The sequence below is a fragment of the Streptomyces humicola genome, from assembly GCF_024436035.1.
Lineage (GTDB): Bacteria > Actinomycetota > Actinomycetes > Streptomycetales > Streptomycetaceae > Streptantibioticus_B > Streptantibioticus_B humicola.
On sequence record NZ_JANFNG010000033.1, the window covers coordinates 1 to 57671 of the forward strand.

Below are 57671 nucleotides of genomic sequence, written 5' to 3' on the forward strand. Positions count from 1 at the left end.
CGGGCTCCGCCGGGCTCCGCCGGGCTCCGCCGGGCTCCGCCGGGCTCCGCCGGGCTCCGCCGGGCCCCGCCGGGCTCCGCCGGGCCCCGCCGGGCTCCGCCGGGCCCCGCCGGGCCCCGCCGGGCCCCGCCGGGCCCCGCCGGGCTGAGCCGGGCTGCGCCGGGCTCAGCCGACTTCCCGGTTCACGGCGAAGTCCGCGGGGGGCTGCGGACCCCACAGAAAGAACCCGTTCTCCGGTTTGTGCTGCCGCGCCGTCCAGTCCATTCCGCAGGGAATGTAGTCCATGGCGGCCGAGTACTCGGAGTAACTGCCCCAGGGGTCACGGACGTAGTGGAAATAGTTCGACCCCAGAACGTGGCGGCCGAGACCCCAGCCGTGGGGAAAGCCCCGGTCTGCCATCTGCATGGCCCCCAGGCCGACTTCGTCGACGGAGGCGACGTCCCAGCTGCAGTGGTGGAAACCGGGGCCGTTCGATACGGCGAACGCCAGCAGGTGGTGGTCGCTGCCGTGCACGCCGTGCATGAACGCGACGTCACCTGCCTGGTCCGACAGCCGCAGCCCCAGCACGCGGCCGTAGAAGGCGATGGCCCGATCCAGGTTCCGTGTGAAGATCAGGACGTGCTGCAGGCGGCGCGGCCTGATCTCCTCGGCCTCGTCGCGCAGCGGAGCGCACCGCACGCCAGGGGGCGAGGTGGCCATCGCGGCCTGCGACTTCGCGTCCGGGGAGCTCTTGGGCGCGCTCTTCAGCTCGACCGGCAGGCCGTCGCAGTCGTGGAACCACAGGCCGTCGCTGTCGACACCAGGCGGCGGATCGATGCGCTCTATGCCCAGCTGCCCGAGCCTGCGACGGAAGCGCGGCAGGTCGTCGGGGTACACGGCGAACGACAGATGCCGCAGTTTCTTGCCGGGCCCTTCGGAGAGCGTTCCCCAGCAGTGCAGGTGGCCCTCGGTGTACAGTCCGAGCCCGTTTCCCTGCTCTGCCACGTGGAGACCGAACTTCCGGTAGAAGCTCTGTGCCTGCGCCAGGTCGGGGACGGCCAGGCTGAAATTGTCGAGAGAATGCACTCCGAGGAGGTCGGTGCGGTGCGTGGACTGCGCGGGGCGCGGAATGTCGTCCATGGTCTTCTCCCGGGCCAGAGGTTCGGGTACCGCCCGTGACCGTAGGAGATCGTCGCGGCGGAGACGACCAGAATGTTGCTGCCGAAAAGGGGCACGCCCTCCGCCCGGGTTCGCCCGCAAGAACCGGAGTGATGTGCCCGGGCGGCGGATTGGAGACTCGCACCGTCGACAGGCCCGGCCGAACCCGAGACGTAAGGCGGAGCTCATGAAGCTGGTGCGTTATGGACAGCCCGGACGCGAGAAGGCGGGAATACTCGACCGCGACGCGCGGGTGCGTGATCTGTCCGGGGTCCACCCGGACATCAGCGCGGAGACCCTGGCCCGCGACGTCCTGGACGAGCTGCGGAGCATCGACCCGGAGACTCTGCCGCTTGTGGACGCCACGGAGCGGATCGGGCCGTGCGTGTCGGATGTCTCGAAGGTCGTCTGCATCGGCCTCAACTACCGTGACCACGCCAACGAGACGGGCAAGCCCATCCCGTCCGAGCCGGTGCTGTTCATGAAGGCGACGACGTCGATCTCGGGTCCCTACGACGACGTCGTCCTGCCCAAGGACGCGGAGAAGGGCGACTGGGAGGTGGAACTCGGCCTCGTCATCGGCGAGAAGGCGCAGTACGTCGCCGAGGCGGACTGGCAGCGGTACGTGGCCGGATACTGCGTGGTCAACGACGTCTCGGAGCGAGCCTTCCAGGTGGAACGCGGCGGGCAGTGGGTGAAGGGCAAGAGCAGCGACACGTTCTGCCCGCTCGGCCCCTGGCTCGTCACGCCGGAAGAGATCGCCGATCCCCAGGCGCTGGCGCTCACCGCGGAGGTGAGCGGCGAGATCATGCAGGAGGGCTCGACCCGCGACATGATCTTCAACTGCGCCGAGATCGTCTCCTACGTCAGCCGGTTCATGACCCTGCTGCCCGGTGACGTGATCGCTACCGGCACGCCCGCCGGCGTTGGCTTCGCGCGTAACCGTTTCCTCAAACCCGGGGACACCATGCGGCTGTCGGTGGCGGGGCTCGGGGAGCAGCGCCAGCGCGTCGTGGCCCACGAGGACAGGATCCGCTGAGGCGGCGTCCGGCATGGACCTTGTGGCACGGACCCCTGTGGTCATCGTGGGCGGCGGCCCAGTCGGTCTCGTCCTCGCCCTCTTCCTCGACGCCCAGGGTGTGCCGTGCGTGGTGTGCGAGGAGCGCGACGAAACGGACCCCTCCTTCGACCACCCCCGGGGCAACACCCACAACGCGCGCACCATGGAGCACTACCGCCGGCTCGGCATCGCCGACCGGGTGCGCGCCGTGGGCCTGCCCGACGAACACCCCACGGACGTGGCCTACTTCACCCGCTACAACGGCTATGAGCTGGCGCGCCTGCCGATGGCGTCCAGCGCCGCCAAGCGCCGCCGCGTCGCCTCGGCGCCGCGGGCGGACCAGGTACCGGAGCCGCTGCACCGGGCCAACCAGATGTACGTCGAGCGGTTTCTCGTCCGTCATGCCCGCACCCGGTCCGCCATCACCCTTCGGTACGGCTGCGGGGTGGAGCGGGTCGTCCCGGACGCGGACGGCGTGACGGTGCACGATGTGCGCGGCCGGCGGCTGAGGGCTCGGTACGTGGTCGGCTGCGACGGCGGGCGGAGCTTGGTGCGCCGCTCGGCGGGGATCGCCTATGCCGGGCACTCCCGTCTCGACCAGGACATTCTCGGGCGGCGGGCGACCGCGGCGCATCTGCGGCTGCCCACCCTGCGCCGGGACCTGCTCGGCGGGCGTGACGCATGGAGCTACTGGGCCGTCAACGCCGAGGTCGTCGTCAACCTCATCGCTCTCGACGGCGCCGATGAGTACTCCCTGCTCACCAGCTCGGTCGACCCCGACAGCTTCGACGCGGAGCGGCTCGCGCGAATCGTGCGCTGCGCCGCGGGCACCGACCTGCCGGTCGAGGTGCTGGGCCACCGGCCGTGGACGCCGGGGGTGGCGCTGGTGGCCGAGAGCTTCGGGGAGGGGCGGGTGTTCCTCGCCGGGGACGCGGCCCATCTGTTCACGCCAACAGGCGGGTTCGGCATGAACACCGGCATCGACGACGTGGCCAACCTCTCCTGGAAGCTGGCCTCCCGCGTGCACGGCTGGGGCGGGGCACGGCTTCTGGACAGCTACGGCACGGAGCGCCGCCCGGTCGCGCTGCGGAACACCGCCGCGGCGCGTAACCTCAACCGCAACCTCGGGGAGATCGACCGGCCCGGCCATCTCGAGGAGGACTCGCCGACGGGGCGGGGTGCGCGGGCGGCGCTGGGCAACCGACTCGGGGCGCTCGGTGAGCAGTTCGCGTCCATCGGCATACAGCTCGGTGCCCGTTACGACGGCTCGCCTGTCGTCGCCGACGGCGACCGGGACGCACCGCCCGCCGACTCCCTCACCACCTACATGCCCAGTGGCGTCCCCGGAGGCCGAGCCCCGCATTTGTGGCTGAACGGACGCCGTGACGCGGGAAGTTCGCTCTACGACCGGTTCGGAACGGGGTTCACCCTGCTGCGTCTGGGCGGATCGCCGCCGGACGCCGGCGCGTTGCGCTCCGCGGCGGTCGCACGCGGGATTCCGCTGGCGGTCCTCGATCTCCCCGACCCGCTGGCGCGTGATCTCTACGGGCGCGACCTGGCTCTTGTCCGCCCGGACCAGTACGTGGCGTGGCGCGGCAACCGTCCACCGCCGGACGCCGACGCCCTGCTGGACCAGGTGACCGGCGCCCGTTGAGCGCGGCCGCCGTTTCGCCGGTCCCCCTTTCCACGGCGTTCATCGGTAATTCTCTTCAGCGGTAAGAATTCACCAAAAAGACGGCACGAGCCGCCCGCGGGCCCGTGCCGTCTTTTCTTTTTGTCGGAGGCGGGAACTCCGCTTCCCTGTAGCACCTCTGTGCAGATCCTGGTGTTTTCGCCCGCACACTCTTCATATGCGTCGTGCATGAATTTCATTGCACAAGGGAGTGCCCGATGTTGAGAATGTCTTCCACGGGAAAGTCGCGGCGTCTGGCCAGGCTGTCCGGTCACGGTGACGGCCGTTATCTGTTCGTGCCGCTCGACCACTCCGTCTCCGACGGCCCGATAGCCGGCGTCGAACGCTTCGATGAGCTGGTCCGCGACGTGGTCGCCGGCGGTGCCGACGGCATCGTCGTGCACAAGGGCCGCGCTCGCGTCATCGATCCCGAACTCCTCAGGGACTGCTCACTGATCGTCCACCTGAGTGCCAGCACCGCGCACGCCCCCGATGTGGACGCCAAGGTCCTCGTCGGCGACGTCGAGGACGCCATCCGCCTCGGGGCGGACGCGGTCAGCGTGCATGTGAACATCGGCTCGCGGACCGAGGCTGCCCAGCTCGCCGACCTCGGAGCCGTCGCCGCGGCGTGCGACCGGTGGAACATGCCGCTGCTCGCCATGGTCTATCCGCGTGGCCCCCGGGTCACCGACCCCTCCGATCCCGTTCTGCTGTCCCATGTGGTCAACATCGCGGCCGACCTGGGGGTCGACATCGTCAAGACGGTGTTCGCCTCCCCCGCCGAGCGAATGGCCGAGGTCGTCGACAGCTCGCCCCTCCCGATCATCGTGGCAGGCGGCGATCTCGACGGCAGCATCGCGGACTTCGCGGCCTCAGCCCTCGCCGTCGGATGCCGTGGACTCGCCGTCGGGCGCAGGGTGTTCGGTTCCGCCACGCCTCGCGCCACCGTCCTCGAACTCGCCGGCATCGTCCACGATTCGGCCGGCTCCCTCCTTGACCGTCCCTCTCCGTCCCATCCCTCCCCGCGAATGGCAGGTGCTCTGTGAAGCTCAGCTGGATCGACATCCGTTCCGTCGGATCGGCGAAGGAAGCCGTCGTCGAAGAGGCGATCCACGCCCGGGTCGACGGCATACTCGCCTCCGACCCGGCGGAACTGTCCGCTCTGCCGCCGACGGTGAAGAAAATCCTGTTCCCCCAGGGCCAGACCCTCCCCGAGGACTTCGGGTCCGCGGACGTGGTCATCGTGGATCCGGCCAAGCACGGTGAACCGGCGGAACTGGCGCTGCGCCACCCCCAGGTGGAGTTCGGACGCTATGTCGAGATCGTCGACGCCGGGACGCTGGAGGAGGCCTGCCGCTCCGGACGTACGGAGAAGTGGAGCCTGCTGGACTTCCGTGATCCGACGAAGATCCCGCTGGAGATCGTGATTGCGGCGGCGGCCAAGGCCGACGGCAGTCTCATCACCATCGCCCGGGACGTCGAGGAGGCGGAGATCATCTTCGGCGTCCTCGAACTCGGCTCGGACGGCGTGCTCATGGCGCCGGCCAAGGTCGGCGACGCCACCGCCCTGAGGAAGTCAGCCGAGGCCGGTGTGCCCGATCTGCAGCTGGTGGAGCTGGAGATCACCGCCACCGCTCATGTGGGCATGGGCGACCGGGCCTGTGTGGACACCGCCACCTACTTCCGTGAGGACGAGGGGATCCTGGTCGGCTCCCACTCCAAGGGCATGATCCTCTGCGTCAGCGAGACCCACCCGCTGCCCTACATGCCGACGCGCCCCTTCCGCGTCAATGCCGGCGCCATCCACTCCTACACCCTCGGCCAGAACGAACGCACCAACTACCTGAGCGAGCTGAAGGCGGGCAGCAAGGTCACCGCCGTGGACATCCACGGCAGGACCCGGCTGGTGACCGTGGGCCGCGTCAAGATCGAGAGCCGTCCGCTCATCTCCATCGATGCGGTCGGCCCCGAAGGCCGCACCGCCAATCTGATCCTCCAGGACGACTGGCACGTCCGCGTGCTCGGCCCGGGCGGGGTGGTGCTCAACAGCACCGAACTCAAGCCGGGGGACAAGGTGCTCGGCTATCTGCCCGTGGAGGACCGCCACGTCGGCTACCCGATCGACGAGTTCTGCCTGGAGAAGTGAGAAGTGAGCCCGGTGGAGGAGAAGGCGTTGATCGCGGCGCGGGAGTTCGGCGACGACGAGGCGCGCTGGCATGCAGTGCTGCGGCGCGACCGGCGGGCGGACGGAGCGTTCTGCTACTCGGTGCTGACGACCGGCACCTACAGCCGTCCGTCGTGCGGATCCCGGCACGCTCGCCGCGCCAACACGATCTTCTTCCCCGATCCGGCGGCAGCGGAAAGAGCGGGCTTCCGTCCGTGCCGGCGCTGCCGCCCGGACCGGGCATGGCACGACGCGCACGATATACACGTCGAAGCAGTCCTGCGCTCGTGCCGGCTGATGGAGGCTCCGGGACCGGCCCCGTCGCTCGGTGAGCTCGCGGCCGCCACGGGATTCAGCCGGTTCCACTTCCACCGCGTCTTCACCTCGCTGACGGGAGTCACCCCCAAGGCCTACGCCGTCGCCTGCCGCGCCGACCGGCTCCGGCAGGCGATCCCCAGGACGAGGACCATCACCGAAGCCATCTACGAAGCCGGGTTCAACTCCAGTGGAAACTTCTACGCGTTGGCGCAGCACCTGCTCGGCATGACCCCCACCGCGTTCAAGAACAGCGGGCGCGGTGTGCGTATCCGTTACGCATGCGCCGAGTACGAGCTCGGCCGGCTGCTCATCGCCGCGACGCCCACCGGCATCTGTTCCGTGCTCTTCGGAACCGACACCGAGACCCTCGTTCGGCGACTGCGTGCCCGTTTCGCCGAGTCGGGACTGTCCGCTGCGGAACCCGGCCTCGACCGGAGACTGGCCGTGACACTGCGCGGTGCGGCGCCACTTGCGGGAAGCCACGGCATCCCCTGGGACATCCGCCGCAGGGCACTGGGGGAATGGCTTCGCTCAGCGCTCAACGAGTCGAACGTGTCATGGGCACAGACACCGACGGCCCAATGCTGATCCCATGCCGGCCCAATGCTGACCGAAAGCCGATCGATGGCTCAAGAGAGGCACACCAATGATCATTTTCGGGTCCCAGCGGACCGTCGCCCAGCGCCTGCGCCTGACGGCGAACCGGCGGCTCGGCGCGGGCAACTTCTTCTGGCACGCCTGGCAGACCGCGAACGACCGGGACAGGCCGATCCTGTTCCACCCCGATACCACCTCACCCACCTGGGACGAGGGCGAGCTGCCGGGCGTGTCCCTCAACGAGATGCGGATCCGCGTCATCAGGTACGCGCACTGGTACCGCAGCCACGGAGTCGTGCCGTCGACCCATGTCGGAGTCTGCACGCGCAACGGCCTGTTCGGGCTGCTACACCACATAGCGATCACCAGCCTCGGCGCGGTCGCCGTGCACTGCAACCCCAACATGCCCACGGATACGGCCGCCGAGTACTTCCGGCGCACCCGCACGACGATCCTCGTCGCGGACCAGGACCGGCTGGCCGGCTGTGCCGAGGCCTGGTCCCAGTCGGGCGCCGCCTCGGGCAAGGCGATCCTGACCGAGGACATCGCCACGCTCGAGGCGACCGCCCCGCGGCCGACCGGGCCGCTGCCGGGATTCCCGTACCGGCACCAGGGCGACGACCTGGTGATGATCTCGCACTCCTCCGGAACGACCGGCCGGCCCAAGGCACCGGTCTTCACCCACGAGTCGTTCTTCAACGGCAAGCGGGAACGACTGTGGACCTTCCCGTCCCTGCGTTCCGACCGGATGCTCACTGCGCTGCCGCACAGTCACTCCGCGGGCATCAGCTATCTGAGCATGGCCGTGATGCTGGGCATCCCCACCCTCGTGCTGGACGCGACGGACGGTGCGTCGGTGGCCCGGGCGATCAACCGCTTCCGGCCCACCTTCGTCCTCGGATTCCCGCTCACCCTGGCGGAGACCGACGTCTCCCGCATCACCCCGTACGCAGCACAGGCCATCCACTCCTGGTACGGCATGGGGGACGCCTCCCATGAGCGGCACATCCGCCCGCTGACGTCACTGGGCACGCGGCGCCACAGGGGCCGCAGGCTCACCGGCTCCCAGTACATCGACGGCCTGGGCTCGTCCGAGATGGGGATGGTCCTGTTCAAGCAGGTGTTCACCCCCGAAAGCTCCGGCTACGGGCGGCTGATCGGCAGGCCGGTCAAGGCCGTGCGTGATGCCGCGGCCCTCGACGGGCAGGGCCGTCCGCTGCCGGACGGCGAAGCCGGGCTGCTCGGGGTCCGCACGCCCAGCATCACTCCCGGGTACTGGGACGACCCGGCGCTGAGCCGGGATTCCGTCAGCAACGGCTATTTCCTGACCGGGGACGTCGTCCGGAGGGACGGCAACGGACTGTGGTACCACCTCGACAGGACCCCCGATGTGATCGGCACCGCCGACGGCCCGGTGTACAGCCTCCCGCTCGAAGAGGCCGTCCTGATGACGACTCAGGCGCTCGACGCGGCGGTCGTCGCCGTGGACGATCCCGACAACGCGGGGACGTCGCTCCCCGCAGCCGTCGTCATGTTCGGCGACGAAGCGGCCAGCTCCCCGCAGGAGCTGCTGGACCGGTGCACTGCGGCGCTGCGCAACCGCGGGCTGGTGCCGCTCAGTGCCCTGGTCGTCGCCGCAGACCGCAACGAGCTTCCCGTCGGCCCCACCGGCAAGGTGCTCAAGCGACGGCTGCGCGAAGCGCACCGCGACATCCTGCGCCGGCCGGCGGAAGGGGCCGTCGCCCACCACCGCACGGCGCAGGCGCGGCCACCGGCACGGCCACAGCCGCAGCCACAGCCACAGGCCGAATAGCCACCGGCCGCACAGCAGACACGCCACAACACCCCGACACCGAAAGGCTCGACACATGGCCGGCAGGCATCCCGCACGCCGCGTGGTGGACATCCTCACCGGTGCCTGGCAGGCGCAGGCGCTCTACGCGGCCGCCGCACTGGATCTTCCCGACCACATCACCGCCGGGAACACCACCGCCGCCCGACTGGCCGCCGTCACCGGATCCGACCAGGACGGCATCGAGCGTCTCATGCGGCTGCTGACCGCCATGGGCGTTGTCGACGGCACGCCCGGGGAGGGCTACCGGCTGACGGATGTCGGCACTCTGCTGCGCTCGGACGACGACCGGTCGATGCGCGACATGGCGGTGATCTACGGCGAGGAGTTCCACCGTGCCTGGGGCGAGGTGGTCCCCGCCGTACGCACCGGCACATCCGGATTCGAGCACGCCTTCGGCACCCCGCTGCGCGGCTACCTGGAGCGGGAGCCGGGCGCGGCAGTGCGGTTCCAGCGGGCCATGAACGCCGGCAATGTGTTCTTCGCCGACGTGGTGAAGGCGTACGACTTCACCGCCTGCCGCACCGTCGTCGATGTGGCAGGGGGCAGCGGCATGCTGCTCTCCACCATCCTGCAGGCCCACCCGCACCTGCACGGGCTGCTCTTCGACCTCCCGCACGTGATACCCGTGGCGGAGGAGCACCTCTCCCGGACGCTGGGGCCCGGCCGCTGCCGCACCGTCGGAGGGGACGCCTTCCGCGCCGTTCCGCCGGGAGCCGACGCGTATCTGCTCTCCCGTGTGCTGCAGGACTGGGACGACGCCAGGTGTACACAGCTGCTCTCCACCGTCCGCGCGGCGATGCCCGACACGGCCCGGCTGCTGATCCTCGAGCGGGTCATCCCCACCGCCGGCTCCACCGCCGACTCCACCGACGGCGAGGGGGTCCTGGCCCTGCTGTGGGATCTGCACCTCCTCATGGCGGCCGGCGGCAGAGAACGCACCCTCGACGGTTACCGGACCCTCCTGGACGGGGCCGGACTGCGGCTGGAATCCGTCGTCCCGCTGGCCCTCGAAACCAGCCTGCTGATCGCGGCGCCGGCGCAGGACCGCCCGGTCGCCCCGCAGACGCGCGAACACAAGGAAGCGTGATGAACTCATCCCGTCGACCGACCCCGGCCGACCGGCACACACCCGTTCTGATCGTGGGCGGCGGGGGGTCCGGGCTCACCGCCTCCCTCGTCCTGTCCGACCTCGGCATCGGCTCGCTGCTCGTCGAACGACACCCCAGCACGTCGGTGCAGCCCAAGGCGCACATCCTCAACGCCCGCACGATGGAGATATTCGCCCACCACAAGGTGGCCGACGACATCTACCGCGAAGGAGCTCCGCAGGAGAACTGCGGTGCCATGGTGTGGCTCTCCAGCCTCGGCGGCGACGAGCCCTACGACCGCAAGGTGCTGCACCGGGCCGACGCGTACGGCGGTGGAGCACTGGCCGGCCGTTACGCGCAGGCATCCGCCTACCGGCACGCCAATCTCGGCCAGCGGTGGCTCGAACCCCTGCTGCGCCGCCACGCCGAGGAACGCGCCCCGGGCAGCCTGCTCTTCCACCACGAACTGACGGACCTCACCGAGGACGACGACGGAGTGACGGCCACGGTGCTGGACCGCACCTGCGGCCGGAGCTTCCAGGTGCGTGCGGCGTACGTCATCGCCGCCGACGGCGGCAAGACCGTCGGCCGGCTGCGGTCCATCCCCATGCTCGGCACGCCGACGTTCATGGAGTGGATCAACCTCCATGTGCGGGCCGACTTCTCGCCGTTCATCCCCTACGACGACGCCGTCGTCAACCGCGTCTCCAGCCTGTCGGAGGACGGAACCCTGGAGCACTGCGGCGTGGTGCCCATGGGACCGCGCAACTGGGGCCGCTTCTCCGAGGAGTGGACCTTGATGTTCTCCAGGCCGCCCGGCGACCGCGACGCGGCCGGGCTCGACGACGAGACCATCGTCAAGATGGTGCGCCGCACGCTGAAGCTCTCCGACGACCACGCCATGGAGGTGCAGAGCATCAGCCGCTGGCCCGTGGAGGGAACGGTCGCCGAGCGGTTCCGCTCCGGCCGCGTCTTCCTCGTCGGGGACGCCGCACACCGCCATCCGCCCTCCGGTGCCCTCGGTCTGAACACCGGTGTCCAGGATGCGCACAATCTCGCCTGGAAGCTCGCCTACGTCATCGACGGCCTGGCGGGCCCGTGCCTGCTCGACAGCTATGAGGCCGAGCGTCGCCCGGTGGCGCAACGCGTCGTGGAGCGTGCCCTTTTCTCGCTCTTCAACCAGATCGCCTTCACCTCGGGGACTGCAGTGGTGCCGGGCGCACGGCCGGAGTGGAACCGCGCCCAGATGACGGCGCTGTTCTCCGACACCCCGGACGGTGAGACCAGGCGAGCCGTCCTGCGCGAGTACTTCGACACCAACCGGATCACCACGGCCCACCTCGGCCTCGAGATGGGATACGACTACGCCGATGCGGGCTTCGTCGGCGACGACCGGACCGCGCGCCCCCAGCCGGACCCGCTCGGTCTCACGCTGGTGCAGTCCGCCCGGCCGGGCTCCCGGCTGCCGCACTCCTGGCTGCGCCATGGCCAACAACGCCTCTCCACACACCAGTTGCAGGCTGCTGCGGGATCGTTCCTGCTGGTGGCGGGCGCGGGCGGCGCCGCCTGGCTGTCGGCCGCGAGGAAGCTGTCGGAGGCGCGCGGCGTCCCCGTCACAGCCCACGCCGTCGGGGCCGACGGCGGCCCGGTCGACGCCGACGGCACCTGGACGCGGCTGCGCGGCCACGACGAGGACGGCGCGGTGCTGGTCCGCCCGGACGGCTATGTGGCCATGCGCTGGCTGTCGGGATGCGCGCAGCCTGCCGATGCTCTCGACGCGGCGCTCGACGCCGCTCTCGCCCGCGAGCCGGGAGGGAGTGCGCCGACGGATGAGTGACTCCCCCGACTCTCTGCACACGCCGGTGGCCGTCGTCGGAGGCGACCCGGCCGGCCTGATGCTCGCCCTCTTCCTGGACCACCATGGCGTGCCCAGCGTGGTCTTCGACGTCTGCGACCCCGACGGCGCCCCTCGGAACCCGCCGTGCGCCACCACGCAGAACGCGCGGACGATGGAGCACTACCGGCGCCTGGGCGTCTCCGCCTCGATACGCCGTCTCGGCCTGCCCTGCGAACACCCCACCGACATCGCGTTCTTCACCCGGTACAACGGCCACGAACTGTCGCGCCTGCCGTTGCCCGGCACCACGCAGCGGCTGCGCCGGGTCGCCGCGGCGCCCCGCACGGACCAGCTGCCCGAGCCGGCCCACCGCGTCGACGACACGCGCGCCCGCGCGTTTCTGCACGACCATGTCCGCACCCGGCCGAACATCACGGTGATGTCCGGACGAACGGTCACCGGCGTGGAGCAGGACGCGGACCGGGTGCGGGTACGGGCCGAGCGCCCGGGCCACGCCCGTGAGGAGTGGACGGCCCGCTACGCAGTGGTGAGCGACGCCGGACGGGACCTCGTGCACCACACTCTCGGCATCCGCTACGAACGGCCCGGCCCGCTCGACCGGAACAGCCGCGGGTACGGAGTGACCACGGCGCACCTGCGCCTGCCCGGCTTCCACCGGGACGTGCTCGCCGGAGCGCCTGCATGGAGCCACTGGGTGCTGAACGCGGAACTCGTCGCGCAGCTCGTCGCGCTGGGCGGTGCGGATGAGTTCCTGTTCCGGGTGGCCGGCCCGGCGGACGCCGGCCCGCTTGGAGAGGGCCGGCTCACCGACGTGGTCCGGCGGGCCGCGGGAACCGCCCTGCCCGTCGAGATCCTCGGCCCGTGCTCCTGGACTCCCGCCGCGGCTTACGTGGCGGAACGGTTCATAAGGGGAAGGATCTTCCTTATGGGGGATTCCGCCCATCCGGCGGGCCTCTATGGCGACTTCATGATGAACGCGGGCGTCGACGACGCCGCCAACCTCGCCTGGAAGCTCGCCGCTGTGCTGCAGGGCTGGGGCGGACCGCAGTTGCTTGCAAGCTACGAGGCAGAACGGCGGCCTGCCGCCGTGCGCGCCCTCGCCGCCGCACGCGAACTCGACGCCGAACTGAACGCAATCACCCGCCCGGCGGCCCTGGAGGCGTGCACTGCCGAGGGGGAAGCCGTCCGTGACCGCACGGGGGCGCTGCTGCGCGGATTCGGCGAGCACACCCACGCCGTCGGCATCCAACTCGGCACCCGCTATGACGATTCACCGGTCGTCGCCTCTCAGGCGCAACCGCCCGGTGACTCCTGGGGTACCTACGTTCCCACGAGCGTTGCGGGCGGCCGTGCCCCGCACTTGTGGCTGGACGACTGGCACGGCCGGGGCAGTTCTCTGTTCGACAGGTTCGGCCCCTGCTGTAGCCTGCTGCGCCTGGGGCCCGAGCCGCCCAGCGGGAAGCCGCTGCAGGCCGCTGCCCAGGCGAGCGGCATGCCGTTGACCGTGCTGGACGTCGACGGCGACGCCGCCCGCGACCTGTACGAGCGGGACCTGGTGCTGATCCGCCCCGACCAGCATGTGGCGTGGCGGGGGAACCGGTGGCCGACGGACCCGGGCGACCTGGTCGCGCTGGTGACCGGAGCGGGACAGCAGTGGCCGGGGAGGCGGGTATGAGCGCAAGCGGTCTCGAGGTCTGCATCGTAGGGGCAGGCCCGCGCGGACTGTCGGTGCTGGAACGACTCTGCGCCAACGAGCGCACCCATGCCTCGCATTCGTCCCTCGTCATCCACGTCGTCGACCCGTTTCCTCCGGGCCCGGGCCGGGTCTGGCGCACCACCCAGTCCGGTCTGCTGCTGATGAACACGGTGGCCTCTCAGGTCTCCGTCTTCACCGACGACAGCGTGGAGATGGACGGTCCTGTCGAGCCGGGTCCCAGCCTCTACGAGTGGGCCGAGTCCGTGGTCCGGTCCGGTGGTCCGGACCGGTACGACGACAGGACCCTCGCCGAGGCCCGCGACCTCACCCCGGATGCGTACCCGACCCGCGCCTTCTACGGTCACTATCTGGCCGACGCCTACCGGCGGGTCAAACAGAAGGCGCCCTCGCACTGCACCATCCGGGAACACCGCACGCGGGCGGTTGCACTGCACGACGCCGGCGGCGTCCCCGGCGGCCCGCAGACCCTCGTCCTCGCGGACGGAACCCGGCTCACCGGCCTGGACGCGATCGTCCTCGCCCAGGGGCACCTGCCGGCCCGCCCGACCGCGCAGGAGCAGGAATGGGCCCGCACCGCCGCTGCGTGCGGGCTGACCTACGTACTGCCCGCCAACCCCGCCGACCTTGACCTGACCGCCGTGAAGCCGGGCCGGACGGTGCTGATGCGCGGGCTCGGCCTGAACTTCTTCGACCACATGGCACTGCTCACCCGGGGCCGCGGCGGTTCGTTCGAACGGCACGGCGACCGGCTGGTCTACCACCCCTGCGGGCAGGAGCCGCGCATCTGGGCCGGTTCCCGGCGCGGAATCCCCTACCACGCGCGGGGCGAGAACGAGAAGGGCGCCCACGGCCGCTACATCCCGCGCCTCCTGACGCCGGAGATGATCGGCCGGCTGCGGAGCCGGGCCGTGGACGCCGAGCGCGTCCACTTCGGCACCGACCTGTGGCCGCTGATAGCCAAGGAGGTCGAGAGCGTCTACTACGAGACGCTCCTCGCCGCACGGAGGCAGGAACACCAGGCACCGCGCTTTGCGCGCCGCTACCTTGCGGCCGGCGACGGCGAGGCCGAACACCGCGTGCTGGACGACTTCGCGATCGCCGCGTCCGAACGGTGGGACTGGGAGGCCGTCGCCCGGCCAATCGGACGACGGCGCTTCGCCGACCGCGACAGCTTCCGCGGCTGGCTGCTCGACCATCTGGCACGGGACGTGCACGAGGCAAGGGCCGGCAACCTCAGCGGGCCTCTCAAGGCTGCCCTGGACGTCCTGCGCGACCTGCGCAACGAGATACGGCTCGCCGTCGACCACGGCGGTCTCGAAGGCAACTCCTACCGCGACGACCTGCAGGGCTGGTACACACCGCTCAACGCCTACCTGTCCATCGGCCCTCCCGCCTCCCGTATCGAGGAACTGCGCGCCCTCATCGAGGCGAACGTGGTGGACATCATCGGCCCGGACCTGGAGATCGGCATCGACACCGGCGACCGCCCGGCGTTCGTGGCCGTCTCCAAGGCGGTCGACGCCGAACCCGTCCGGGCCGAGGTCCTCATCGAGGCCCGGCTGCCCGAGCCCGACCTCAGGCGCACCGGCGACGCCCTGCTGCGCCAGTTGATGATGAGCGGCCAGGCAGTCCCGTACCGCCTCGAAGGCAGCTGCGGCACCACCTACGAGACCGGCGGTCTGGCGATCACCGAGCGCCCCTACCGGACGGTGGACGCCCACGACCGCGTCCATCCGCGCCGCTTCGCCTACGGCGTCCCCACGGAAGCCGTGCACTGGGTGACGGCGGCCGGCATACGGCCCGGCGTGAACTCGGTGACGCTCGGGGACTCCGACGCCATCGCCCGCGCGGTACTGTCCCTGGCTCCCGCACCGACTGCCCCTGCCACTTCCACGGGCCGGCATGGCTCCGCACTGGTGGAGATGACGACATGACGCAGGGATTCGACGGCGGGCCCGACACCGGGCTGCTCTCGCCGGTACGGGCCGGCGTACCGGTCGAAGAAGCCGTCTGCGATCGTGCGTGGCTGCAGGCGATGCTCGACGCCGAGGCGGCGCTGGCCAGAGCCCAGGCTGCGCTGGGGACCGTACCGGCGTCGGCCGCCGCCGCGATCACCCGCGCCGCACGCGCCGAGCAACTGGACCTGCGCGTGCTGGCACTGGCAGCCCGGGAGACCGCGAATCCGGTCGTCGGCCTCGTCCAGGCCCTCACCCGGACGGTCGCGGCCACCGACCCCGCCGCCGCCGAGTACGTGCACCGGGGATCGACCAGCCAGGACGTACTGGACACCGGGGCCGTGCTCGTGTGCAGCAGGGCACTGGGGCTGATCCGCGCCGACCTCACGCAGGCGGCCACGGCCCTGACCCGGCTCGCCGAGCGGCACCGCGGCACGGTGATGGCCGGCCGCACGCTCTCCCTGCACGCGGTGCCCACCACGTTCGGGCTCAAGGCCGCCGGATGGCGCCAGCTGATCGTGGACGCGGAGGCACGGCTGGCCGGCGTGCAGCGTGCGCTGCCGGTGTCGCTGGGCGGAGCCGCGGGCACCCTCGCCGGCTACCTGGAATACGCGGCTCTCGACGGACCCGGGATGGATCCCGGGGCCTACCTCGACCGGCTCGTCGACCGGTTCGCCGCCGAGACCGCGCTGGCCCGGCCGGTCCTGCCCTGGCATGCGCTGCGCACACCGATCGCCGATGCGGCCGCGGCACTCTCCTTCACCGCGGGAGCGCTGGGCAAGATCGCGGCCGATGTGCAGGTGATGGCCAGAACGGAGATCGACGAGATTTCCGAACCCGGCCCGGCCGGGCGCGGCAGTTCCTCCGCGATGCCCCACAAACGCAATCCCGTGCTGACCACCTTGATCCGCAGCGCCACCCTCCAAGTCCCCGCACTCGCCACCGCTCTGACCCAGTGCATGGTCTGCGAGGACGAGCGTTCGGCCGGCCCGTGGCACGCCGAGTGGCTGCTGCTGCGCGAATGCCTGCGGCTGGCCGGCGGCGCCGCCCACACGGCGGCCGAGCTGACCGGGGGACTGGTCGTCAAACCGGACCGCATGCGGGAGAACCTGGCGCTCACCGGCAGCAAGGTGGTGACCGAGCGAGTCGCCGCGGTGCTCGCTCCCCGGCTCGGCAAGGCCCGTGCGAAGGAACTGCTCACCCACGCCTCGACCACCGCGGACCAGGAGGGACGTCCGCTCGCCGAGGTGCTCATCGAAATCCCGGACGTCGCCCGGCATCTCGACGCGAAGGCGCTGGAAGAGCTTCTCGACCCCACCGCCTACACCGGTGCCGCCGAGGCACTGGTGGCGCGCGCACTTGACGTACGTGCACCGACTGACCAACGGACCGCCTGACCAAGGGACCGTATTCATGGCAAAGCGCCTGTTCACCTCGGAATCCGTGACCGAGGGACACCCCGACAAGATCGCCGATCAGATCAGCGACACCATCCTCGACGAGCTCCTGCGTCAGGACCCGGCCTCCCGGGTCGCCGTGGAGACGCTCATCACCACCGGCCAGGTCCACATCGCGGGCGAGGTGACCACCACCGCGTATGCGCCGGTCGCCGAGCTCGCCCGCAACAAGATCCTCGAGATCGGATACGACTCGTCGGCGAAGGGCTTCGACGGGGCCTCCTGCGGCGTCTCGGTCTCCCTCGGCGCGCAGTCGCCCGACATCGCCCGAGGTGTCGACAGCGCCTACGAGCAGCGGATCGAGGGCGCCGGCGAAGAGCTCGACCGGCAGGGCGCGGGCGACCAGGGCCTGATGTTCGGCTATGCGACCGACGAGTGCCCCACCCTGATGCCGCTGCCGATCGAACTGGCGCACCGGCTCTCCCGCCGGCTGGCCGAGGCGCGCAGGGACGGCACCATCCCCTATCTGCGGCCCGACGGCAAGACCCAGGTCACGGTGGAGTACCAGGGCAGCCGCCCGGTACGACTCGACACCGTGGTCGTCTCCTCCCAGCACGCGGGCGACATCAGCGTGGAGCAACTGCTCACCCCCGACATCCGCGAATACGTCGTCGATCATGTCCTCGCAGGACTCGCCGACGACGGGATCAAGCTGGAGACGGAGGGTCACCGGCTGCTGGTCAACCCCACCGGCCGTTTCGAGACCGGCGGCCCGATGGGCGACGCCGGCTTGACCGGACGCAAGATCATCATAGATACGTACGGCGGCATGGCCCGTCACGGCGGCGGCGCCTTCTCGGGCAAGGACCCCTCGAAGGTGGACCGTTCGGCCGCGTACGCGATGCGGTGGGTGGCCAAGAACGTGGTGGCCGCGGGCCTGGCCTCGCGGTGCGAGGTGCAGGTGGCGTATGCGATCGGCAAGGCCGAGCCGGTGGGTCTGTTCGTGGAGACCTTCGGCACCGCGGTCGTGGCGCAGTCGCGGATCGAGCAGGCCATCGCCGAGGTCTTCGACCTGCGCCCGGCCGCGATCATCCGCGACCTGGACCTGCTGCGCCCGATCTACGCCCAGACCGCCGCCTACGGCCACTTCGGGCGCGAACTGCCCGACTTCACCTGGGAGCGCACCGACCGCGTCGACGCGCTGCGCGCGAGTGCAGGAGTCTGAGATGCGCATCGCCGTCACCGGTTCGATCGCCACCGACCACCTGATGGTCTTCCCAGGACGCTTCGCCGAGCAGCTGATCCCCGGTCAACTGGACCGCGTATCCTTGTCGTTCCTCGCCGACTCCCTTCAGGTGCGGCGCGGAGGAGTGGGCGCCAACATCGCCGTCGGCCTGGCGCGGCTCGGTCTGCGGCCGCTCCTCGTCGGTGCGGCCGGCAAGGATTTCGCGGAGTACGACGCCTGGCTGCAGAACACCGGAGTGGACACCGGGTCGGTGCGGGTCAGCGAGACTGTGCACACTGCCCGCTTCATCTGCACCACCGACGCCGACCACAACCAGATCGCCACCTTCTATGCCGGTGCGATGTCCGAAGCCGGTCAGATCACTCTCGCCTCGGTCGGCGGACGCGCCGGCGTGCCCGACTTGGTGGTGATCGCACCCAACGATCCCCAGGCCATGCTGCGCCACACCGAGGAGTGCCGAAAGCTCGGCCTGCCGTTCGCCGCCGATCCCTCCCAGCAGTTGGCGCGGCTCGGCCGGGAGGAGGCGCGCCTGCTGGTGGAAGGCGCCGACTTCCTGTTCACCAACGAGTACGAGGCGGCCCTGCTGCAGGAACGCACCGGCTGGACGCGGGCCCGCATACTCGCCACGACCGGCGCCTGGGTGACCACCCTCGGCCCGCAGGGTGCGATGATCGCCCGGCAGGATCAGCCTCCCTTGCACGTCGCCGCCGTGCCCACCACGGAGGCGGCCGACCCCACCGGCGTAGGCGACGCGTTCCGGGCCGGACTCCTGGCGGGTGTCTCCTGGCGGTTGCCCCTGCGGCGGGCCGCTCAACTCGGTTGCGCGGTTGCCACGGTGGTCCTCGAATCGGTCGGCACACAGGAGTACAAGCTGGTGCCGGCGGACCTGCTGAGCCGCATCACGACGGCCTATGGCCCGGCCGAGGCATCGGAGACCGAACCGTACCTGGTGGGCCTGTTATGACGACGCTGCGCGACATCCTGGCCTCAAACGAGCCGCTGTATTCCTTCGAGTTCTTTCCGCCCAGGACGCAGGCGGGCGAAGGCCTCCTATGGCAGACGATCCGGCAGATCGAGGCGTTCTCCCCGGCCTTCGTCTCGGTCACCTACGGCGCGGGCGGCTCCTCTCGGGACCGTACCGTCGAGATCACGCGGCGTCTGGCGGCAGAGACGACCCTGCGCCCCGTCGCCCATCTCACGGCGGTGGGCCACTCGGTGACCGAACTGCGCCACATCATCGCCCGGTACGCGGACGCCGGCATCCGGGACGTGCTCGCGCTGCGCGGTGACCCGCCCGGCGATCCCCGGGGCCGCTGGGTCCCGCACCCCGAGGGCTTCGAGCACGCGATCGAGCTCGTCCGCCTCATCGGTGCACTGGGCGACTTCAGCATCGGCGTTGCCGCCTTCCCCGAACGTCACCCCCGCTCACCGGACTGGGAGAGCGAGGTGCGCCACTTCGTGGCCAAGTGCCGTGCCGGCGCCGACTATGCGATCACCCAGATGTTCTTCCACGTGGAGGACTATCTTCGGCTGCGCGACCGGGTGGCTGCTGCGGGATGCGAAACGCTCATCATCCCGGAGATCATGCCGGCCACCGATGTACGGCAGATCCGCCGTTTCGCCGAACTCAGCAACGCCTCGTTCCCCGGGGACCTGGCTCGCCGCCTGGACGCCGCGCGTGACGACCCGGCCGAAGGGCAGCGGATCGGCGTCGACCACGCGACCGCCATGGCCCGACGCCTTCTCGATGAGGGCGCGCCCGGCCTGCACTACATCACCCTCAACCGCTCGACCGCAGTGCTGGAGATCCATCGCGCCATCTGCGGGGGCCGTACCGCCATGTCCGATTTCCGCCGGTTGCCGCACCCGGACCGGCGCATAGTGGTGGGGTGAGGAGCGCAACAGGGCATGAGGGGCATGAGGGGCACGAGTGACCGAGGCGATGAGGCTGTACACCACGTTCGGCAGCCCGCTGGGAGAATTTCTGCTGGTGGGTGAGGAGTCCGCCACGGCACGCGGTGGCGTCGCCCTCGCGTCGCTGTCGATGCCGGGCCAGCGGAACGCAGCGGTCGTCCAGGACGGCTGGCGTCCCGATGCGTGCGCGTTCGCCGAGGTGACGCGGCAGCTACGTACATATTTCGGCGGCGAACTGACCGATTTCGACATCGAGTTCGTGCCCGGCGGATCACCGTTCCAGCAACGCGTCTGGTCGGCCCTGGAGCATATTCCGTACGGCACGACGACCACCTACGGAGCCCTCGCGGACCGGATCGGAGCCGAGCGCGCGGAAGTCCGTGCGCTGGGGGCGGCGATCGGCGCCAATCCGCTTCTGCTGGTACGTCCGTGCCACAGGGTCATCGGCGCGGACGGCACGATGCGCGGCTATGCGGGAGGCATCGAGCGCAAGCGGGACCTGCTCGTCCACGAGGGCGCCCTGCAACCCACGCTCTTCTGACGTCTCACTTGGCGTCGTGGAAGACCAGGCCGAGGGTGCGTCGCCGACCGGTACGCACCGTACTCACGCCGTGCCGCATGGGGGCGGTCGACCACCCGCGTGCCGAACGGACCGGGCGGTCGCGGGTGGTGAAGACCAGCCCCTGGCCCTGGGGCAGCGTGGTGGACGATCCGCGGGACTGGGCGCGGGGACGCTGCTCGGTCATCAGGAACTCGCCACCGCTGTAGTCGGCTCCGGGCCGGTCCAGCCCGATGACGACCTGCAGGGGGAAGACGGCCTCGCCGAACACGTCCTGATGCAGTGCGTTCCAGTCACCGGGCCCGTAGCGCAGCAGAATCTGCGCCGACTTGGGCTGCCCGGCTTCGTGACAGATCGCCAGCCACTCCTTCAGCGTGTCGGGCCAGGGGGCCGGACGGCCGAGTTTTTCGGCCCAGTCGCGGGCGATCGGCAGGAGGCGGGGGTAGAAGGCCTCGCGCAGTTCCCTCACCGGCTGCGGGAGGGGGTTGGCGAAGTAGCGGTACTGGCCTGAGCCGAACCGGTAACGGGCCATGTCGACCGTGGACCGGAACCGCTCCACGTCGTCGTACATGGCGGCGACCTCACGGCATTCCCCGGGGGTGAGAATCCGCGGGGTGAGCGCGCTGCCGTACTCGCCCAGCTCCTCGGCGAGTGCCGTCCAGTCGCCCGCCGCCAGGCCGGTGGCCTCGCTCATGGCTCCTCGCTTCCTCGCGTACCCGCTGCTTGCCGTCCCCTCCCACTGTGAGGCGTTGCGATCACGCTTGCTGGCGGAAATCGGACATCAAGTGGCCGGCGGCCTGCTCCGGCCGAGGAGGCGTGGCCGGGGCGCAGACTGCGGGTCCGGTCGCAGACGGCCGACCGCGGTCCTCGATTTCCTTAAGCCTGCCAACAGTTGCGCTTCACGATCGCTCCGACCAGCCGCGGGCTGCTTGCGCAAAGCTGACCGTTTCCAGGCTGCCCGCCCTGGCAGCCTGCTCAGGCGGCGGTCTCACCGGAGAGGCGGGAGCCGCCGCCTCCGCCAAGGTGAAGCTGCCCACCTACGTCCCCGCCAAGGCGGCGCCACCGGACCTGCCCGGCAATGTGCAGGGCCTTGACCCCGCCTATCTGCACTACCCGACCGACCTCGTGCAATCGGTGGCCACGCCACCCGGTGATGGAGAGCCGATCACCGCGCTGACGGAAACCTTCACCACCCCGCCGCCGGACATGAGCCGCAACGCCTACTGGCAGACGCTCAACAAGGCTCTCGGTTCCGATTTCCAGATGGACATCGCCACCGATGCCGGCGACGGCTACCCGGCCAAGTTCAACACCGTCATAGCCGGCGGCACCATCCCCGATCTGGTGTGGTTCCCCCCGAACCAGTTCCTCCAGCACGTTCCGGAACTGCTGGAGGCCAAATTCCACGACCTGACCCCCTATCTGTCCGGCGACGCGGTCAAGGCGTACCCGAACCTCGCCAACCTGCCGACATACGCATGGCAGACCGCCGTGGTCAACGGAAAGATCTGGGGCGTGGCCGTCGCCTACGGCCGGATGGGCCAGGTCTACCTGTTCGATGAGGACTTCTGGCAGCCCGTCGGCGGCCCGTCCTTCACCAGCGCCGACGACTTCCTCGCCAAGGGCAAGGAACTACTCGACGTCAAGCGCAACAAGTACGTGCTCGAATTGGCCGCCTACAACCACTGCTCACACTTCGCACAGTGGCACGGTGCCCCCAACAAGTGGCGCCTGGAGGACGGGAAACTCACCTACCTGTACGAGACCGACGAGTGGCATGCCGCCCTGGAGTTCCTCGTCAAGGTGGCCGGCGCCCAGCTCTTCTGGCCGGACAACACCATCTCCACCACGACCATGATGGATCTCCTGCAAGGAGGCACCATCGGCGCCTACGTGCAGTCCTTCCCGAACTATCTCAACGACTCCAAGCAGTACAACCTGCCGCTCACACCGGTGACCCCGTTCCCCGCAGCCCCCGGCGCCACGCCGCACTGGTGGTACGGCTACGGCTCGGTCGGCTTCACCGCGATCAGCAAGCAGGACGACGACAAGCGGGTCAAGACCCTGTTGAATGTCCTCAACTACCTGTGCGCACCCATGGGCACCAAGGAACGGCAGCTACTCGACAACGGAGTCGAGGGCGTCCACTACACCCTGGCGGGCGGTGACATCCACCTCACCGCGCGAGGCAACGCCGAGGTGGTCTCCACCGCCCAGCCGCTGGACTTCCTCGCCAACGGGCCGCAGTACCTGCACATTCCGAGCAAACCGCAGACCACTTCGGCGATCCACCGGACCGAGACCGCGCTGATGGAGATCGCCGTCACCGACCCCACCATCGGCCACTACTCCGCTGCCTACACCAACAGCTTCCCCGGCAACTACCAGAACATCGTGCAGTACGTCACCGACCTGGCAGCCGGCCACCGGTCGCTGTCGGAGTGGCCATCCGTGCTCAAGGCCTTCCAAACGGGATGCGGAAACCAGATGCGGCAGGAATACGAAGAGTCTCTCGCCAAGAGCTGAAAGGAATCTCCGTGGACGACCTGCGCATCGGCGTGATCGGACTGGGGCTGCGCAAGAGCATCGGCCTGGCCGCCCACCGCCCAGGGCGCGGCGCTCGCGTCGTGGCGCTCGCGGACACCGACCGATCGGCGCTACGCGCCAACGCACCACGCTTCCACAAGCCGACGCTCTTCGACGACCACCGGGCACTGCTGAAGGATTCCGGAGCCGATGCGGTCATCGTCGCGACCCCCGACGACACCCATGAGCAGATCGCCTGCGACGCACTGCGCGCCGGTGTGCCGGTCTTCGTGGAGAAGCCGCTCGGCATCACCGTGGAGCAGTGCGACACCATCCTGCGCACCGCACAGCAGACCGGCACCCGACTTTACGTCGGCCACAACATGCGGCACATGGGCGTCGTCCGGCTCATGCGGGACATCATCGCCCGAGGCATCATCGGCGAGCCGAAGACGGTGTGGGTACGCCACTTCGTCTCCTACGGAGGTGACTACTACTTCAAGGACTGGCACGCCGAACGCTCCCGCACCACCGGCCTGCTGCTGCAAAAGGCCGCCCACGACCTGGACGTCATCCACTGGCTGGCCGGCGGCTGCACCCAGCGGGTCAACGCACTCGGCGACCTGATGGTCTACGGCGACCTGCCGCGCCGCGCACCGGGCACGCCGCGCCCGGAAGGCTGGCTGAGGGAGTTCACCTGGCCGCCCACCGCCCACCGGGACCTCAACCACAGCGTGGAGGTGGAGGACGTCTCAGTGATGAACATGCGGCTGGACAACGGGGTGATCGCCGCCTATCAGCAGTGCCATTTCGCCCCGGACTACTGGCGCAACTACACCGTCATCGGCACCGAGGGGCGCCTGGAGAACTTCGGTGACCGTCCCGGCGACCTGGTGAAGGTGTGGAACACCGGACCTTCCGACTACCGGGTCGAGCCCGACGTCACCTACCGCATCCCGGATGCCCACGGCAGCCACGGCGGGGCCGACGGCCAGATCATGGACGAGTTCCTCCGCTTCACCCGCGACGGCGGACACACGGACACCAACCCTGTCTCCGCCAGGATGAGCGTGGCCGCCGGGGTGATGGCCACCCGCTCACTGCGCGACGGCGGCACCCCCTACGACGTACCACCCCTGGACCCCGGACTCGCCGCCTACTTCGCACTCGGGCAGACCACGTCTGCCCGATGACATCCCCCCGCGACGCCGTTCCGTCAGCACTCGATGACGTTGACCGCGAGCCCGCCCCGCGCCGTCTCCTTGTACTTGACCTTCATGTCGGCACCCGTCTGCTTCATCGTCTTGATGACCTTGTCGAGGGAGACGTGGTGCCGGCCGTCGCCGCGCAGGGCCATGCGGGCGGCCGTGACCGCCTTGACCGCGGCCATGCCGTTGCGCTCGATGCAGGGGATCTGCACGAGGCCGCCGACCGGGTCGCAGGTGAGGCCGAGGTTGTGCTCCATCCCGATCTCGGCCGCGTTCTCGACCTGTTCGGGCGTGCCGCCGAGGACCTCGGCGAGGCCGCCCGCGGCCATCGAGCAGGCGGAGCCGACCTCGCCCTGGCAGCCGACCTCGGCGCCGGAGATGGACGCGTTCTCCTTGAAGAGCATGCCGATCGCCCCGGCCGCGAGGAGGAAGCGGACCACGCCCTCCTCGTCCGCGCCCGGCACGAAGTTGACGTAGTAGTGCAGCACCGCGGGGATGATGCCGGCGGCGCCGTTGGTGGGTGCGGTGACGACGCGGCCGCCCGCCGCGTTCTCCTCGTTCACCGCCATCGCGTAGAGAGTGATCCACTCCATCGCGCGCGGGTCGGGCGGGCCCTCGGCGCGCAGCTGCCGCGCGGCGGTCGCCGCGCGGCGGCGCACCTTCAGCCCGCCGGGCAGGATGCCCTCGCGCGTCATGCCGCGCGCCACGCACGCCTGCATCACCCGCCAGATCTCCAGCAGGCCCGCGCGGATCTCGTCCTCGCTCCGCCACGCCTTCTCGTTCTCCAGCATCAGCGCCGAGACCGAAAGGCCGGTTTCCCGGGAGAGGCGGAGCAGTTCGTCGGCGGTGCGGAACGGGTACGTCAGCACGGTGTCGTCGAGCTTGATGCGGTCCTCACCCACCGCGTCCTCGTCGACGACGAAGCCGCCGCCCACCGAGTAGTACGTCTTCTCCAGCAGCGGTGCCCCGGCCGTGTCGTATGCGAAGAGCGTCATGCCGTTGGCGTGGTACGGCAGGGCGCGACGCCGGTGCAGGATCAGCTGGTTGCGCTCATCGAAGTCGATCTCGTGGGCGCCGAGGAGGTTGAGCCGGCCGCTGGTGCGGATCCGCGCCACCTGGTCGTCGGCGGTCTCGACGTCCACGGTGCGCGGCGAGTTGCCTTCCAGGCCGAGCAGGACGGCCTTGGGGGTGCCGTGGCCGTGGCCGGTCGCGCCGAGCGAGCCGAACAGCTCGGCGCGGACGGATGCGGTGTGCGCGAGCAGCCCTTCGTTCTTCAGCCGCCGGGCGAACATGCCCGCGGCGCGCATCGGCCCCACGGTGTGGGAGCTCGAGGGCCCTATGCCGATCGAGAAGAGGTCGAAGACGGAGATGGCCACAGGGCTGACTCCCTTGTCTGCTCGTGGGTGGTGCGGATGTACGTGAGGGGAGGCGACGCGGGAAGGGGCGCCGGCGCACTGGTCCAGTGTGCACGGCGCCCCACCGCCGCGTGACCCCGTCAGCCCAGGCCGGGGTAGAGGGGGAACTTCGCCGCGAGCGCAGAGACGCGGGATGTCAGCGACTCGGCGTCGCAGGACGGCTTGAGCGCCTCAGCGATCACGTCGGCGACCTCGCGGAACTCCTCCGCGCCGAAGCCGCGGGTGGCCAGCGCCGGCGTGCCGATACGCAGGCCGGAGGTGATCATCGGCGGACGCGGGTCGTTCGGGATCGCGTTGCGGTTGACGGTGATGCCGATCCCGTGGAGGCGGTCCTCGGCCTGCTGACCGTCGAGCTCGCTGTTGCGCAGGTCGACGAGGACGAGGTGCACGTCGGTGCCGCCCGAGAGCACCGAGACGCCCGCCTCGGTGGCGTCAGGCCGCGTCAGCCGCTCGGCGAGGATCTTGGCGCCTTCGAGCGTGCGGCGCTGCCGGTCCTTGAACTCCTGGCTTGCGGCGACCTTGAAGGCCACCGCCTTCGCCGCGATGACGTGCTCCAGCGGGCCGCCCTGCTGACCGGGGAAGACCGCGGAGTTGATCTTCTTCGCGAGCTCCGCGGTGGAAAGGATCACACCGCCGCGCGGGCCGCCCAGCGTCTTGTGCGTCGTCGTGGTGACGATGTGCGCGTGCGGCACGGGCGAGGGGTGCAGACCCGCCGCGACCAGGCCCGCGAAGTGCGCCATGTCGACCATCAGGTAGGCGCCGACCTCGTCGGCGATCCGGCGGAACGCGGCGAAGTCCAGCTGACGCGGGTACGCGGACCAGCCCGCCACGATCAGCTGCGGCCGGTGCTCCTTGGCGAGCCGCTCGACCTCATCCATGTCGACGAGGTTGGTCTTCTCGTCGACGTGGTAGGGGACGACGTTGTAGAGCTTGCCGGAGAAGTTGATCTTCATTCCATGGGTCAGGTGCCCGCCGTGCGCGAGGTTCAGACCCAGGATGGTGTCACCCGGCTTGAGCAGCGCGAACATCGCCGCCGCATTGGCCTGTGCGCCGGAGTGCGGCTGGACGTTGGCGGCCTCGGCGCCGAACAGCTCCTTGACCCGGTCGATGGCGATCTGCTCGGTGACGTCGACGTGTTCGCAGCCGCCGTAGTAGCGGCGACCCGGGTAGCCCTCGGCGTACTTGTTGGTCAGGACGGAGCCCTGGGCCTCCATCACCGCCACCGGAGCGAAGTTCTCCGAGGCGATCATCTCCAGGGTGGACTGCTGGCGGTGCAGTTCGGCGTCGACGGCGGCCGCGACCTCGGGGTCGAGCTCGTGCAGGGAGCTGTTGAGAAGCGACATCAGGTCTGTCTCCTGGCTCACTCGGGGGCGACAGGTGGGCGCAGCGGCGCGCAGCGCCTCGGTTGAGGGTGGTGGTGGGTGACGGGCGTGTATTACAGCGGCGCGCAGCGCCTCGGTTGAGGGTGGTGGTGGGTGACGGGCGGGCGGGTCACTCGCCGATGAAGGCGTCGTACTCGGCGGCGGAGATCAGGTCGCTCGGCTCCTCGGTCAACCGGACCTTGAACAGCCAGCCGCCCTCGAAGGGCGCGGAGTTCACCAGGCTGGGGTCGTTGACGACATCTTCGTTGATCTCGGTGACCTCACCGGTGACCGGCGAGTACAGGTCGCTCACCGACTTGGTGGACTCCAGCTCGCCGCAGGTCTCGCCCGCGGCGACGGCCGACCCGGCCTCGGGGAGCTGGACGAAGACGACGTCGCCGAGCGCGTCGGCCGCGTGAGAGGTGATGCCCACGGTGGCCACGCCGTCCTCGGCGGGCGAGAGCCACTCGTGCTCCTTGCTGTAGCGCAGCTGCTCAGGGTTGATGCTCATGTGGGGAATTCTCCTGGATCGGGGGAGTGCTCGCGAACACGGATTCGGGAATGTTGATCGGGCGAGGGGGCCGGGAAGGGAAGTGGATCAGCGCTCGCGCTTGTAGAAGGGGAGCACGACGACCTCGTACGGTTCTCGCGTCCCGCGGATGTCCACGGCGACGCCTTCGGTGCCGGGGGCCGCGTGCCCGGCGTCCACGTACGCCATCGCGATCGGCTTGCCCAGGGTGGGGGAGGGGGCGCCGGAGGTCACCTGTCCGATCGTGGCACCGTCGGCGTCCACGACGGCGTACCCGGCGCGCGGCACACGGCGTCCGGTGGCGACCAGACCGGCCAGCTTGCGCGGCGGCGTGGCCTGCGCCTTCTCCGCGGCCTGTTCCAGCGCCTTGCGGCCCACGAAGTCGCCGGGCTTGTCGAACTTCACCACGCGGCCGAGTCCGGCGTCGAACGGCGTGAGTGCCGTCGTCAGCTCGTGCCCGTACAGCGGCATGCCGGCCTCCAGGCGCAGCGTGTCCCGGCACGACAGGCCGCACGGCACCAGGCCGTGGGTCTTGCCCGCCTCGGTGAGCGCCTGCCACAGCGCCTCGGCGTCGGAGGGCGCGACGAACAGTTCGAAGCCGTCCTCGCCGGTGTAGCCGGTACGGGCGATCAGCGCGGGGACCCCGGCGACGGTGCCGGGCAGGCCCGCGTAGTACTTCAGGCCGTCCAGGTCGGCGTCGGTGAGCGACGTCAGGATCGCCGGGGAGTTCGGGCCCTGCACCGCGATCAGGGCGTAGGCGTCGCGGTCGTCCCGTACCTGGGCGTCGAAGCGTGCGGCGCGCTCGGTGACCGCGTCGAGCACCACCTGGGCGTTGGAAGCATTGGCGACGATCATGTACTCGGTCTCGCCGAGCCGGTAGACGATCAGGTCGTCGAGGATCCCGCCGTCCTCGGCGCAGATCATGGTGTAGCGGGCGCGGCCGACGGCGAGTGCGGACAGGTGTCCCACCAGCGCGAAGTCCAGGGCCTCGCCCGCCTGCGGGCCGGTCACCGTGATCTCGCCCATGTGGGAGAGATCGAACAGCCCCGCACTGGTACGCACGGCGTTGTGCTCCTCGCGCTCGCTGGCGTAGCGCAGCGGCATCTCCCAGCCGGCGAAGTCGGTCATCGTCGCGCCGAGCGTGCGGTGCACGGCATCGAGCGCGGTGCGGCGCGGAGCGTCGGGGGCGGTGGTCATGTACGGGCTCCCAGGTGCAGGCGTGCCGTGACGTCGCCGAGACGACGTCCTCGGGTTCGGGCGATGAAGGCAGATGGCGGCGGTGTCCTCCCCATCTGTCATCGGAACCTGAGAGGTTCGCCGGAAGCCCCGAACGGGGCGCGGCTTGCACCTTGGGTGGGACAGCCGGGGCTGCCCGCTTTTCAGATGTGCCTCACCTGTGCGGTAACGGGGCCTGAGAGATTCAAGGGAGGGCTTGCTCCTTCGGCGCCCCGGCACATGTTGCGCGATGGCTGGGCTGGGGACTCTCCCGCACGGGTTCGAACGGCCGGTATGCAGTTGGCGCCGCCATCATTGCACGCTCCGGGCCGTGGGTGCCAGGGACGTCCGCGGCGCTGTGCGCGGTCGCGGGGGACGTTAAGGTTCAGCAGGTAGTACGCAGGGCAGCAGGCGGGTGGAGATGGGCATTCCGGCGCAGTACGGGTACGGGGAGCAGGAGCCGGACAGCGTAAACGGTGCAAACGGGGTGAGCAGGATGAACGGGGCGGGCGAGGCGTTCGGTGCGTACGGATCACACGACCCGTACCTCCCGTATGGCCCGTACGGCCCGCGGGGCGCCGACGACTCTGGGCCTCCTGCGGCTCCGCCGGGCGGCGGCTGGCCCGCCAACGACCTCGAAGAGGTCCTCTCCGCCGCGCTCGGCGACCCCGGCGCGACGCCGCGCGTCGTCGAGGTGCTCGGCCGCTCCCAGGTGTGGGTGCCCCTGCCGTCCGGCGGTCCTTCCGCCGATCCGTCCGGCGACCGCACCCCCGACCCCTCCGTCGACCTGCCCGGTATGCAACTGCACGGGCTGCCGTACGTACCGGTCTTCAGCTCGGAGGAGCAGTTCCGGCGCGCCGCGCCCGGCATGCCGTATGCCGTGATGCCGGCCCGTGACTTCGCCCGCGGCCTGCCGCCCGGCGTCGGCATGGCCGTCAACCCCGGCGGAGCCGTCGGCATCCCGCTGCCAGCCGTCGCCGTGGAGGACCTGTGCCGCAGCGGGGCGGGCGGCGGTGACGGCGGACCGTTGAAGGGCGGCCGGGTGCGCTTGTGGGAGCCGGATCCGGACGACGAGCCGGTGGACTTCCTCGCCGCGGCCGCCGGCGAGTTCGCGATCACCCCCGTGGTGCTCTCGGCGCGCCGCGCCCTGGGCTCCGTGGAGGGCGAGCGCCCGACGCTGTTCATCGGCGTCGAACTCGACCGCTGGCAGGAGGAGGACAGGGCGGCCGCGATGGACGCACTCGGCCGGGCACTCGGCGCCGAGTCCGTGCCGTGGGCGGTCAACCTGCTGCTGCTCGACGTCGCACAGGACCCGCTCGCTGATCTGATGCACGACCGGATCTCCCCGTTCTTCTCCCGGGACTGACCCCGGGAGAAACTGGAACGGGCGTGAGGGCATGAGCGTACGAAGGGGCGGTGCCGGGTGAACGCGGGCGCGGCAGGAGGCGTGGGGGGCATCCCGCAGTCGGGCGTGGAGCTAGCGCTGCGCCAGGTGGTGCCCGGCCGCCTCGACGCCTACGAGGCGCTGTTGCACGCGCTCGGCGACGGCCAGGTGTGGATGCTGCTCTGGCAGGGGCAGCCGGGCTCGCCCGACGCCCAGTACGGGAACATGGACGTCGACGGCCACGGCTACGCGCCGTGCGTCACCTCGGCCCTGGAGCTCACCGCCAGCCGCTGGAGCAGATCGCACGAGATCGTCACCGGCCGTGCCATCGCCGCCGAGCTCTACCGTGAACGGTGGGGCCTGTGGCTCAATCCGCACGACGCGTCAGGCGGCGTCGGCATCCCCTGGCTCGATCTGCGGCGCGTTGCCGTCGGACTCGACCGAGTGCCCGCAGGGCCGCTCACCATCACCGAACCGGCTCTGCAGATCCCGCAGTTCTACGCGCTGCTGACGCAGACCGCCTACCGCACACCCGTGGTCCGCGCGCTGCGCACCGCGTGGGTTCACCCCGCCTTCGGTGAGGCCTTCCTGGCGATCGGGGTGGAGCTGTACGACAACAGCCCGCAGTCGGGCGAGGCGGTCCGGGGGATGGTGCAGCACGCGGCGGCCGGCGCCCCGGCAGGACTGCCGCTGTCCACGGTCGCGATGGCGGACGAGTACGACCCGGTCGCGATGTGGATGCGGGCCTTCGCGCGACCGCTGTTCGACCGCGAGGCGTACGGCACCACGGTGGGCGCCACCGGGCCGATACCCGGCGGCGCGCCCGGGCCGGTGCCGGGGCCGCCACCGCCCTCCGTACCTCCCCAGCCTGCGGTGCCGCTGCCGGGCGGGGCGTGGCCCACCGCGCAGAACGTTCAGCCCACCTTCCCCGCGCCGGGCCCCTGGCCACGCCCCTACTGATCCGCTGATCCGTGACTGATCCGTGACTGATCCGTGACTGATCAGCGACTGGGCCGCGACTGGTCCGCTACTGACCGGCCCGCGCGGACGGGCCGCCGGCCAACGCCCGCTCCAACAGCCCCAGCGGCGGGCTGCCCAGCGCCAGCAGCGCACTGTGGAAGCCCGCGAGCGAGTAGCCGGACCCCCACTCCTTGCGCGCGCGCTCCCGCAATCGCATCAGCTCCAACTTCCCCCACGTGTACCGGCCATAGGCGGCATCGAACGTCCCGCGGCGCGCCTCGGAGGCGGCCGCCGCGCGCGCGAGACGGGCGTCGCACACAAAGCGCTCCGTGGCCTCCGCGACGTCCATCGCACCCGTGTGCAGCCCGATCGCACACGTCAGCCGGGTCACCCGGACCAGCGCCTCCAGCGCCACCCCGATGGCGAACCGCGGATCCCCCTCCCGGAACCCCTCCTCCAGGCACATCTCCTCCGCGTAGTGCGCCCAGCCCTCGCAGAACGACAGCGAATGCAGCGCCCGCCGCACATCCGTCGGAGCGTGCCGCAGAGCCCGCCCGTGCGCGAAATGGCCGGGCGCGACCTCGTGCACCGTGATCGCGGGCAGGCTGGTCCGGCTGAAGATCGTCAGCCATTCCTCGCGCTCCCGCTCCGGCCAGTCGGGCTGCGGCGGCGTGATGTGGTACCAGGACGGCGCGTCCGCCTCGTACGGCGCCGCCCACGTCATCATCGCCGACGACCAGCGGCGCGAGGCCGGTGCGGGACCGACCAGGCACTCGCCGTCCGTGTACGGGACAAGGCTCCGCTCCCGGGTGAAGGCGATCACCTCGTCGGCGAGCCGGGCCGCCTCCGGGACCACCCCGTCGGCGTCGGGGTGGTCGGCGAGCAGCTCCGGGACGAGCTCGGCCGTCGTGCGCTTCGGGTCGTACGCCCGGCACGCCTCCTCCAGCAGCCCGGACAGCCGTTCCCGCTCGCGCTCCGCCGTCGCGGCGAGCGCCGACAGGTCGACCTCCACGCCCTCCTGACTCCCCATCAGGCGAGCCAGCGCGGCCCCGCCCAGACGCGGATCTGGGTCGCCGGTCTCCGCGACTCTCGCGACGTGCGCCACCAGCCGCTGGTGCGCCGCGAGCGCGGAGCGCGTCTCCGCCCCCTCCGCCGGGTCGAGCCCGGCCGCAAGACCCTGTACCGCACGCAGCAGCGCCGCCGCGACGACAGCGCTCACCCGGTCGAGCGAGGCGATTGCGGCGTCCACCGCGTCCGGCCACTGCGCCAGATGGCGCCGCCGGGCCGCGGCCCGTTCTTCCTGCGGTGCGTACTCCCGGTCGTAGGCGGTGAGTTCGAGGTTGGACAGATGCACATACGGGTCGCGGCGGTGCAGTTCGAGCTCCCCGAACTGCACATGCAGCGCGTCCTCGAAGACGGTCAGATGCGCCTCGTCCTGGGGATCGGCGAGCGGTTCGCCGTCCCGCCGGGCGCGCGCCAGCGCGTCGAGTCCGCGGCGCACGCCGTCGGGGGAGAGGTCCTGCACCGTGCCGTCGTACTCGTGCAGCCCGGCCATCTCGCGGACTACGGGGACCATCAGGTCGCAGACCGATCGGATTCGGTTGTCCATGAAGGCGACCGTAGCGGCCGTAGGGCCCGGTCAGGGGCGGACGGGGGCGATGCCCGACACGGCTGCGTTGTAGAGCCGCCTGATGTCGCTGCCGAAGTACGAGCTGTACGAGACGTCGGCGGTCGGGCCGCCGGTGTCCCAGCCGCCTATCAGGCCGACGAGATCGCCGGTCTGCCTCGTGCCACCCACGTGGATGAGGAACGGTCCGCCGCTGCTGCCGGTCGAGTAGCCGTTGCACGCGATGCGCAGAAACGATCCGGGCACGTTGCCGGGTGTGAACTTCGTGGTGGCGTTGGTGCAGGTGAGCGGGCGGGAGGCGGAGCCGGGGTAGGCGATCAGCCGCACACTCCCGTAGGTGTAAGGACCGCCGGTGACAAGGGCGTTGGCGCCGACGACGTCCTGCACCTGCTTGCCGTTGCTGCCCGCTCCGAGTTCGGCGAAGGCGACGTCCCACTGGTCGCCCTGCACCCGCCCCTCGGCGTAGTACCGGGGATCGATCCAGATCCGGCCGAGCCCGCTGGAGTCCTGGTCGACCGGGAAGATCCCGTACGGCTGGGGCTTCGCCTTCGTCCACTGCGGTACGAAGGCGATCGGCTCGCCGGGGTTCGCCTGGTCCAGGCAGTGCGCGGCGGTGGCGACGAGGTCGTGGTGCGGGCTGGAGACGACACTGGCGGTGCAGAAGTAGGATCCGCCGCCCCGCATCAGATACATCCGCCCGACCGTCGGCACCCCGCCGAACGGCGTGGAGACCGGCGACGGGCCGCCGGTCCCGGCAGGCGAGGCCGTGGAAGCCGTCGAGGCCGCCGAGGCCATCGAGCGGAGCGGCGGGGCGCTGTCCGCGCTCGACTGCCGCCGGGACTGCGGCAGCGGCTGGGCCTGCGCCATGCGCTGCAGCGTCCAGAACCGCGCCGCGTCCTCGGCCGTCCAGGGCTTGGCGGTGGAACGATTCGGCGCGGGCGCGGGCGCGGGCGCAGCGGAAGGCGCGGGCGCAGGCGCCGCGTTGCCGATGGAGAACGTCCCGATCCCCGCGACCACAGCGCCGGCGATCCCCAGCGTCGCCGCCCTCAACGGCGTTATACGGAACGGTGGTTTGTGGCGCGCCACGGACTTCCCCCAGGATGGTCGGCCCCGGACATGACAAACGGAAGGCAGACTCTACGCGATCGCATCGACGCCATCGCATGGAGCCCGGGGTGCGCGGCGGTCAGGCAGCCGCCCGGTAGAACTGTCGGCGTGACCTCACCCCCGACCCCGCACCTCTTCGACCCCGAAATCCAGCAGGCGCTGGACCTCGCCGGGATCTTCGTCTTCGCGATCTCCGGAGCGTTGCTCGCCGTCCGCAAGAACCTCGACGTCTTCGGCATGGTGGTGCTCGCCGAGGCCACCGGTCTCGGCGGCGGGGTGATCCGGGATCTGATCATCGGTGCCGTCCCGCCCGCCGCCTTCACCAACCTCGGCTACTTCCTCACCCCGCTGCTCGCCGCGGGGCTCGTCTTCTTCCTCCACCCGCAGGTCGAACGGATCACCCGCGCGGTCATGGTCGTGGACGCGGCCGGCCTCGGCCTCTTCTGCGTCACGGGCACGACGAAGGCCCACGCCTACCACCTGGACCTGACAGCCTCCGCCACGCTCGGCGTCGTCTCGGCGGTGGGCGGCGGCGTCATCCGCGACGTGCTGGCGCAGGAGGTCCCGTCACTGCTGCGCTGGGACCGCGACCTGTACGCCGTACCGGCCATGGTGGGCGCCGCCATCGTCGCGCTGCTCTTCCACTTCCACGCCTTCACAGGGGTGGGCGGCGGCATCGCCGCGCTGGTCACCTTCGTCATGCGCCTGCTCGCCATGCGCTACGGCTGGCACGGCCCGCGCGCCTGGCGCCGCCGCAGCGCGCGGGCGGAGGTGGCGCAGGAGATCTGAAGCCGTCCGCGGGGGCGAGAAGGCACAGCCGCTCCTCGTAGAATCGGGATCACCATGGCCTACCTCGACCACGCCGCCACCACTCCGATGCTTCCGGAGGCGGTTCAGGCGATGACGGTGCAGCTCGCCGTCACCGGAAACGCTTCGTCCCTGCACGCGGCCGGACGGCAGGCCCGCCGTACCGTCGAGGAGGCGCGTGAGGCGCTCGCCCAGGCGATCGGCGCGCGGCCCAGCGAGGTGGTGTTCACCAGCGGCGGCACCGAGTCCGACAACCTCGCCATCAAGGGGCTGTACTGGTCGCGACGGGCCGCCGACCCGGCCCGCACCCGCGTCCTCGCCAGCCGGGTCGAGCACCACGCCGTCCTCGACGCCGTGCAGTGGCTCGCCGACCACGAGGGCGCCCACGTCGACTGGCTGCCTGTCGACGCCTACGGGAGGGTGCACCCGGACGCACTGCGCGAGGCAATCGCACGCAATCCCGCCGACGTGGCGCTGGCCACCGTGATGTGGGCCAACAACGAGGTCGGCACCGTTGTGCCGATCCGCGAACTCGCCGACGTGGCAGCCGAGTTCGACGTGCCGCTGCACTCCGACGCCGTCCAGGCCTTCGGCCAGCTCGAGGTCTCTTTCGCCGGCTCCGGCCTGGACGCGATGACCGTGACCGGCCACAAGATCGGCGGCCCGTACGGCGTCGGCGCGCTGCTGCTGCGCCGCGACGCCACCCCCGTACCGCTGCTGCACGGCGGCGGCCAGGAGCGGGATGTACGCTCCGGCACCCTCGACGTGCCCGCCATAGCCGCCTTCGCCACCGCCGCCACGCTCGCCGCCGAGCGGCGCGCCGACTTCGCCCGCGAGGTCGGTGCCCTGCGGGACGACCTCATCGCCAAGATCCGGCAGGCCGTCCCGGACGCGGTCCTCAACGGCGACCCGGCGCCCGATGGCCGCCTTCCCGCCAACGCGCACTTCTCCTTCCCCGGCTGCGAGGGCGACTCACTCCTGCTGCTTCTGGACGCCCAGGGCATCGAGTGCTCCACCGGCTCCGCCTGCACCGCGGGCGTCGCCCAGCCCAGCCACGTCCTGCTCGCCATGGGCGCGGAGAGCGACCGTGCCCGCGGCTCGCTGCGCTTCTCCCTCGGCCACACCTCCACCCAGGGCGACGTGGACGAGCTGGCCAAGGCCATCGGCCCCGTGGTCACCCGCGCCCGTGCGGCGGGGCTCAGCTGAGGGCTGCCCTTACCCTGGACGGGTGATGTCAGAGTTCGCAGGTGTTCCCAGCGGCCCCCGCAAGGGCGGCCTCCTCCGTGTGCTCGCCGCCATGTCCGGCGGCGTGGATTCCGCCGTCGCCGCCGCGCGCGCCGCCGAGGCCGGTCACGAGGTCACGGGCGTCCACCTCGCGCTCTCCGCCAACCCGCAGTCCTTCCGCACCGGCGCCCGCGGCTGCTGCACCATCGAGGACTCGCGCGACGCCCGCCGCGCCGCCGACGTGATCGGCATCCCCTTCTACGTCTGGGATCTCGCCGAGCGGTTCCGTGAGGACGTCGTCGAGGACTTCGTCACCGAGTACGCGGCCGGCCGCACCCCCAACCCGTGCCTGCGCTGCAACGAGAAGATCAAGTTCGCGGCGCTGCTCGACAAGGCGCTCGCCCTCGGCTTCGACGCCGTCTGTACCGGCCACTACGCGAGGATCGTCACCCGCGACGACGGCTCCCGTGAGCTGCACCGCGCCGACGATCACGCCAAGGACCAGAGCTATGTGCTCGGCGTCCTCGACGAGCGCCAGCTCGCCCATGCCATGTTCCCGCTCGGCGACACGCACACCACCAAGGACGAGATCCGCGGGGAGGCCGAGCGCCGAGGCCTCGCGGTGGCCCGCAAGCCCGACAGCCACGACATCTGCTTCATCGCCGACGGCGACACCCAGGGCTTCCTCGCGAAGCGGCTCGGCACCGCCGAGGGCGACATCGTCGACGAGAGCGGGCGCAGGCTCGGCACCCACACCGGCGCCTACGGGTTCACGGTCGGCCAGCGCAAGGGACTGCGTCTCGGCGTCCCGGCACCGGACGGCAAGCCGCGCTTCGTTCTCGACATCTCGCCGGTGAACAACACCGTCACGGTCGGCCCGGCCGAGGCGCTGGAGGTGATCGCGCTCACCGGCATCAAGCCGCGCTGGTGCGGCGAGCCGCCGGCCGGCCCGGGTTCGTACACCGCGCAGCTGCGCGCGCACGGCGACGACGTCCCCGTCACGGCCGAGCTCGTCAGCGACGAGCTGCGGGTTCGCTTCGAGGAGCCGGTGCGCGGCGTGGCGCCGGGCCAGGCGGTCGTGCTCTACGACGGCAGCCGCGTCGTCGGCTCGGCGACGATCGCGTCGACGCAGCGCGCGCGTGACACGGCATCCGCCGGCTCGGGAGCCTGACGCCTCCGCCCCACCGCTCGGCGCTCGGTTACGCTCCCCGCTCATGAGCGACGACGTGCGCAACATCATCCTCGGACTTGCGGCCAGCGCCGTCAGTGCGGGTTTCGGCTGGTTCGTCCGTACCTGCCTATGGCGGCGGCGACTGAGGCGGATGCAGCGCTTCTTCGGGCTGCCGGCCGGCTCCGAATGCCTCCTGGTGGTCAACCGGGACATCAAGGCGGAGAGAGAGACGAGCGTGGGCCGGCACGACGTGTACGCGCTCATGGAACTGGCGGCCGTGGTCAAGGAATGCGGCGCGCACGCCGAGGTCCTGCCGCACGACGCGGTGCAGCAAGGATTCGGCGTCCGCACGGAGTTCTGCGTCGGCGGGCCGGCGTCCAACACGCGCATGGCAGCGCATCTGAGATCCATGCTTCCCGGGGTCACCGTCGACGTCGATGCCCCACCCGGCCCGGACCAGGGCGCCTTCACCATCGGGGGTGAGATCTACCGCAAGGAGAAGGGAGTCGTGGAATACGTCCTGCTGGCGCGCCTTACGGCCGGCAAGGACGCCGGCAACGACCGCCCCGTGTTCCTCGCCTGCGGCCAGCGCGGCATAACCAACCAGGCTGCGATCCGCTATCTCACGCGTCACCATGCCGGCCTCGCGCGCCGCCATGGGGCCGACGCCACCTTCTGCCTGCTGCTCAAGGTCGTCAACTCCCAGGCGTACGGGCCGGACATGGCCGAACTGGTCGCCGACGTGACGCGCACGGCGACCACGGCGCCCGCGAAGGCCGCCTGACAGCAGGTGGTCGAACTCCCCCGCCCCGCGGCGCCTGTCCGGTCCGTATCTGTGGAGTTGCGTCGAGGGGGGCGCGTCATGATTGGGTGAACCGATGCGCACAACCGTACGACGCAGAAGCAGAAAGAGGGTTCGCCGCCTGCCTCGGCTGTTCCGCTATCTGATCGCCGGTGCCATCACCGCGGTGGCGTTGGTACTGGCGGACCGCTGTGCCCTGCTGTACGCGCAGGACAAAGCCGCCGAGGAGATAAAGAAACAACTCGACCTGGCAGCGGCGCCTGAAGTCCGGATACACGGCTTCCCGTTCCTGACCCAGATCCTGGACAAGCAGATCGACCAGGTGGACGCCGTCGTCCCCGACATCCCCGCAGGGCCTGTGACCATCTCGAAGGTGCAGGGCGACGTACGCGACATCCGCATCGTCGGCAGTCTGCCCTCCTCGATCAGCGGCGCCGTCGTCGGCCGGCTGCAGGGGCAGGCGGTGCTCTCCTTCGACGACCTCGACCGGGAACTCGGCAGCTCCCAGGTGAAGTACTCGCAGATGGACGCCGATTCGATACAGGCCGTCGGAACGCTCCCGATGCAGGTGGCCGGTCACACGGTGACGGCACGTGCCCAGGCGCACGTCACCCGGACCGCAGACGTCGTCACCACCCGGGTGGACAACATGCGGCTCGACGTCTCGGGGCTCGGCACGTACACGCCCGGTCCGCAGGGCGGCCTGACCCTCGCGCCCCAGCAGGCGCAGCGGCTCAGCCACGACACGGCGCGCGTGCGTGAGCTGCTCTCCGTCCCCGCGGTCGCCCAGCAGCTCGGCGTCGGCCAGGCAGAGGCCCAGCGCGCCGCGTACGACGCCCAGGCGCTCGCCGAGATCACCGGGAATCCGAAGTTCACCGACGCGCTCACAGCGAGCACCAAGGTCGCCAATGCCGTCGCGCAGAGCCCTGATGCGCTGCGTGCGGTGGGCATCAGCCCGAGCGTGATCACGGACCTGGAGAACCTCAACGTCCCCGGCCTGGCAAGTCAGTTGTCATTTTCGGCCAAGGTTCCCAAGCTCCCAGCCGGTGTTCAGCTCGACGACATCCAAGTCACGGCGGTGGGCGTCCAGGTGAATGTCAGCGGCGTGAACATGCCCCTCGGAAAGTCCGCCTGATGCCACGCCATGCCACGCCACGTACATATGTCCCCGGTGGCTGCGGCGGACGGTCGCCGCACACGACCGTCCGTCGCCGTTTCGGCTATCGTCCGTCTCAGCCTTCGTCAATGATCTCCGTGACGATGATGTCGGAGAGATCGGCCGTCGCGTGGCCCCCCATGCGGCTCACAGCTTCGGCCAATGCCTGCGCCTCTCGGCCGATGGATTCCGTCGGGTCGTCTGATCGCTCCATCACGTGATGGTCCGGCTGTCGGCAGGCAGCCGCTGCCGGGCCGTTCGATAGCCGGATCCCGCCCGTAGAGTGACCGCATGAATATCTGTGTCTTCTGCTCCGCGGCCGATCTCGACGAGCGGTACACCCGGCCTGCCCGCGAGCTCGCCGAGCGGATCGGCAAGGGCGGGCACACCCTCGTGTGGGGCGGATCCGACGCCGGCCTGATGAAGGTGATGGCCGACGGCGTCGAGGAGAACGGCGGCACGCTGATCGGGGTCTCCGTGGGGTTCCTGCAGGACAAGGCACGGTCGCGGGCCGACGTGATGGTGATCGCCGAGGACCTCGCGCAGCGCAAGGCGGAGCTGCTCAAGCGCGCCGACGCGATCGTGATCATGGTGGGCGGCACGGGGACGCTCGACGAGGCGACCGAGATCCTCGAGCTGAAGAAGCACGGCATGCACAGCAAACCGGCTGTGCTTCTCAACACCGCCGGGTTCTACGACGGGCTCAAGCAGCAGTTCGAGCGGATGGAGGCCGAGGGGTTCCTGCCGCTGCCCCTCGCCGAGCTTGTCTTCTTCGCGGAGGACGGGGCGAGCGCCCTCGCCTACATCGAGAAGGCGGCGGGCATGCAGTGAGATGCGCGCGGTGATGCGAGCATGGCGGCATGTCGATTCACGTGATCACCGGTGCCGGCTCGGGCATCGGTGCAGCCCTGGCGCGCCGGCTCCTCGGACGCGGCGACGATCTGTGGCTGCTGGCGCGCGACGCGGGCCGCGCCAAGGAGCTGGCCGAGGAGTTCCCCGGCGCCCGCACCCTCGTCGGCGATCTCGCCGAACCCGACCGGCTCTCCTGGGCGCTCGGTCACCAGGCGCTGCCCGACCGGCTCGACTCGTTGCTGCACGTCGCGGGCGTCGTCGACCTCGGCGAGGTGGTCGAGCTGACCACCAAGGTCTGGAACCGCACGCTCGCCGCCAACCTCGTCGCGCCCGCCGAACTGACCCGGCTGCTCCTTCCCCAGCTGCGGCTCTCCCGCGGTCACGTCGTCTTCGTCAACTCGGGCGCCGGCTTGCGCGCCAACGCCGGCTGGAGCGCCTACGCGGCCAGCAAGCACGGCCTGAAGGCGCTCGCCGACTCGCTGCGCGAGGAGGAGCACGGCAACGGCGTCCGCGTCACCAGCGTCTACCCCGGCCGCACCGCGACACCCATGCAGGAGAAGGTCCACCGGCAGGAGGGCAAGGCCTACGACCCCTCCCGCTGGATCGATCCCGAGTCGGTCGCCACCACCGTCCTGACCGCGCTCGACCTGCCGCGCGACGCCGAGGTCACGGATCTCGGCGTCCGGCCGGGGCGCTGACCGTCCGCCCGTCCTGACCGGCGATTACGCTTCCGTCGTGAGTGATGTCAGCACGCAGAGCACGCAGAGCAGGAAGTCCGGCTGGGGCGCGGGCGCCGCGACCGGCATCGGGTCGATGCCCGGCGCGGACGCCCGGGAGGCGGCCCGGACGGTCACGGGGGAGCTGGAGGCGCTGCCGTTCCTCCCCGAGCTGCCGGCCCGCGGGCCCGGCGCCGACATGATCGGGCGCACGCTCGGGATGCTCGTCGAGCTCTATGCCCGCGTCGAACCCAGCGGCTGGCGCTTCGGCGACCGGCCGGGGCGCGATACGCGGCGCGCGTGGGCATGGCTGAGGGAAGACCTCGACGCGTTCGAGGAGTTCACCCAAGGCTACGAAGGGCCGCTGAAGGTGCAGGCGGTCGGCCCCTGGACGCTAGCCGCCTGCGTCGAGCTGCACGGCGGCCAGGCGGCGCTGTCGGACCCCGGCGCCTGCCGGGACCTGACCGCCTCGCTCGGTGAGGGGCTGCGCCGGCACATCGCGGACGTACGGCGCAGGGTGCCGGGCGCCGAGGTGGTGCTGCAGCTCGACGAACCGTCGCTCACCGCCGTCCTGCAGGGGAGGGTGCGGACCGCGAGCGGCTACCGCACTCACCGCGCCGTCGACCGGGCCGTCGTCGAGGGCGCGCTGCGGGAAGTCGTGACGGCGGCCGGGACGCCGGTGATCGCCCACTCGTGCGCGCCCGCCGTGCCGTTCGGCCTGCTGCGGCGGGCCGGGGTGGCGGGCGTCTCGTTCGATGCCGGGCTGCTCACGGAGGGTGAGTACGACGTGATCGGGGAGGCCGTCGAAGGGGGCACGGCGCTCTTCGCTGGGGTGGTGCCCGGCACGGACGCGGGTTCGAGCGCAGGACCGGCGGAATTGTCAGACCCTGCCGGTAGCGTCAGTGGTGTCAGGTCGCTCTGGCGCAGGCTGGGGCTGCCGCCGGGGACTCTCGGGGAGTCCGTGGTGGTGACTCCGTCGTGCGGTCTTGCGGGGGCTTCGCCCACGTATGCCCGTCGTGCACTGGCGCACTGCGTCAAGGCGGCCCGGACACTCGTCGACGACCCTGAGTGACGGATGGCTGACGGCCGAGTGACGGCACTGTACGGAAGAAGGACTGACGTGGAGATCCCCGCCGAGGTACGCGAGCGGCATGCTCAGCTGGCTGAGCAGGTCGAGGAACACCGCTTCCGCTACTACGTCAAGGACGCGCCGGTCATCAGCGACGCCGAGTTCGACGAGCTGCTGCGGCGGCTGGAGGCGCTCGAGGACGAGTACCCGCAGTTGCGCACTCCCGACTCGCCGACCCAGAAGGTCGCCGGCTCCTACGAGACGGAGTTCACGGAGGTCGCCCACCGCGAGCGGATGCTCTCGCTCGACAACGCCTTCGACGACGCCGAACTCGACGCCTGGGCCGAGCGGATCAGCACGGATCTCGACGGGCTGACGTACCACTTCCTGTGCGAGTTGAAGGTCGACGGCCTCGCGGTCAACCTCACCTACGAGCACGGCCGGTTGACCCGGGCCGCCACCCGCGGTGACGGCCGCACGGGCGAGGACATCACCCCGAACATCCGCACCATCACCGAGATCCCCGACCGGCTGAAGGGCAGCCGCATCCCGGCGCTCGTCGAGGTGCGCGGCGAGGTCTACTTCCCCATGGCCGAGTTCGAGGCGCTCAACGCACGGCTGGTCGAGGCCGGTGATAAGCCGTTCGCCAACCCCCGTAACGCGGCCGCGGGATCGCTGCGCCAGAAGGATCCCCGGGTCACCGCGTCCAGACCACTGCGCATGGTGGTGCACGGCGTCGGCGCCCGCGAGGGCTTCACCATCGACCGCCAGTCGCACGCCTACGAGCGGCTCCACGAATGGGGCCTGCCGACGGCCGCGCACTTCAAGGTCGTCGACTCCATCGAGGGCGTGCGGGAGTTCATCGCGTACTACGGGGAGCACCGGCACTCCGTCGAGCACGAGATCGACGGAGTGGTCGTCAAGATCGACGAGATTCCGCTGCAGGGCAGGCTCGGCTCGACCTCGCGCGCCCCGCGCTGGGCCATCGCGTGGAAGTACCCGCCCGAGGAGGTCAACACCAAGCTCATCGACATCCGCGTCGGCGTGGGCCGTACGGGACGGGTGACGCCGTACGCCGTCGTGGAACCGGTCACGGTGGCCGGCTCCGAAGTCGAATTCGCCACGCTGCACAACCAGGACGTGGTCAAGGCCAAGGGCGTCCTCATCGGCGACACCGTCGTGCTGCGCAAGGCCGGGGATGTGATCCCGGAGATCCTCGGGCCCGTGGCGGATCTGCGAGACGGCAGCGAGCGCGAGTTCGTGATGCCGTCGCAATGCCCCGACTGCGGTACCCCGTTGCAGCCGATGAAGGAGGGCGACGTCGATCTGCGCTGCCCCAACGCGCGCTACTGCCCTGCCCAGTTGCGTGAGCGCATCTACTACCTCGCCGGCCGCAAATGCCTCGACATCGAGAACCTCGGATATGTCGCCGCCGCCGCGCTCACCCAGCCGATCGAACCCGCCGAGCCGCCGTTGCGCGACGAAGGCGATCTGTTCGACCTGACCGTCGACGAACTGCTGCCCATCCGCTCCTACGTCCTCGACCCCGACAGCGGCCTGCCGAAGCGCGACCCCAAGACCGGCGAGGAGAAGGTCGTCACCTTCTTCGCCAACCAGAAGGGCGAGCCGAAGAAGAACACTCTTGCGATGCTCGAGAACATCGCCGCCGCCAAGGAGCGTCCGCTCGCCCGGATCATCACCGGCCTGTCCATCCGCCACGTCGGGCCGGTCGCCGCCGAGGCGCTGGCCCGCGAATTCCGCGACCTGGACCGGATCGCGGAGGCGGCCGAGGAGGAGCTGGCCGCCGTCGAGGGCGTCGGCCCGACCATCGCCGCCTCGGTCAAGCAGTGGTTCTCCGAGGCATGGCACCGGGAGATCATCGAGAAGTGGCGTGCGGCGGGCGTGCGATTCACCGAAGAGGGCTCCGGCGAAGGTCCTAGGCCGTTGGAGGGGGTGACGGTCGTCGTCACCGGAACGCTCCAGAATTACACACGGGATGGCGCGAAAGAGGCGCTCGCCGGGCGCGGCGCGAAGGTCACCGGATCGGTCTCCAAGAAGACCGGATTCGTCGTGGTGGGGGACAACCCCGGCTCCAAGTACGACAAGGCGGTCCAGCTCAAGGTGCCGATCCTCGACGAGTCAGGCTTCGAAGTGCTGCTCGAACGGGGTGCGGAGGCCGCGCAGGAGGTGGCCGTGAACCCGTCTGAATAGTCCAGGAGTTCACCCGTTCGGCGCATACCAGACGGATGTGCTGTGCAGGGTTCCATTCGGGCAACCCCTGTGGATCGCTGCCCGCAACAGGCTTTTGCAGCCTACTGTTGAGGTGCGCTCCTGCCGGGCATCAATCTTGCAGCCGGGCGTGGCCATCCGCGGGCGCAGCACACCTGGCTGTGAGAGGGACGGGCATGAAACCGACGGAGAACGCCGGAACGGCGCCGCGCCAGCGGCCCTCCGCCGTACCGCTGGTGCACCCGGCGGTGCTGCGCGGAGCAGTCGTGGCCGCGGCGGCACTGGCACTGGTCGGGGGAGTCACCGATCTGCTGCTCGACGGCCGTGCACTCTTCCCCGGCGGGCCCGCCGGGTGGGCGTTCGCCGTTCTGACCGGTCTCATCGTGGGCCACCTCGTCGCCCTCGGCCGCGACCGCTGGTGGGGCGGCACCGGCTCGGGCGCGGCGCTGACGCTCGCCGTGCTGCTGCTCTACGGCTATGTGCCGGGCGTCCTGGTCAGCCTGGCGGTGGTGGTCCTCGTCGGGGCGGCGCGCCGGCACCGGTGGCGGCAGGCGCTGCTGCACGGCGCAGTGGACATCCTCGGCATAGGCGCGGCCGCCCTTGCCCTGGTGGCGACCGGCGGCCACCCTTCGGTCGAACACCCGTGGACCCCCGACAGCTGGGGCATCGCCGCCGTACCGGCCGTCCTCGCCGCCGCCCTGTGCTACCTCGCGGCGACCCGTGCGCTGCTGTGGTACGCGGTCGCCCCGCGCGGCGGTGTCGGGCTGCGCAGCGTGGCCCGTACCGCGCTCGTGCGGCAGGCGCTCGTCGGCGTCGCGCTCCTCGGGATCTCCCCGCTCATGGCTGTCGTCGCGGTCCATCTGCCGGTGCTGCTCCCGCTGTTCGCGGTGCCGCTCGTCGCGCTCGACTCCACGCTGTGGATAGCGCGCGCCCGCGCCGAGGAGCAGTTGCGCGACCCGCTCACCGGCCTGCCCAACCGCCAGTGGCTGCTGGAACGCACCTGGTCCGCGCTGGACCACGCCGAGCGGCTCGGCGAACGCGCCGCCTTGGTCCTGATCGACCTCGACCGCTTCCGCTCCGTCAACGACACCCTCGGGCACCTGGCCGGCGACCGCCTGCTGCTGCAGATCGCCGACCGGCTGCGGCTCGCGCTGCCGCGCGGCGCGGAGGCCGCCCGCCTCGGCGGCGACGAGTTCGCGGTGCTGCTGCCCGGCTGCGACTCCCCGACCCGCGCCCAGCGGGTGGCCCGCACTCTCGTGGCGGCGCTCGGTTCGCCCCTCAACCTCGACGGCCTCACGCTGGTACTGGAGGCCAGCGCCGGCGTCGCGGTCTTCCCGGACCACGCCGTTGACGCCGAGGGGCTGCTGCGCCGCGCGGACGTGGCGATGTACGAGGCGAAGCGGGACCGCAGCGGTGTCGAGGTGTACGAGGCGACACGGGACGGAAACACACCGGACCGGCTCGGTCTGCTGGGCGACCTGCGGCGCGCGCTGGACTCCGGCGACGTCGAACTGCACTACCAGCCCAAGGTGCGGTTCGACGGCAAGGTGGCGGGACTCGAAGCCCTGGTGCGCTGGGTGCACCCGGAGCGCGGCCGGGTCAGCCCCGAGGAGTTCATCGCCATCGCCGAGACCTCCGGCCTGATGCCGCAGTTGACGGAGTACGTGCTGGAGACCGCGCTCGCCCAGGTCGCGCGGTGGCGGAACATGGGTATCGATGTGCCCGTCGCCGTCAACGTCTCGCCGCGCGACGTGCACACCCCCGGCTTCGCCGGCTCCGTCGCCGCCCGGCTCGCCCGTCACGGAGTCCCGCCAGGCGCGCTGCAGCTGGAGATCACCGAGCACGTCCTGCTGGAGGACCCGCAGCGCGCTGCGGACACCCTCGCGGGCCTGACCGGCCACGGCGTGAAGATGTCGCTGGACGACTTCGGCACGGGTTATTCCTCCCTCGTCCACCTGCGCCGCCTGCCGGTGAGCGAGCTGAAGATCGACCGGTCCTTCGTGGCCAGGCTCGTCGTCGACACCGAGGATGCCGAGATCGTCCGCTGCACGGTGGACCTCGCGCACTCGCTCGGCCTGCTCGTGGTGGCCGAGGGCGTCGAGGACGACGAGACATGGGAACGCCTGCGGGACATGGGCTGCGACGCCATACAGGGCTGGCTGGTGGCGGCGGCGATGCCGCCGGAGGAGACGACGGCGTGGCTGCGCATCCGCGCGAAGAGCGGCTGGCACCGCGGGGACGACGCGGACGATCTCGCCGGGAGGGCAGCGGAGGCCGAGAGGGCCGCCGTGCCCGAGAAGACCGCCGAGGCGGCGGAGGCCGCGGAGGTCGCGCAACGGCCGTCCGGCCAGGTTGTGAAGTGATGTGACACCCCCGCGCTGATGCTCCCGCAACCTCGCCGGAGCCGGACGCCGGGCGAAACCGTTTCGCGGGGCAGGTGCGCGCCGCCATAGGATTGGCCGCGGAACCCACACACTCACCCCTGAGGATCGCTGCATGCCTGGCATCACGCGCGAGGAGGTCGCCCACCTCGGCCGGCTGTCGCGTCTTGAGCTGAAGGACGAAGAGCTCGATCACTTCGCCGGACAGCTCGACGAGATCATCGGCGCGGTGGCGCGCGTCTCCGAGGTGGCGGGCGAGGACGTCCCGCCCACCTCGCACCCGCTGCCGCTCACCAACGTCATGCGCCCCGACGTCGTCCGGCCGTCGCTGACCCCGCAGCAGGCGCTGTCCGGCGCCCCTGCACAGGAGCAGCAGCGCTTCAAGGTGCCGCAGATCCTGGGGGAGGAGTGACCGTCATGGCTGACCTGACACGGCTCACCGCCGCCGAGACCGCGGCCGCCATCGCCTCCGGCGAGGCCTCCGCGGTGGAGGTGACCCAGGCCCACCTGGACCGCATCGCCGCCGTCGACGAAAAGGTGCACGCCTTCCTGCACGTCGACACCGACGGCGCGCTGGGGGCGGCCGAGGCGGTCGACGCCAAGCGAGCCAAGGGCGAGGAGCTGGGCCCGCTCGCCGGTGTCCCGCTCGCGCTCAAGGACATCTTCACCACCGAGGGCGTGCCGACCACCGTCGGCTCCAAGATCCTCGAAGGCTGGATCCCGCCGTACGACGCGACGCTCACCAAGCGCCTGAAGCACGCCGGCGTCGTCATCCTCGGCAAGACCAACATGGACGAGTTCGCCATGGGGTCCTCGACCGAGAACAGCGCGTACGGCCCGACCGGCAACCCGTGGGACCTGACCCGCATCCCCGGTGGCTCCGGCGGCGGCTCCGCCGCGGCGCTCGCCTCCTTCCAGGCGCCGCTGGCGATCGGCACGGACACCGGCGGGTCGATCCGCCAGCCCGCGGCCGTCACCGGCACCGTCGGCGTCAAGCCCACCTACGGCGGCGTCTCCCGGTACGGGATGGTGGCCTTCTCGTCCTCCCTGGACCAGGGCGGGCCGTGCGCCCGTACCGTCCTCGACGCGGCGCTGCTGCACCAGACCATCGCCGGCCACGACCCGATGGACTCCACATCCATCGACGCGCCCGTGCCGCCGGTGGTCGAGGCCGCTCGCAACGGGGACGTCCGGGGTCTGCGCGTCGGCGTCGTCAAGGAGTTCGCCGGCGAGGGCTACCAGGCCGGCGTCATGCAGCGCTTCACCGAGTCGGTCGAGCTGCTGCGTGAGCTGGGCGCCGAGGTCGTCGAGGTGTCCTGTCCGTCGTTCACGTACGCGCTCGCCGCGTACTACGTGATCGCGCCCTCCGAGTGCTCCTCGAACCTGGCGCGCTTCGACGGCCTGCGCTACGGCCTGCGGGTCGCGGACGACGGCACGCACTCCGCGGAGGAGGTCACCGCGCTGACCCGCGAGGCGGGCTTCGGCCCCGAGGTCAAGCGCCGCATCATGCTCGGCACGTACGCGCTCAGCTCCGGCTACTACGACGCGTACTACGGCTCGGCGCAGAAGGTCCGCACGCTGATCACCCGCGACTTCCAGCGTGCGTTCGGCGATGTGGACGTGCTCGTCTCGCCGACCACGCCGACCACCGCGTTCCCCATCGGGGAGCGTGCGGACGACCCGATGGCGATGTACCTCGCCGACCTGTGCACCATCCCGGCCAACCTTGCGGGCAATGCGGCGATGTCGCTGCCGTGCGGCCTCGCGCCCGAGGACGGGCTCCCGGTCGGACTGCAGATCATCGCCCCGGCGATGGCGGACGACCGACTCTACCGGGTGGGAGCCGCGGTCGAGGCCGGCTTCGTGGAACGCTGGGGCCACCCGCTGCTGGAGGAGGCACCAGCGCTGTGAGCGTCGACCGCGCGGCCGCCGGGCCGCAGATGACATTCGAAGCCGCGCCCCTCGCCGCGCGGTCGCAGAAGCGAACGGAGGCACGGTGAGCACCTTGCAGAAGGCCAAGGGCTTCAAGAAGTCCAAGCCCGGCACCTACCTGTCCATCGGCACCACGCTGTTCGGTTCGGTGGGCGTGATCAAGCAGGCGCGCACCGCACGCAACGATCACGACACGCTCAAGCTGATCGACGCGGTCGTCGGCGGCGTGGCGATCGTCACCGGCGTGGCCCTGCTCGTACGCGAGCTGCGCCGGATGGACAGCGGCGACGTGCTTGCCGACTGACGCGGGCTGAGAGGGAAAGTTTTCCGTGACTGTCACTGACGAACTGGTGTCGTACGAGGACGCGCTGGAGTCCTACGACCCCGTCATGGGCCTCGAGGTCCACGTCGAGCTCGGCACCAAGACCAAGATGTTCTGCTGCTGTTCCACCAGCCTCGGTGCCGAGCCGAACAGCCAGACCTGCCCGACCTGCCTCGGGCTGCCCGGCTCGCTGCCGGTCGTCAACGCGACCGGCGTGGAGTCGGCCATCAAGATCGGTCTCGCGCTCAACTGCGAGATCGCCGAGTGGTGTCGCTTCGCCCGGAAGAACTACTTCTATCCGGACATGCCGAAGAACTTCCAGACCTCGCAGTACGACGAGCCGATCGCCTTCAACGGCTATCTGGACGTCGCCCTGGAGGACGGCGAGATCTTCCGGGTCGAGATCGAACGCGCCCACATGGAGGAGGACACCGGCAAGTCCACCCATATCGGGGGCGCCACCGGCCGGATCCACGGAGCCTCGCACTCGCTGCTCGACTACAACCGGGCCGGCATCCCGCTGATCGAGATCGTCACCAAGCCGATCGTCGGCGCGGGGGCGCGGGCGCCCGAGGTCGCCAAGGCGTACGTCACCGAGCTGCGCGAGCTCATCCGGGCGCTCGGGGTCTCCGAGGCCCGCATGGAGATGGGCCAGATGCGCTGCGACGTCAACCTGTCGCTGCGCCCGAACGGCACCGAGACCTTCGGCACCCGCTCGGAGACGAAGAACGTCAACTCGCTGCGCTCCGTTGAGCGTGCGGTGCGCTTCGAGATCCAGCGGCACGCCGCGGTGCTCGACTCCGGCGGCACGGTGGTGCAGGAGACCCGGCACTTCAACGAGGACACCGGTTCGACCACCTCCGGCCGGATCAAGGAGGAGGCCGAGGACTACCGGTACTTCCCCGAGCCTGACCTGGTGCCCATCGCTCCCGAGCGTGCATGGGTCGAGGAGTTGCGCGCCGCCCTGCCGGAGCTGCCACGGGTGCGCCGCCAGCGGCTCAAGGCCGAGTGGGGCATCTCCGACCACGAGATGCAGTCGGTGCTCAACGCCGGCGCGATCGATCCGATCGTCGCGACGATCGACGCGGGCGCACCGGCCGACCAGGCACGCAAGTGGTGGATGGGCGAGCTGGCCCGCCGCGCCAACGAGGACGACGTGGAGCTGTCGGCGCTGCCGATCACCCCGGAGCAGGTGGCGCGGGTGTGCGCGCTGGTCGCCGAGGGATCGCTCAACGACAAGCTGGCCCGCCAGGTGATCGAGGGCGTGCTCGCGGGCGAGGGCGACCCGGATCAGGTCGTCGACAAGCGCGGCCTTGCGGTCGTCTCGGACGAGGGCGCGCTGGGCGCCGCTGTGGACGAGGCCATCGCGGCGAACCCGGGCGTCGCCGACAAGATCCGGGGCGGCAAGGTCGCCGCTGCCGGTGCGCTCGTCGGCGCCGTGATGAAGGCGACGCGTGGCCAGGCGGACGCGGCGCGGGTGCGCGAGCTGATCCTGGAGAAGCTCGGCGTTCAGGGCTGAACTGCACATACAGCGCACAAGGGGCGGGGCTCCCGTGGCGGGAGCCCCGCCCCTTGGTGCTCTTCGGTGCGGTGCTCTTCGGTGCACCGAGGTGCTCTCCGGGCCGCCGATTGCCTTATCCGAGGCGGCGTAAGGCGGAAATAAGCCCTTGTGAGGAAGCACACGAAAGCCGCAAAGGATCTCTTAATGCTGCCACTGTTGAGGGCTGGACGGCACGGCTTCGGCCGCCGTTGATCGGCATTCGGGCGCCATCGGACAGGGAAGCAGACAGGTATTCAGGGTATGGCCGTACTCGCCCGGTGGTGTCTTCACCGCCGCCTCGCCGTCATCGTTCTGTGGCTGGCAGCCCTCGCAGGCGTCTCGACCGCCGCGGCCCTCACCGGCTCCGCGTACTCGCAGAACTACTCCGTCCCCGGCACGGAGTCCGACAAGGCGGCCGCGCTGTTGCGGGAGGCGTTCCCCGGCCGGACCGGCGACACCGACACCATCGTCTGGCACACCACGGGCACCAAGGGCACCACGGTCAGGGCCGCCTCCGTGGAGCAGCGGATGACCGGCGCCCTCGACAAGGTCGCGGGGCTCCCCGGCGTCGGGAGCGTGACCAGTCCGTACACCGTCGACGCCGCAGCAGAGGCCGACGGCACCGCGCAGATCAGCCCGGACGGCCGCACCGCCTACGCCACCGTGACCTTCGACGCCTCCACCGACCACCTCAAGGCGAGCGAGGTCCAGCGCGTTGTCGACACCGCCAAGGCGGCCTCGTCGAGCGATCTGCAGGTGGAGCTCGGCGGCGATGGCATCGGGCTCACCGAGCAGTCCACCGGGCACCTCAGTGAGATCATCGGCATCGCGGTCGCGGCCGTCGTCCTGCTCTTCGCCTTCGGTTCGGTCGCCGCGATGTGCCTGCCCATCGCCACCGCCGTCGTCGGCGTCGGCACCGCGTACATGGGTATCCAACTGCTCGGGCATCTGATGACCGTCGCCGACTTCGCACCGATGCTCGGCACGCTCATCGGCCTCGGCGTCGGCATCGACTACGCGCTGTTCATCGTCACCCGGCACCGCAGAGGGCTCAGACGCGGCCTGAGCGTGCAGCAGGCGGCGGAATGCGCGGTGGCCACCTCCGGGCGTGCCGTGGTCTTCGCGGGCGGCACCGTTTGCGTCGCCGTGCTCGGGCTGCTCGCACTCGGCCTGAGCTTCCTCAACGGCGTGGCGATCGCCGCCTCGCTCACCGTCCTGCTGACCGTAGCGGCCTCCGTGACGCTGCTGCCGGCGCTGCTCGGCGTCATCGGCGAGCGGGCGCTCAGCAAGCGCGAGCGGCGGCGGCTCGCCGAGCACGGCCCGATACCCGAGCTGCCGACCGGGCTTGCCGCCCGCTGGTCCGCCTTCGTCGAGCGTCACCCGAAGCTGCTCGCGGGCGTCGCCGCCGCTGTCATGCTCGTCCTAGCGGTGCCCACCCTCTCCCTGCGCCTCGGCACCTCCGACCAGGGCAACGACCCGGCAACGTCCACCACCCGCAAGGCGTACGACATGATCGCCGAGGGCTTCGGGCCCGGCGTCAACGGACCGCTCCAGATCGTCGCCCAGACCTCCAACGCCGCGGACCGGGTCGCCGCCGACGAACTCACCGACACCCTACGCACCACGCCTGGTGTCGCCTCCGTCACGGCGGGCAGCACCCAGGGCGCCGGGGACATCGAGGTGATCACGGTCGTCCCCACCAGCTCTCCGCAGTCGCAGGCGACGAGCGACCTGATCGACCACCTGCGCCACGACGTGATCCCGCGCGCCGAGCAGGGCACCTCGCTGCAGGTCTACGTCGGCGGTGAGACGGCCGGCTACGACGACTTCGCGGCGGTGCTCGTCGGCAAGCTGCCGCTCTTCGGCGGGGTGGTCATCGCTCTCGGCGGGGTGCTGCTGCTCGTCGCCTTCCGCAGCCTCGGCATACCGCTCAAGGCGGCGCTGATGAACATGGCCGCCGTCGCCTCCTCGTTCGGCGTGGTGGTGGCGATCTTCCAGTGGGGCTGGGGCAGCGAGCTGATGGGGCTGGGCAGGGCGGGCCCGATTGAGCCCTTCCTGCCGGTGATCATGCTCTCGGTGCTTTTCGGGCTCTCCATGGACTACCAGGTCTTCCTGGTCAGCCGGATGTACGAGGAGTGGCTCGCGACCCGCGACAACCGGCGCGCGGTACGCGTCGGGCTCGCCGAGACCAGCCGCGTGATCAACTCGGCCGCGGTAATCATGATTTCGGTATTCCTCGCCTTCGTGCTCAGCGGCGACAGGACGATCGCGATGTTCGGCATCGGGCTCGCGGCCGCCGTCGCGCTGGACGCGTTCGTCCTGCGTACCCTCCTCGTTCCGGCGCTGATGCACCTGCTCGGCGGCGCCAATTGGTGGCTGCCCGCATGGCTGGACCGACGGCTGCCCAGAATCGGCATCGAACCGCCCGAGGAGGTCCACCCCGCCGTGGCTGCCGAGTTCGGTGTCCAGACCGAGCCGAACGGGCGCGCAGCGGGAGCCGGCGCCGAGGCGGACCCGATACGGGATCCCGGATAGGGCGCTTCTAAGGCACCGGGCGCCGACAGGGCCTGTCGCCTAAGGCCCGCGGACGTGGAGAGATCGGGAAGTCGCCCGATGTGCGCAGCCCCCCTTGCAGACGAGGCTTGAGGCAGTCAGCAAGCCACGACCGAAGCCCGAGGGGGGCGCCATGCACTACTACGAAGCGGAGTTCAGGTACCGGGAATCCGAGCTGCGTCGCGAGGCCGCGCAATGGCGGCTGGCGCGTGAGGCGCTGAAGGAGCTGGAGACCGAGCTCGACGCACTGGCGGAACCAACCGAACCGGCCGAACCGACCGAATCGGCCGAATCGGCCGAGCCGCAGGCCGCCGGGGCCCGCTCGGTGACCGGGGCCCGCGTCACGCGGCCCAAGGCCACCTCCCGGCTGCGGTCCTGGTTCCGTACGGCCGCGTGAATGCACCGCGTTCATGTCCCGCGCGAATGTCCCGGTATCCGGGACGACCCGGATAAGCGATGCCGGATTGTCGGACCCCTGTGCGATGCTCAGCTCCGTGCAGACTCAGTCCGTCTCCCCGGTGTTCGTCGGCCGCGCCCGTGAGCTGAAGGCGCTCGGCGCCGCGCTCGCCCGCGCCCACGCGGGCGAGCCGCAGGCGCTGCTCGTCGGAGGCGAGGCGGGCGTCGGCAAGACCCGGCTGCTGGAGGAGTTCTGCGCCGCGGCGGGCGCCGCGGGCGCCACGACGGCGGTGGGCGGCTGCGTGGAGATCGGCGCCGACGGCCTGCCCTATCAGCCGATATCCACCGCTTTGCGCGTGCTGTACCGAAGCCTCGGCGACGAACTCGCCCGCGCCGCCGCAGGGTTCGAGGACGAACTGGCTCGCATCCTGCCCGAATTGGGCGAAGCAGGACGAGAGGGGCGTGACGAGTTCGGGCGCGCCCGGCTCTTCGAGCTCACCGCCCGCCTCATCGAGCGGCTCAGCGCCGACCGCACCCTCGTCCTCGCCTTCGAGGACCTGCACTGGTCCGACCGCTCCACCCGCGAACTGCTCGCCCACCTCTTCCGCGCGGTGCACCGCGCGCGGGTCGTCATCGTCGCCACCTACCGCACCGACGACATCCACCGCCGCCACCCGCTGCGCCCCTTCCTCGCCGAACTCGACCGGCTGCGCACCGCCCAGCGCATCGAACTGTCCCGGCTCAGCTGCGACGAAGTACGCCGCCAGATGGCCGGCATCCTGCAGGGCGAACCCGACCGCAGCCTCGTCGACCGCGTCTTCAAGCGCTCCGAGGGCAACCCGTTCTTCGTCGAGGAGCTCTCCTGCAACATCCGCGAGGGCTGCGACAGCGGGATCAGCGAGTCGCTGCGGGATGTGCTCCTCGTCCGGGTGGAGGCGCTGCCGGAGGACGCCCAGCGCATCGTCCGCGTCGCCGCCGAGGGCGGCTCCCAGGTCGGGCACGCGCTGCTCGCCGCCGTCGCCGCCATGCCCGACGACGAGGTGAACGAGGCGCTGCGGGCGGCCGTCGGCGCCAACATCCTGCTGCCGAGCGACGACGGGGACGGCTATCGCTTCCGCCACGCGCTGGTACGCGAAGCAGTCGTCGACGATCTGCTGCCGGGCGAGCGCAGCCGCATCAACCGCCGTTACGCGGAGGCGCTGGAGGCCGAACCCGGTCTCGTCTGCGCCCCGGAACGGGCTGCCCGTCTCGCCAGCTACTGGTATCACGCACACGACGCGAGCAAGGGCCTGCCCGCGGTGCTCGAAGCCGCCGCGCAGGCGCGTCGCCGCCATGCGTTCGCCGAGCAGCTGAAGTTGCTGGAACGGGCGATGGAGCTGTGGGACGACGTACCGGAGGAGGAGCGGCGCGAGCTGCGCAACACCGGCTCCGCCGAGTCCTACCCGCCGTGCGGCTGCCACAAGGAGACCGCCGACCTGCAGCTGCACTACCTCGACCTGCTCGCCCAGGCCGCCGTCGCCGCCCGCCTCTCCGACTCCCGCGACCGCGGATACACCCTGGTGAAGCGGGCGCTGAAGCTGGTCGACTGCCGACGTGACCCGGTGCGCGCCGCCTGGTTCTGGCTGGAGCGCTCACGCCTGGTGATCGGCCTCGGGCGCGGCGACGGCTGCGAGGAGCTGGCGCGCGCCGAGGAGCTGGTCAGCGGCCTGCCGCCGTCGGGGGTGCACGCCGACGTTCTCGCCCAGCAGGCGGGCTGGGAGATGTGCTATGCGCCGAGCGACGAGACCATACCCAAGGCCGAACGGGCCGTGGAGCTCGCCCGGTTGGTCCAGGCCGAGGACGTCGAGCTCAACGCACGGGTCACGCTGGCGACACTGCGGGTGAACGCGGGGGAGGAGCAGCTCGGCATCACCGAACTGTACGAGCTGCGCGAGCGGGCCGAACGGATCGGTGCGACGCGTGCGCTCACCCGCGCGCACGGCAACCTGGTGCACGCGCTGGAGCAGATCGGCCGGTCGGCGGAGGCGGTGCAGGCGGCGAAGACCGGCCTCGCGGTCGCCCAGCGCCGCGGCTCGCGTTCCAGCACCGCGTTCCTGAGCAGCAATCTCTTCGACGCCCTGATGTCGCTCGGTGAGTGGGACGCGGCCGATGCGCTCCTCGGCACGGCGAGCGAGGGCATCAAGGGCGGCGCTCTGGCCGCCATCGAACTGCGGGCCGCCCAGATGGCCCTGCTGCGGGGCGACCACGAGCGGGCGGCGGAGCGACTGGCGGGCTGCCGCGGGGCGTTCGGCCCCGCCGGAGGAGAACCGCAGCACGCTATACCGCTGGCGGAGGCCGAGATCGCCGTCGCCGCCGCCCGCGGGCGCCACGCCGAGGCACGGGCACGCCTGGTCGAAGCGCTGGACGCAGGTCTGGCGACGCTCGGCCACGAGTCGTACTGGTGGCATCTGCTGGCACGGGGGGCGGCCACCGAGGCGGACGCGCGCGGCCTGCCGGGGATGGATGAGGGCCGGTACGAGGTGCTCGACCGTCTCGCGCGGACCGCACGCTCACTGGCGTGCGTCGCGCCCGTGTGGGAGGCGTGGTCCAAGCACTTCACGGCCGAACTCGCCCGGGCCCGCGGCGAGTCGCAGCCGCGCCACTGGGCCGAGGCGGCCGGGGCGTTCGAGCCGTTGGAGCGGCCGTATCAGCTGGCGCAGACCCGCTTCCGCTGGGCGGAGTCACTGCTCGCGCGGACCGGCGCACGCGAGGAGGCGGAGGAGCTGCTGGCACAGGCGCACGAGACCGCGGCCCGGCTCGGCGCCCGTCCGCTGCGCGAGCAGATCGTCCTGCTCGCGGAACGGGCCCGCATTCGCCTCGCACCGCCCGCGCCGTCGGGGAAGGGCGCCGAGATCATCGACATGCCGGAGCCCGCCGACGCCGTCGACCCCGCGGACTCCTTCGGCCTCACGCCGCGCGAACGCGACGTCCTGCGGCTGGTCGCGGCAGGCCGGACCAATCGCGGTATCGCCGAGGAGCTGTTCATCTCGCCCAAGACGGCGAGCGTGCACGTCTCCAACATCCTTGCCAAGCTTGGCGTCTCCGGCCGAGGCGAGGCGGCGGCCGTGGCCCACCGCCTCCGTCTCGTCACGGAACGCGCCGAGCCGGTCGCCTAGGCCCTGACCGCCTAGTCCCACGAACCCCGGGCCCGCGGCAGCGCCGCGATCTCCGCCAGGTCGGCGTCGCTGAGCCGCACATCCGCCGCCGCTGCGTTCTCCACTGTCCAGCGCTGCTTCTTCGCGCCCGGGACGGGTACGACCTGCGGCCCCTGGGCGAGCACCCATGCCAGGGCGATCTGCGCCGCCGTCGAGTCGTGGCGCCCGGCGACACGTCGCAACCCGGCCACGATCGGCTGGTTGGCCGCCATCATCTCGGCCGTGAACCTCGGATGCCGCGCCCGGATGTCGTCCGGCTCGAACCCCTGGCCGGGCGTCAGGGTCCCGGTCAGGAAGCCGTTTCCGAGTGGCATCGCCGCCATGAAGCCGACGCCGCGCGCCGCGCACCAGGGCAGCAGATCCTCCAGCGCCTCCGCCGCCCACACCGACAGCTCCGCCTGCACGCACGTGACGGGGAAGACCTGCTGGGCACGTTCCAACTGCCGTATCGTCGCCGTGTGCAGGGCGTTTCCCGTGCGGCGGCTGCCGCGTGCCCCGACCGCGCACAGCCCCAGCGCCCGCACCTTCCCGGCCGCCACGAGCTCGGCCATCGCACCCCAGGTCTCCTCGATCGGCACCTCGGGATCGACGCGGTGCAGCTGGTACAGATCGATCACGTCGGTCTGCAGCCGCCGCAGCGACGCGTCGCATGCCCGCCTGACGTACGAGGGCCGTCCGTTGGCGACGATGTGCTGCTCGCCGACGAGCAGTCCGACCTTGGTGGAGACGAAGGCATCCGCTCGCCGGGTCCGCAGCACCCGGCCCACCAGCAGCTCGTTGGTGAACGGACCGTACATGTCGGCCGTGTCGAGCAGTGACACCCCCGCGTCCATCGCGGCATGCACCGCCTTCAGCGAACTCTCGCCCTCCTGCTGCGAGGCGGTGTAGGCCCAGCTCATCGGCATGCACCCCAGTCCCACGGCGCCAACGCCGAGAGCCGTCGCACCGATCGTCCTGCGCTCCACCTGGACCTGCCCTCCTCGCACGCCCCGACCCCGAAGGGGCGCAGACCAAGGTAACGTCCTGCTACGACAATCCGAACGACAGCCCGTGCGAGCGGCGCACGCGAGCAGGCGGAGGGGGTCCCCCGCGGAGCCTGGGAGCCGGGCGACCGCAACCCTGCGCCGCTGCCGCGGCGGGGCGAACGGAGGGACCGAGCGATCATGCCCCTCACCGTGTGGCTGCCTCTCCCGGCAGCCGACATCCCCGGCCTGCCCGAAGGCCCGGTCTACGTCCACTGGGACGGCGAGGACGACTTCCCCGCCGACCCGGCCGACGCCGACTTCTACGTACCGCCGTACCTGAAGGGTGCCGAGGTCGCCACCCGCCCGCTGCGCCACGGCGCCCGCCCCCGCGTGGTCCAGACGCTCACCGCGGGCACCGACCACGTCCAGCACGAGGTGCCGCCGGGCACCGTACTGTGCAACGCCCGCGGGGTGCACGAAGCCAGCACCGCCG

At 70.9% G+C, this 57671-nt stretch carries 47 protein-coding genes and 1 riboswitch (1 of these 48 running past the window's edge); of the genes, 37 read left to right on the plus strand and 10 right to left on the minus strand.

All coding sequences use genetic code 11. The annotated features are described in order from the left end of the window. Window positions 1–165 precede the first annotated feature (165 nt). Window positions 166–1119 (minus strand): VOC family protein, encoded by a 954-nt coding sequence (locus NGB36_RS28030; protein ID WP_255923351.1) that lies wholly within the window; start codon window positions 1117–1119, stop codon window positions 166–168. A gap of 205 nt (window positions 1120–1324) precedes the next feature. On the opposite strand from NGB36_RS28030, the gene NGB36_RS28035 reads away from it, so the two are divergent. From NGB36_RS28035 to NGB36_RS28105, 15 genes are all read left to right on the plus strand, one after another. Then, a complete protein-coding gene (locus NGB36_RS28035; protein WP_255923352.1) occupies window positions 1325–2176 on the plus strand; it encodes a fumarylacetoacetate hydrolase family protein in 852 nt (283 codons plus the stop codon). Between the two features lie 13 nt (window positions 2177–2189). Next, a complete protein-coding gene (locus NGB36_RS28040; protein ID WP_255923353.1) occupies window positions 2190–3851 on the plus strand; it encodes an FAD-dependent monooxygenase in 1662 nt (553 codons plus the stop codon). A gap of 245 nt (window positions 3852–4096) precedes the next feature. Continuing rightward, entirely contained in the window at window positions 4097–4915 is an 819-nt protein-coding gene (locus NGB36_RS28045) for a 2-amino-3,7-dideoxy-D-threo-hept-6-ulosonate synthase (RefSeq protein ID WP_255923408.1), read from the plus strand. Then, window positions 4912–6015 (plus strand): 3-dehydroquinate synthase II, encoded by a 1104-nt coding sequence (locus tag NGB36_RS28050; protein WP_255923355.1) that lies wholly within the window; start codon window positions 4912–4914, stop codon window positions 6013–6015. The genes NGB36_RS28045 and NGB36_RS28050 overlap by 4 nt, the downstream gene beginning before the upstream one ends. Before the next feature lie 3 nt (window positions 6016–6018). Next, window positions 6019–6939 carry a bifunctional transcriptional activator/DNA repair enzyme AdaA gene (locus NGB36_RS28055; RefSeq protein WP_255923356.1) on the plus strand — a complete coding sequence of 307 codons (921 nt, stop codon included), beginning with the start codon at window positions 6019–6021 and terminating at the stop codon, window positions 6937–6939. 58 nt (window positions 6940–6997) lie between these two features. After that, on the plus strand, window positions 6998–8761 hold the full coding sequence (locus NGB36_RS28060; protein WP_255923358.1) for a class I adenylate-forming enzyme family protein: 1764 nt from the start codon (window positions 6998–7000) through the stop codon (window positions 8759–8761). Window positions 8762–8816: 55 nt separating this feature from the next. Continuing rightward, window positions 8817–9890 carry a methyltransferase gene (locus NGB36_RS28065; RefSeq protein WP_255923359.1) on the plus strand — a complete coding sequence of 358 codons (1074 nt, stop codon included), beginning with the start codon at window positions 8817–8819 and terminating at the stop codon, window positions 9888–9890. Next, window positions 9890–11728, plus strand: a complete 1839-nt coding sequence (locus NGB36_RS28070) for an FAD-dependent monooxygenase (protein WP_255923360.1) — start codon at window positions 9890–9892, stop codon at window positions 11726–11728. Before NGB36_RS28065 ends, NGB36_RS28070 begins: the two co-directional genes overlap by 1 nt. After that, a complete protein-coding gene (locus NGB36_RS28075) occupies window positions 11721–13424 on the plus strand; it encodes an FAD-dependent monooxygenase (protein ID WP_255923362.1) in 1704 nt (567 codons plus the stop codon). The genes NGB36_RS28070 and NGB36_RS28075 overlap by 8 nt, the downstream gene beginning before the upstream one ends. Further along, a complete protein-coding gene (locus NGB36_RS28080) occupies window positions 13421–15400 on the plus strand; it encodes an FAD/NAD(P)-binding protein (protein ID WP_255923363.1) in 1980 nt (659 codons plus the stop codon). Before NGB36_RS28075 ends, NGB36_RS28080 begins: the two co-directional genes overlap by 4 nt. Then, window positions 15397–16818, plus strand: a complete 1422-nt coding sequence (locus NGB36_RS28085) for a nitrosuccinate lyase (protein ID WP_255923364.1) — start codon at window positions 15397–15399, stop codon at window positions 16816–16818. The genes NGB36_RS28080 and NGB36_RS28085 overlap by 4 nt, the downstream gene beginning before the upstream one ends. 16 nt (window positions 16819–16834) lie before the next feature. Then, the gene (metK, locus tag NGB36_RS28090) at window positions 16835–18043 is read left to right on the plus strand and encodes a methionine adenosyltransferase (protein ID WP_255923365.1); all 1209 of its coding nucleotides are present in this window, start codon (window positions 16835–16837) and stop codon (window positions 18041–18043) included. A gap of 1 nt (window position 18044) precedes the next feature. Further along, window positions 18045–19028 (plus strand): carbohydrate kinase family protein, encoded by a 984-nt coding sequence (locus NGB36_RS28095; RefSeq protein ID WP_255923366.1) that lies wholly within the window; start codon window positions 18045–18047, stop codon window positions 19026–19028. Then, the gene (metF, locus tag NGB36_RS28100; protein WP_255923367.1) at window positions 19025–19957 is read left to right on the plus strand and encodes a methylenetetrahydrofolate reductase [NAD(P)H]; all 933 of its coding nucleotides are present in this window, start codon (window positions 19025–19027) and stop codon (window positions 19955–19957) included. Before NGB36_RS28095 ends, metF begins: the two co-directional genes overlap by 4 nt. A gap of 49 nt (window positions 19958–20006) precedes the next feature. Continuing rightward, window positions 20007–20519, plus strand: a complete 513-nt coding sequence (locus tag NGB36_RS28105) for a methylated-DNA--[protein]-cysteine S-methyltransferase (protein ID WP_255923409.1) — start codon at window positions 20007–20009, stop codon at window positions 20517–20519. Window positions 20520–20523: 4 nt separating this feature from the next. On the opposite strand, the gene NGB36_RS28110 is transcribed toward NGB36_RS28105, so the two are convergent. Beyond that, window positions 20524–21231, minus strand: a complete 708-nt coding sequence (locus NGB36_RS28110; protein WP_255923368.1) for a 2OG-Fe(II) oxygenase — start codon at window positions 21229–21231, stop codon at window positions 20524–20526. A gap of 329 nt (window positions 21232–21560) precedes the next feature. Here NGB36_RS28110 and NGB36_RS28115 point away from each other — a divergent pair, with 329 nt between their 5' ends. Further along, window positions 21561–23063 carry a type 2 periplasmic-binding domain-containing protein gene (locus NGB36_RS28115; protein ID WP_255923370.1) on the plus strand — a complete coding sequence of 501 codons (1503 nt, stop codon included), beginning with the start codon at window positions 21561–21563 and terminating at the stop codon, window positions 23061–23063. A gap of 11 nt (window positions 23064–23074) precedes the next feature. Next, window positions 23075–24256: a Gfo/Idh/MocA family protein gene (locus NGB36_RS28120; protein WP_255923371.1), complete on the plus strand. Its 1182-nt coding sequence runs from the start codon at window positions 23075–23077 to the stop codon at window positions 24254–24256. A gap of 23 nt (window positions 24257–24279) precedes the next feature. Here NGB36_RS28120 and NGB36_RS28125 read toward each other — a convergent pair whose 3' ends face one another. The 4 genes from NGB36_RS28125 to gcvT form a co-directional block, all read right to left on the minus strand. After that, on the minus strand, window positions 24280–25647 hold the full coding sequence (locus NGB36_RS28125; RefSeq protein ID WP_255923372.1) for an L-serine ammonia-lyase: 1368 nt from the start codon (window positions 25645–25647) through the stop codon (window positions 24280–24282). A 119-nt stretch (window positions 25648–25766) separates the two neighbouring features. Beyond that, the gene (gene glyA / locus NGB36_RS28130; protein ID WP_255923373.1) at window positions 25767–27029 is read right to left on the minus strand and encodes a serine hydroxymethyltransferase; all 1263 of its coding nucleotides are present in this window, start codon (window positions 27027–27029) and stop codon (window positions 25767–25769) included. A 148-nt stretch (window positions 27030–27177) separates the two neighbouring features. After that, window positions 27178–27558: a glycine cleavage system protein GcvH gene (gene gcvH / locus NGB36_RS28135; protein WP_255923374.1), complete on the minus strand. Its 381-nt coding sequence runs from the start codon at window positions 27556–27558 to the stop codon at window positions 27178–27180. A gap of 87 nt (window positions 27559–27645) precedes the next feature. Then, window positions 27646–28773, minus strand: a complete 1128-nt coding sequence (gcvT, locus tag NGB36_RS28140; RefSeq protein WP_255923376.1) for a glycine cleavage system aminomethyltransferase GcvT — start codon at window positions 28771–28773, stop codon at window positions 27646–27648. A 192-nt stretch (window positions 28774–28965) separates the two neighbouring features. After that, window positions 28966–29075: riboswitch (glycine riboswitch) on the minus strand. 203 nt (window positions 29076–29278) lie between these two features. Here gcvT and NGB36_RS28145 point away from each other — a divergent pair. Together NGB36_RS28145 and NGB36_RS28150 are read left to right on the plus strand one after the other, a co-directional pair. After that, window positions 29279–30157, plus strand: coding sequence for an enhanced serine sensitivity protein SseB (locus tag NGB36_RS28145; RefSeq protein WP_255923377.1), 879 nt, complete (start codon window positions 29279–29281; stop codon window positions 30155–30157). 81 nt (window positions 30158–30238) lie between these two features. Beyond that, a complete protein-coding gene (locus NGB36_RS28150; RefSeq protein WP_372509548.1) occupies window positions 30239–31135 on the plus strand; it encodes an enhanced serine sensitivity protein SseB C-terminal domain-containing protein in 897 nt (298 codons plus the stop codon). A 67-nt stretch (window positions 31136–31202) separates the two neighbouring features. Here the strand turns inward: NGB36_RS28150 and NGB36_RS28155 are convergent, their stop codons facing one another. Both NGB36_RS28155 and NGB36_RS28160 read right to left on the minus strand, forming a co-directional pair. Next, window positions 31203–32744, minus strand: coding sequence for a DUF885 family protein (locus NGB36_RS28155; protein ID WP_255923379.1), 1542 nt, complete (start codon window positions 32742–32744; stop codon window positions 31203–31205). A 30-nt stretch (window positions 32745–32774) separates the two neighbouring features. Continuing rightward, entirely contained in the window at window positions 32775–33848 is a 1074-nt protein-coding gene (locus NGB36_RS28160; RefSeq protein WP_255923380.1) for a trypsin-like serine peptidase, read from the minus strand. Between the two features lie 129 nt (window positions 33849–33977). Here NGB36_RS28160 and NGB36_RS28165 point away from each other — a divergent pair, with 129 nt between their 5' ends. The 5 genes from NGB36_RS28165 to NGB36_RS28185 all read left to right on the plus strand — a co-directional run bounded on the left by NGB36_RS28165 (window position 33978) and on the right by NGB36_RS28185 (window position 39008). After that, window positions 33978–34658 carry a trimeric intracellular cation channel family protein gene (locus tag NGB36_RS28165; protein ID WP_255923381.1) on the plus strand — a complete coding sequence of 227 codons (681 nt, stop codon included), beginning with the start codon at window positions 33978–33980 and terminating at the stop codon, window positions 34656–34658. A gap of 54 nt (window positions 34659–34712) precedes the next feature. Beyond that, window positions 34713–35882: a cysteine desulfurase family protein gene (locus NGB36_RS28170; RefSeq protein ID WP_255923382.1), complete on the plus strand. Its 1170-nt coding sequence runs from the start codon at window positions 34713–34715 to the stop codon at window positions 35880–35882. A 25-nt stretch (window positions 35883–35907) separates the two neighbouring features. Then, window positions 35908–37071: a tRNA 2-thiouridine(34) synthase MnmA gene (gene mnmA / locus NGB36_RS28175; protein WP_255923383.1), complete on the plus strand. Its 1164-nt coding sequence runs from the start codon at window positions 35908–35910 to the stop codon at window positions 37069–37071. A gap of 43 nt (window positions 37072–37114) precedes the next feature. Then, window positions 37115–37855 carry a hypothetical protein gene (locus tag NGB36_RS28180; RefSeq protein WP_255923384.1) on the plus strand — a complete coding sequence of 247 codons (741 nt, stop codon included), beginning with the start codon at window positions 37115–37117 and terminating at the stop codon, window positions 37853–37855. A 94-nt stretch (window positions 37856–37949) separates the two neighbouring features. Next, window positions 37950–39008, plus strand: a complete 1059-nt coding sequence (locus NGB36_RS28185) for an LmeA family phospholipid-binding protein (RefSeq protein WP_255923386.1) — start codon at window positions 37950–37952, stop codon at window positions 39006–39008. A 97-nt stretch (window positions 39009–39105) separates the two neighbouring features. On the opposite strand, the gene NGB36_RS28190 is transcribed toward NGB36_RS28185, so the two are convergent. Continuing rightward, window positions 39106–39243: a hypothetical protein gene (locus NGB36_RS28190; protein ID WP_255923387.1), complete on the minus strand. Its 138-nt coding sequence runs from the start codon at window positions 39241–39243 to the stop codon at window positions 39106–39108. A 77-nt stretch (window positions 39244–39320) separates the two neighbouring features. On the opposite strand from NGB36_RS28190, the gene NGB36_RS28195 reads away from it, so the two are divergent. The 12 genes from NGB36_RS28195 (at window position 39321) to NGB36_RS28250 (ending at window position 56174) form a co-directional block, all read left to right on the plus strand. Further along, a complete protein-coding gene (locus NGB36_RS28195) occupies window positions 39321–39860 on the plus strand; it encodes an LOG family protein (protein WP_255923388.1) in 540 nt (179 codons plus the stop codon). A 29-nt stretch (window positions 39861–39889) separates the two neighbouring features. Beyond that, window positions 39890–40579 (plus strand): SDR family oxidoreductase, encoded by a 690-nt coding sequence (locus tag NGB36_RS28200; protein ID WP_255923389.1) that lies wholly within the window; start codon window positions 39890–39892, stop codon window positions 40577–40579. 37 nt (window positions 40580–40616) lie between these two features. After that, a complete protein-coding gene (locus NGB36_RS28205; protein WP_255923390.1) occupies window positions 40617–41669 on the plus strand; it encodes a methionine synthase in 1053 nt (350 codons plus the stop codon). 54 nt (window positions 41670–41723) lie between these two features. After that, window positions 41724–43877: an NAD-dependent DNA ligase LigA gene (gene ligA / locus NGB36_RS28210; RefSeq protein WP_443741615.1), complete on the plus strand. Its 2154-nt coding sequence runs from the start codon at window positions 41724–41726 to the stop codon at window positions 43875–43877. 194 nt (window positions 43878–44071) lie between these two features. Then, a complete protein-coding gene (locus tag NGB36_RS28215) occupies window positions 44072–46258 on the plus strand; it encodes a putative bifunctional diguanylate cyclase/phosphodiesterase (RefSeq protein ID WP_255923392.1) in 2187 nt (728 codons plus the stop codon). Between the two features lie 133 nt (window positions 46259–46391). Continuing rightward, window positions 46392–46688, plus strand: coding sequence for an Asp-tRNA(Asn)/Glu-tRNA(Gln) amidotransferase subunit GatC (gatC, locus tag NGB36_RS28220; protein ID WP_255923393.1), 297 nt, complete (start codon window positions 46392–46394; stop codon window positions 46686–46688). Between the two features lie 5 nt (window positions 46689–46693). Then, window positions 46694–48187, plus strand: coding sequence for an Asp-tRNA(Asn)/Glu-tRNA(Gln) amidotransferase subunit GatA (gene gatA, locus NGB36_RS28225; protein ID WP_255923394.1), 1494 nt, complete (start codon window positions 46694–46696; stop codon window positions 48185–48187). Window positions 48188–48272: 85 nt separating this feature from the next. Beyond that, the gene (locus NGB36_RS28230; RefSeq protein WP_255923395.1) at window positions 48273–48512 is read left to right on the plus strand and encodes a hypothetical protein; all 240 of its coding nucleotides are present in this window, start codon (window positions 48273–48275) and stop codon (window positions 48510–48512) included. A gap of 25 nt (window positions 48513–48537) precedes the next feature. Further along, a complete protein-coding gene (gene gatB / locus NGB36_RS28235; RefSeq protein WP_308288936.1) occupies window positions 48538–50049 on the plus strand; it encodes an Asp-tRNA(Asn)/Glu-tRNA(Gln) amidotransferase subunit GatB in 1512 nt (503 codons plus the stop codon). Window positions 50050–50331: 282 nt separating this feature from the next. Next, window positions 50332–52605 carry an MMPL family transporter gene (locus NGB36_RS28240; RefSeq protein WP_255923396.1) on the plus strand — a complete coding sequence of 758 codons (2274 nt, stop codon included), beginning with the start codon at window positions 50332–50334 and terminating at the stop codon, window positions 52603–52605. A 151-nt stretch (window positions 52606–52756) separates the two neighbouring features. Beyond that, window positions 52757–53020 carry a hypothetical protein gene (locus NGB36_RS28245; RefSeq protein WP_255923397.1) on the plus strand — a complete coding sequence of 88 codons (264 nt, stop codon included), beginning with the start codon at window positions 52757–52759 and terminating at the stop codon, window positions 53018–53020. 85 nt (window positions 53021–53105) lie between these two features. Beyond that, entirely contained in the window at window positions 53106–56174 is a 3069-nt protein-coding gene (locus NGB36_RS28250; RefSeq protein ID WP_255923398.1) for a helix-turn-helix transcriptional regulator, read from the plus strand. Window positions 56175–56185: 11 nt separating this feature from the next. Here the strand turns inward: NGB36_RS28250 and NGB36_RS28255 are convergent, their stop codons facing one another. Then, a complete protein-coding gene (locus NGB36_RS28255) occupies window positions 56186–57178 on the minus strand; it encodes an aldo/keto reductase (RefSeq protein ID WP_255923399.1) in 993 nt (330 codons plus the stop codon). A 198-nt stretch (window positions 57179–57376) separates the two neighbouring features. Here NGB36_RS28255 and NGB36_RS28260 point away from each other — a divergent pair, with 198 nt between their 5' ends. Next, on the plus strand, window positions 57377–57671 hold the start of the coding sequence (locus NGB36_RS28260; protein WP_255923400.1) for a 2-hydroxyacid dehydrogenase. Its footprint extends 629 nt past the window's final position; the window shows 295 of its 924 coding nt (coding positions 1–295); it begins with the start codon at window positions 57377–57379; the stop codon falls past the right edge of the window.

Excerpts from the sequence above, each read along its gene's own strand:
- NGB36_RS28030 (WP_255923351.1), bottom strand. The coding sequence starts at position 1,119 with ATGGACGACATTCCGCGCCCCGCGCAGTCCACGCACCGCACCGACCTC.
- NGB36_RS28035 (WP_255923352.1), top strand. The coding sequence starts at position 1,325 with ATGAAGCTGGTGCGTTATGGACAGCCCGGACGCGAGAAGGCGGGAATA.
- NGB36_RS28040 (WP_255923353.1), top strand. The coding sequence starts at position 2,190 with ATGGACCTTGTGGCACGGACCCCTGTGGTCATCGTGGGCGGCGGCCCA.
- NGB36_RS28045 (WP_255923408.1), top strand. The coding sequence starts at position 4,097 with ATGTCTTCCACGGGAAAGTCGCGGCGTCTGGCCAGGCTGTCCGGTCAC.
- NGB36_RS28060 (WP_255923358.1), top strand. The coding sequence starts at position 6,998 with ATGATCATTTTCGGGTCCCAGCGGACCGTCGCCCAGCGCCTGCGCCTG.
- NGB36_RS28065 (WP_255923359.1), top strand. The coding sequence starts at position 8,817 with ATGGCCGGCAGGCATCCCGCACGCCGCGTGGTGGACATCCTCACCGGT.
- NGB36_RS28070 (WP_255923360.1), top strand. The coding sequence starts at position 9,890 with ATGAACTCATCCCGTCGACCGACCCCGGCCGACCGGCACACACCCGTT.
- NGB36_RS28075 (WP_255923362.1), top strand. The coding sequence starts at position 11,721 with ATGAGTGACTCCCCCGACTCTCTGCACACGCCGGTGGCCGTCGTCGGA.
- NGB36_RS28080 (WP_255923363.1), top strand. The coding sequence starts at position 13,421 with ATGAGCGCAAGCGGTCTCGAGGTCTGCATCGTAGGGGCAGGCCCGCGC.
- NGB36_RS28085 (WP_255923364.1), top strand. The coding sequence starts at position 15,397 with ATGACGCAGGGATTCGACGGCGGGCCCGACACCGGGCTGCTCTCGCCG.
- metK (WP_255923365.1), top strand. The coding sequence starts at position 16,835 with ATGGCAAAGCGCCTGTTCACCTCGGAATCCGTGACCGAGGGACACCCC.
- NGB36_RS28095 (WP_255923366.1), top strand. The coding sequence starts at position 18,045 with ATGCGCATCGCCGTCACCGGTTCGATCGCCACCGACCACCTGATGGTC.
- metF (WP_255923367.1), top strand. The coding sequence starts at position 19,025 with ATGACGACGCTGCGCGACATCCTGGCCTCAAACGAGCCGCTGTATTCC.
- NGB36_RS28105 (WP_255923409.1), top strand. The coding sequence starts at position 20,007 with ATGAGGCTGTACACCACGTTCGGCAGCCCGCTGGGAGAATTTCTGCTG.
- NGB36_RS28110 (WP_255923368.1), bottom strand. The coding sequence starts at position 21,231 with ATGAGCGAGGCCACCGGCCTGGCGGCGGGCGACTGGACGGCACTCGCC.
- glyA (WP_255923373.1), bottom strand. The coding sequence starts at position 27,029 with ATGTCGCTTCTCAACAGCTCCCTGCACGAGCTCGACCCCGAGGTCGCG.
- gcvH (WP_255923374.1), bottom strand. The coding sequence starts at position 27,558 with ATGAGCATCAACCCTGAGCAGCTGCGCTACAGCAAGGAGCACGAGTGG.
- gcvT (WP_255923376.1), bottom strand. The coding sequence starts at position 28,773 with ATGACCACCGCCCCCGACGCTCCGCGCCGCACCGCGCTCGATGCCGTG.
- NGB36_RS28155 (WP_255923379.1), bottom strand. The coding sequence starts at position 32,744 with ATGGACAACCGAATCCGATCGGTCTGCGACCTGATGGTCCCCGTAGTC.
- NGB36_RS28170 (WP_255923382.1), top strand. The coding sequence starts at position 34,713 with ATGGCCTACCTCGACCACGCCGCCACCACTCCGATGCTTCCGGAGGCG.
- mnmA (WP_255923383.1), top strand. The coding sequence starts at position 35,908 with ATGTCAGAGTTCGCAGGTGTTCCCAGCGGCCCCCGCAAGGGCGGCCTC.
- NGB36_RS28180 (WP_255923384.1), top strand. The coding sequence starts at position 37,115 with ATGAGCGACGACGTGCGCAACATCATCCTCGGACTTGCGGCCAGCGCC.
- NGB36_RS28185 (WP_255923386.1), top strand. The coding sequence starts at position 37,950 with ATGCGCACAACCGTACGACGCAGAAGCAGAAAGAGGGTTCGCCGCCTG.
- NGB36_RS28190 (WP_255923387.1), bottom strand. The coding sequence starts at position 39,243 with ATGGAGCGATCAGACGACCCGACGGAATCCATCGGCCGAGAGGCGCAG.
- NGB36_RS28195 (WP_255923388.1), top strand. The coding sequence starts at position 39,321 with ATGAATATCTGTGTCTTCTGCTCCGCGGCCGATCTCGACGAGCGGTAC.
- NGB36_RS28200 (WP_255923389.1), top strand. The coding sequence starts at position 39,890 with ATGTCGATTCACGTGATCACCGGTGCCGGCTCGGGCATCGGTGCAGCC.
- NGB36_RS28215 (WP_255923392.1), top strand. The coding sequence starts at position 44,072 with ATGAAACCGACGGAGAACGCCGGAACGGCGCCGCGCCAGCGGCCCTCC.
- gatC (WP_255923393.1), top strand. The coding sequence starts at position 46,392 with ATGCCTGGCATCACGCGCGAGGAGGTCGCCCACCTCGGCCGGCTGTCG.
- gatA (WP_255923394.1), top strand. The coding sequence starts at position 46,694 with ATGGCTGACCTGACACGGCTCACCGCCGCCGAGACCGCGGCCGCCATC.
- NGB36_RS28240 (WP_255923396.1), top strand. The coding sequence starts at position 50,332 with ATGGCCGTACTCGCCCGGTGGTGTCTTCACCGCCGCCTCGCCGTCATC.
- NGB36_RS28245 (WP_255923397.1), top strand. The coding sequence starts at position 52,757 with ATGCACTACTACGAAGCGGAGTTCAGGTACCGGGAATCCGAGCTGCGT.
- NGB36_RS28250 (WP_255923398.1), top strand. The coding sequence starts at position 53,106 with ATGCTCAGCTCCGTGCAGACTCAGTCCGTCTCCCCGGTGTTCGTCGGC.